The sequence below is a fragment of the Streptomyces sp. NPDC017890 genome, from assembly GCF_044328675.1.
GTDB lineage: Bacteria > Actinomycetota > Actinomycetes > Streptomycetales > Streptomycetaceae > Streptomyces.
The window spans coordinates 1-52,814 of the sequence record NZ_JBIRHU010000029.1 but is presented as its reverse complement, the minus strand read 5'-3'; the positions used below and the strand labels follow the sequence as shown (position 1 = coordinate 52,814).

Sequence of the window (52,814 nt, the reverse complement as noted above, 5' to 3'; positions counted from 1 at the left end):
GAGGAGACCTCGTACGACAAGAGCTACCTGTACCGCCTGGAGAAGGGTGAACGGCTCTCCAAGCGGGCGGTCATGGAAGACCTGGACAGGTATCACGGCACCGGTGACCCGTTGGTCCGCTTGTGGCGGGACGCGCGCCGCGAGGTCATCAAGGACAAGTACAAGGACTTCATGGAGCTGGAGTCGACGGCACGGGTGATGTGGCTGTTCCAGCTCCGAGTGCCGGGGCTGTTGCAGACCGAGGAGTATGCCCGGGCGGTGTTGTCGGGGTTGTCCGGAGCCCAGACAACGGCGGACAACAGCGAGGCGGTCGAGGAGCAGGTCGCCTTGCGGCTGGGGCGGCAGGAGTTGCTGCACCGCCGACCCGCGCCGAGTGTCCGGGTGATCCTGGACGAAGGGGCGCTGCGGCGGCCGGTCCCGGACATGACGGTGTGGAGGGACCAGCTTTCGCATCTGGTGGACACGGCGGCCCTGCCGTCGGTCGTGCTCCAGGTGCTGCCCTACACGGCAGGTGTACACGACCTCATGGACAGCCACCTCTGGCTTCTGTGGCAACGAATCGGCGACCCTGTCGCCTACGTGGAAGGCAATGGCTTCGGCGAGTTGATCGACGATCCGGACAAGGTCCACTCCTTTCGCTTGTCCTACGATCTGGTCAGGGACGCGGCTCTGACCCCGGTGGAGTCGGTGGCGTTCATCAAGAGCCTTCTGGAGGAGCGCAGACCATGAACCGACTGCCTGACCTCACTTCCGCCACGTGGCGCAAGTCCTCCTACAGCGACGGGGGAGGCACGAACTGCGTCGAGGTCGCCGATGGCTACGCCGACCTCGTCCCCGTGCGTGACAGCAAGGTGCCGGACGGTCGGGTGCTGGTGTTCGGTGCGGGCCCGTGGAGGTCCTTCCTGATGGGGATCAAGTGTGACGACCGTCGGTGAGCGCCCTCTCCGGCATCCGTGATGTGAGGCGAGTCGTCCCACTGCTGCCGCCGGACGCGGAGGCCGCCGCCGTTCTGCGGGAGTGGGCCGACCAAGCGGATTCCCTACTGGACGTTTCGGCACTCGACCTCTCCCGGGCCGATCTGTCGGGCACGGACCTCGCGATGGGGCTCCTTTGCGAGACCGTCCTCCGAGAAGCCAAGCTCGTCGGCACCGATCTCTACCGGGCCCACCTGGAAGGCGCGCTGCTCGATCGGGCCGATCTCTCCAGCGCGTGGCTGGCCAAGGCAGAGCTGGACGAGGCCTCCCTGCGCGGCACCATCCTGGACGGGGCGAACCTGGGAAGCGCCGGCCTGTACGAGGTCGATGCCCGGTCCGCTCGCTTCACGTCGGCCGGACTCAACGGCGCTTCGCTGACCGGCGCCCGGCTGGAGGGCGCCGACCTGTCCCATGCGTCAGTGCGGGAGACGTCCTTCAAGGCGGTGATCGACGAGCACACGATCGTGGCCGGGCTCTCCGGCACGCTCTTCGGCCCCGCGGTCATCGACCAGGCAGGCGTGCGGCGCGAAATCGATGGGCTCGACCTCGAGCAGTGGCTGAACAGCCGCGGTGCGGAGGTGCGTGTGCTCGCCCCACGTCCGGCGCTACGGAGTCGAAGGGGGCAAGCGGACGGCGTGCCGTAGGCACCTTCGGGTGAAGGGAGCGGCGGACGGCGGCCTCCTGGGTTGTGGTGTGGCTATGGTGGGGCCATGGCAGAGAACACGACCATTCAGGTGTCACGCCAGGCCCGCGACCACCTCGCGCAGGTCGCCAAGGAGCGGGGCATGACCCTCGGCCAGCTGGTCGAGCAGCTGGCCTCGGAGCAGCCGACGGCGGAGCAGATCGCGGAGCGGGTGGCGGCCACGCGCACGGTGCTGCGTGAACGGCTGGGCTGCACACTCAGCGACGAGGAGTTCGAGAGCGGGCCGAACGTGCTGGCCAACGTCTACGCGATGGCGGCGGACAAGACCCGGGCCCTCGGGGAGCAAGCCGCGTGATCGTTCTCGACGCGGGCGCGGCCCTGGCGCTCGCCCATGGCCACGAGGCCCTGCATCGCCTCGCCGACAACGTCGCTCACACGCCGGGTGACTGGCTGCACCTCCCGGCGCTGTGCCTCATGAAGGCCGAGGAGAGCGAGGCGAACGTCGGAGGCGCGCTGATGGCGCTTCCGGGCCTGCACGTCGATCCGCTCGGTCAGGTCGCGGCCATCACCGTCGGCGGGATGGTGCGGGACGGCTGGGGTGGCGCGGATACGTGTCACGCGCTCTACGTGGCGACGCCGCACCTGGACTCGGGGGGCATGTCGATCATCCTGACCGGGCAGGAGGATCTCTACCCACCGGGCTTCCTCACCGTCGACATCGACTCCCCCGGCATGCTCGGCTACCACTGACCCCCGTCGGCCGCCTCCACCTCCGGCGGCGGTACCGGCGCCCCCGGCAGCCGTACGGTCGCCACCGTTCCGCCACCACTGTCCTCGGCCGCCCGCGTCAGGCTCACCGTGCCACCCGCCTGCTGCACCGTCCGCGCCACGATGGACAGGCCGAGGCCCGAGCCGGGCAGGGCGCGTGCGCTCGGGGAGCGCCAGAAGCGGTCGAAGACGTGGGGGAGTTCGTCGGCGGGGATACCGGGCCCGTGGTCGCGGACGGTGAGGACGCCGTCTGCCAGGCGTACGTCGACGGTGCCGGAGTCCGGGCTGAACTTCACCGCGTTGTCCAGGATGTTGACGACCGCGCGTTCCAGGGCGGCCGGTTCCGCCCGTACGTACCAGGGCCGCACGTCCGCCGTGATCGTCAGCTCCGGACCGCGCAGGCGGGCGCGGCGCAGGGCCGACTCGACGACGTCGTGCCAGGCGAGGATGCGGGTGCGGCCGGAGTGCTGGCCGGTGTCGGGGCGGGACAGCTCCTGGAGGTCGCCGATCAGCGCCGCCAGCTCCGTCATCTGCGCCTTGACCGAGGCGAGCAGTGCCTTGCGGTCCGCCTCCGGGATCGGGCGGCCGGTCTCCTCGCTGCGGGTGAGGAGTTCGATGTTGGTGCGGAGGGAGGTGAGCGGGGTGCGCAGTTCGTGTCCGGCGTCGGCGATGAGCTGCTGTTGCAGGTCGCGGGAGCTGGCCAGGGACGAGGTCATGCTGTTGAAGGAACGGGAGAGGCGGGCGATCTCGTCCTCGCTGTCGTCCTCCACGGGGATGCGGACGGTGAGGTCCTCGGTACGGGCGACGTGTTCCACGGCCCTGGTCAGTTCGTCCACGGGGCGCAGGCCGGTGCGGGCCACCCACAGGCCGGCGGCGCCCGCGCCGACCACTCCGGCGCCCGCGACGAAGACGAGCACCAGCGCGAGGTTGTTGAGGGAGCTGTTCACCTCGCTCAGCGGCCGTGCGGCGGAGACGGCGACGCCCCGCAGCTCCGACACGGTGTAGGTGAAGACCCGGTACTGGGTGCCGTCGGACCCCGTGGCGTCGTGCAGCGCGCTGGTGGACTCGCCCTCCGCCACGGCGTGGTCGGCCCCGGTGAGCGGGACCTCCTCCGTGCCGATGACGAGACAGCTACCGCCGGTGCGGTCCACGAGCTGTACGGACGAGCCGAAGGGGTTCTGTTCGTGTGTGCCGGGGTCGTGCGCGCACTGGAACGTGCGTAGGTCGAGGTACTTGCTCACCTGCTGCACGTCCATGCGGTTGGCCTTCAGAGCCTCGTCCAGCGAGCTCACCAGGACGCTCTTCACCACGAACCAGCACGCCACCGCCGCCGCCGCCACCGCGAACGCCACCGCCGCCGCCACCAGCAACGACAGCCGTGCCCGGATGGGCAGCGCGCGGACGCGGCGTACCGGGTTCCTCACTCCGCGCCGCCCTGCCGCAGGACGTAGCCGACGCCGCGGACCGTGTGGACGAGGCGCGGCTCGCCGGCCGCCTCGGTCTTGCGGCGCAGGTACATGACGTACACGTCGAGGGAGTTGGACGACGGCTCGAAGTCGAAGCCCCAGACCGCCTTGAGGATCTGCTCCCGGGTGAGGACCTGGCGCGGGTGCGCCATGAACATCTCCAGGAGGGTGAACTCCGTACGGGTCAGCTCCACCGGGCGCCCGGCCCGCGTCACCTCCCGGGTCGCCAGGTCCATGGTCAGGTCGGCGAAGGTGAGGGTGTCGTCGTTGTCGGCGGTGGCCTCGACGGCCGCCGCGTAGGAGCTGCGGCGCAGCAGGGCGCGGATGCGGGCGAAGAGCTCGTCCAGTTCGAAGGGCTTGACCAGGTAGTCGTCCGCGCCCGCGTCCAGGCCGGTCACCCGGTCGCCGACCGTGTCGCGGGCCGTCAGCATGAGGATCGGGGTCGTGTCGCCCGCGCCGCGGATCCGGCGGGCGGCGGTCAGGCCGTCCATGCGGGGCATCTGGATGTCGAGGACGACCAGGTCGGGCCGGTAGGCGGCCGCCTTCTCCAGGGCGTCGGCGCCGTCGACGGCGACCTCGGTGCCGTACCCCTCGAAGGCGAGGCTGCGCTGGAGGGCCTCGCGGACCGCCGGCTCGTCGTCGACGATCAGGATGCGCTGGGTGTCACGGTCGCCTTCTGCGGGGCTCATGGGCTCGGGTTCCTCGGATGCGGTGTCGGGTACGGCTGCGGGCGCCTTCAGCGTCGCATGTTCGCATCGGCGTCGGGCGGCCCGCTCAGCTGCCGGCACCCGCTCGCAGCGCGGGCAGGTCGGCCTTGACGGTGTTGACCGGGATGGCGAAACCGAGGCCGACGCTGCCCGCGCCGGCGGAGGACTCGGCCGACGAGTACATCGCGGAGTTGATGCCGATGATGTTGCCGTTCATGTCGATCAGCGCGCCGCCGGAGTTGCCCGGGTTGAGGGACGCGTCGGTCTGGATCGCCTTGTACGTCGTCGTGGACGAGCCGGTGTCGCCGTTGAACTCCTGGCCACCGAACTCGAACGGCCAGCCGCCGCCCTGCCGCTGCTGCTGTTGCTGCTGCCCCTCGTCGGTCGAGACGGTCACGTCGCGGTCGAGGGCGGAGACGATGCCGCTGGTCACGGTGCCGGTCAAACCCTCCGGGGAGCCGATCGCGACGACCTGGTCGCCGACCCCGACGCCGTCGGAGTCGCCGAGCGTCGCGGCCTTCAGACCGGAGGCGTCCTCCAGCTTGATCAGCGCGAGGTCCTTGCTGCTGTCGGTGCCGACGACCTGGGCGGTGTACTGCTTGCCGTCGCTGGTCGTCACCTTGACGGACGAGGCGCCGGAGACGACGTGGCTGTTGGTGATGATCTCGCCGTCACCGGTGATGATCACGCCGGAACCGGTGGAGGAGCCGGCGTTCGACGTGGCGCTGATCTCGACGATGCTCGGACTGACCGCCTCCGCGACCCCGGCGACCGTGCCCTTCTGACCGACCGGCACCACGTTGGTGCTGGTGGCGCTGGAGACGACGGTGTCGCTGCCGGTCAGCTCCTGGATGCCGTACGCGGTGCCGCCGCCGACGGCCGCCGCGACGATCGCCACGGCCGCGAGCAGGGCGGCGGGGCCGCGCCGGACGGTGCGCTTCCTGCGCGGCTGCTCGGGCTGCTCGGAGTGCTCAGGCTGAGCGGCCTGCACGGGCGCGGCCGGCGGCTGCGCCGGCGGGGGCGGCCACTCGGGGTTGACGGGAGAGGAGGCGTGCTGCTGGGCGCCCTGGTACGGATTGCCGTACGGGTTCTCGTGCGCGTGCTCGTACTCGCCGCTGTGGCGGAGGCTCTCGGTCATGTTCATGAGCTTCCCGCCCTCGTATGAGAGCGGTCTGAGTGCTGCCTGAGAAGCCCGGCAGAACCTCGTATGCCCGATATAAAGCCGTCCGGTGAAGGAAGCCGTCCGGTGAAGGAAGCCGTCCGGTGAAGGAAGCCGTCCGGCGAAGCTACCCGCAGCCGCAGGACTGCCGTACCACCAGCCGTGACGGGAACACCTTCAGCCGCTCCCGCCGTGAGCCCGCCACCCGCAGACCGTCGTCCAGGACCAGGTCCACGGCCGCCCGCGCCATCGCCGACCGGTCCGAGGCGACCGTCGTCAGCGGTGGGTCGGCCAGGTCCGCCTCCTTGATGTCGTCGAAGCCGGCGACCGCCAGCTCGCCGGGGACGTCGATGCGCAGCTCGCGCGCCGCGCGCAGCAGGCCGATCGCCTGGTCGTCGGTGGAGCAGAAGATCGCGGGCGGACGCCTGGGCCCGGAGAGGAGCTCCAGCCCCACGCGGTACGCGTCGTAGCGGTTGTACGGCGCCTCGAAGAGCCGGCCCTCGGTGGAGAGCCCGGCCTCCTTCATCGCGCGCTTCCAGCCCTCGACGTGGTCGGAGACCGGGTCGCCGACGGACGGGGTCTCGGCGGTGCCGCCCATACAGGCGACGTACTCGTACCCGTGCTCCAGCAGATGGCGTACGGCGAGCTGGGCGCCGCCCAGGTCGTCGGTGACGACGGCGACGTCGTCGATGGCCTCGGGGCGCTCGTGCAGCAGGACTACCCGGGCGTCCCAGGCGTCGATCTCGGCGGCGGCCATGTCGTTCAGGGCATGGCTGACCAGGATCAGGCCGGAGACGCGCATGCCGAGGAAGGCGCGCAGATAGTGGACCTCGCGCTCGCCGACGTAGTCGGAGTTGCCGACGAGCACCATCTTCCCGCGCTCGGAGGCGGCCCACTCGACCGCGTGCGCCATCTCCGCGAAGAAGGGCTGGCGCGCGTCCGGCACGATCAGACCTATGAGGTCCGTGCGCCGCGACGCCATCGCCTGGGCGACCCGGTCCGGCCGGTACCCCAGTTCCTTGATCGCGGCGAGTACGCGCTCGCGCGTGGCCGGGGCGACCGGCCGGGGTCCGTTGTTGATGACATAGCTGACGACGGCGGTGGAAGTCCCCGCCAGCCGCGCCACATCATCCCTAGTCACCTTGGCCACGCGCGGAGTCTACGCGGATGGAACCGCACCGGGCAGGGCGTATCACACCTTGGTTCACGCCCTGGCCCACAGCTTGGTTCTCGCCCAGTTATCGCCCCGGTTCTCGCCCTGGTTCTCGCCCTGGTCCACAGCCTTGGTTCACACCTTGGCCGACGTCGCCTCCACCGCGGTGTCCGTCCCCGCTTCCGCCTGCGCCTGAGACCGGGCCTTCTCCTTCGCCTTGGCGTCCTCCGCGGCGCGCTCCGTCTTCTCGGGCTTCTCCGGCGTGACGAAGCGGTAGCCGACGTTGCGGACGGTTCCGATCAGCGACTCGTGCTCGGGGCCGAGCTTGGCGCGCAGCCGCCGCACGTGCACGTCGACCGTGCGGGTGCCGCCGAAGTAGTCGTAGCCCCAGACCTCCTGGAGCAGCTGGGCGCGGGTGAAGACCCGGCCCGGGTGCTGGGCGAGGTACTTCAGCAGCTCGAACTCCTTGAAGGTCAGGTCCAGGACCCGGCCCTTGAGTTTCGCCGAGTACGTCGCCTCGTCCACCGACAGGTCGCCGTTGCGGATCTCCATGGGGGAGTCGTCGCCGACGATCTGCTGGCGGCCCATGGCCAGACGCAGCCGGGCCTCGACCTCCGCCGGGCCGGCGGTGTCCAGCAGTACGTCGTCGATGCCCCAGTCGGCGGTGACGGCGGCCAGGCCGCCCTCGGTGACGACGAGGACCAGCGGACAGCTGAGCCCGGTCGACCGCAGCAACTGGCACAGGCTGCGGACCTGGGGAAGGTCGCGGCGCCCGTCGACGAGGATGACGTCGGCGCCGGGGGTGTCGACGAGGGCCGGGCCCTCCGCCGGGGCGACGCGTACGTTGTGCAGCAGCAGGCCGAGGGCGGGGAGCACCTCCGTCGACGGCTGAAGGGCATTGGTCAGGAGCAGCAGAGAACTCATCGCGCCCCACCTGCCTGGGTCGTCCTACGGTCGTGCACGTTTCGCTCGCCCATAACGTCTGGTTCCTCCTGGGTCCCTGCGAGGACGTTTACGGCACTGCTTCGTACAGGTGCGGGCCCCGTGCCCGTGGGGTCCGCCGCACGTCCGGGAGATGAACGCCACGCGACGCTCCCGGAAGCACAAAAGGACCCGGGGGCAACATTGCCCGAGTCCTCTGCCCAGCAGAATAGCCGACATGAGCAACCGACCGGCGGGTCATGTGGCGCGTTCCACCATTCGTCCGCATTCCGAGACGCCGCGCAGGACGCCGCGCCGCACGCCCGCACGCACCTTCCTGCACGCATCCGACGGGACCCGGATCGACGCCGCGTACGAGCCCGGCGCGACCGGCCGCGACGCCGCTGACCTGGTGTTCGTCGTCGCGCACGGCTTCACGGGCGACGCGGACCGCCCGCACGTACGGCGGATCGCGGCGGCGTTCGCGCGCTACGGGGCCGTGGTCACGTTCTCCTTCCGGGGCCACGGTGCGTCCGGCGGCCGGTCCACCGTCGGCGACCGCGAGGTGCTCGACCTGGCGGCGGCGGTCACCTGGGCGCGCGGTTTCGGACACGCGCGCGTGGTGACGGTCGGCTTCTCCATGGGCGGCTCGGTGGTGCTGCGGCACGCCGCGCTGTACGGCGACGACAGCGAGGCGCGTACGGACGCCGTCGTGTCGGTGAGCTCCCCCGCCCGCTGGTACTACCGGGGGACGGCACCCATGCGCCGGCTCCACTGGCTGGTGATGCGGCCCGCCGGGCGCCTGGTGGGCCGCTACGGCATGCGCACCCGTATCCATCACCGGGACTGGGACCCGGTGCCGCTGTCGCCGGTGGAGGCGGCGGCGCGGATCGCCCCGACGCCGCTGCTCGTCGTGCACGGTGACCGGGACGGCTACTTTCCCGTCGACCACCCCCGGATGCTGGCCGAGGCTGCCGGTGACCACGGCGAACTGTGGCTGGAGCCCGGCATGGGCCACGCGGAGCACGCGTCCGGCGAGGACCTGCTCCGCCGGATCGGCGACTGGGCCGTGTCCCGGGCGGGCTAGCCTGCATGTGTTCACTGCCGGTCGACACGGACGCCGATCGGCACCGGCGACGAAGGATGCAGATGGCAAAGGTCACGGTGCGCTACTGGGCCGCCGCGAAGGCCGCGGCGGGGGTGGCCGAGGAGCCGTACGAGGCGGCCACGCTCGCCGACGCGCTCGGCGCGGTGCGCGAACGGCACCCCGGCGAACTCACGCGCGTGCTGCTGCGCTGCTCGTTCCTCGTCGACGGCGACCCCGTGGGCACCCGCGGGCACGAGACGGTACGGCTGGCCGACGGTGGCACGGTCGAGGTGCTCCCGCCGTTCGCAGGAGGGTGAGCGATGACCAATCAGCCGTATCAGCCGCATCAGCAGAATCAGCCGCACGAGGGACACGAGGGGTACGACCCCCAGGTGTGGCCCGGGCAGCAGGCGTATCAGGCGCACCAGGACCACCAGGACCCGGACGCGGCCCAGTACACCCAGCAGTGGCAGGGACAGACCTGGGAGACGCAGGTGCAGCCGCCGGTCTCCGCCGAGGAGACGGCGTATCTGCCGTCGCACGGCTATCAGGAGCCGATGGGCACGTCGTACGGGACGACCGGGGGCTACGCGGCACAGCCGCAGCCGTACCCCTCGCAGGCGCAGCCTCAGCCGTACCCGTCGCAGCCGCAGCCGCAGCCGCAACCTCAGTCGTACCAGTCACAGCCGCAGGCATACGCTCCCCAGCCCCAGCCCCAGCCCCAGCCCCAGCCGTATGCGCCCCCCACGCCCGGCCCCGAGACGGCACCCACCCCCTCCGCCCCCGCATCCTCCGACGCCCCCGAGTACGGTCCGGCGACCATCGCCGGGAACACGCGGATCACCGACGCGCAGCGCGCCCGTGCCGAAGGGCGTTCGCCGATCATCGACCCGGGGATGCAGCCGGCCGGGCTCACCGCGCTGCTCGGGGTGCTGCTGGCCGGGTCGGCGGCGCTCGGCACGTACGCCCTCCTCGTGCCGCTCGTCGTCCTCCAGGCCGTCACCGCGGCGGGCTGGTTCCGCCTGAACGGCATGTGGCCCGCCCGGCAGGGCATCGCGCTCGGCTTCGCGGGCGCGCTGGCCGCCGACGCGGCGATGCTGGTGTCCGACCGCTCCCCGGCAGCGATCCTCGGCACGCTCGGGGTGTGGGTGCTGCTGTCCCTCGTCCTGCAACTGCGCTCGCACGCCGACCCCGACGAGCGGATGTACGGCCTGATGGCGACCGTCGCCGCGTCGGCCCTGGCCGTCGTCGCGGGCGGGTACCTCGCCGCCGACGCGGACGCGGTGACGGTCGGCGCGATCGCGGTGGCCGTCGCCGTCGTGGCCCGCGCCCTGCCGCTGCCGACGCCGGCGTCCGTGGTCGCCGCGCTGCTCGCGGCGGCCGGGGCGGGCCTCGTGGCCGGCTCGGTGACGGACTTCGGGGCGGCCGGGGCGCTGCTCGGCGCGGGAGCGGCGGTGTGCGCGCTGATCGGCCACCGGGTGGCGGCCTACGACTACCCGTCCCGCTTCGTCCACTTCACGGCGGGCGTGGCGCTGCCCCTCGCGGCCGCGGCACCGGCCGTGTACGTGCTCGGCCGGGCACTCGGCTGAGCCATCCCCCGGGCCCGGGCGGCCTCCGGGCTCGGACGTTCCGCGGGCTCGGACGCTCTCCGGCTCGGGCGTTCCGCGGGCTCGGGCGCTTTCCGGCTCGGGCCCGGTGCTCTGCGGGCTGCGCAGGGTCCCCCTGCGCTGCGCAGGGTCCCCCTGTCACAGGTGATCCACAAAATCCCGGCGGCCCTTCCCTGTCGCGTTACCCTCGCGCTGGACGGCCGTCGGTCGTCGGGGACCGCCGTCGTCGAACGCCCAGGGTTGGGGAACACCGCATGCGTGCACTGCGAATACTGCTGATCGTCGTCGTGATCCTGGGCGGGCTCTTCACGATCGCGGACCGTCTGGCGGTCAACTTCGCCGAGGGCGAGGTGGCGGACAAGCTGCGCAGCACCGAGAACCTGGCCTCGACGCCGGACGTCTCGATCAACGGCTTCCCCTTCCTCACCCAGGTCGTCGGCGGCGAGCTGGACGACGTCGAGGTCGGCATCGACGACTACGAGGCGTCCACCGGCAACGGCGGCGAGAAGATCCGTATCGACGGTCTGCGCGCGAACATGAAGGGCGTCGAGTTCTCCAGCGACTTCGGCTCCGCGACCGCGGCCGACGCCACCGGTACCGCGACCGTCGGCTACGACGAGCTGATGAAGGCCGCCAAGTCCGAGCCCACGGCCATCGCGCCCGGCGTCAGCGCCAAGGTCATCGGCCTCTCCGACGGCGGCAACGGCAAGATCAAGGTGTCGCTCGCGGCCACCGTGATGGGCGTCGAGGTGCCCCAGCCGGTCGAGGTGCTCAGCACGGTCACCGTCAAGGACAACGACGTGGAGGTCGTCGCCGAAGGCCTGCCGGAGATCGGCGGCAAGGAGCTCGCCGAGTCCCGGATCCGGGAGATCACCGACTTCCAGCAGACCATCGACGAGCTGCCCGGCGGCATCGAGCTGGACAAGGTCGAGGCGGCGAAGGACGGCGTCGAGATCACGGTGAAGGGTTCGAACGTCAGGCTGGCCGGGTAGGACGACGGTCGGCTGCCCAAGAGGCAGCGAGCGGCGTGACCGGCGTGACCGGCGTGACCGGCGTGACCGGTGACGGCAGTCCGACAGGCGAGACGGGGCCGTCCGCACCGCAGATGGAGTGATGGACGCCCGGGGCCGGACACCCCTCGGCGGCACTCCGGGAGCCGCAGGCATCCCGTATCGCGGACGATCGTGTCTCACAATGCGACACGTCGGTGACATGGCCTACCGTCCGTCCCTACGATCGGGCCTTATGAAGCGACAGGCGGATCTCACGAAGCGGCGGGCAGTGGACCTGTGCCGCGTTGCCGCCATGCTCTGTCGCACCTCCTGAGCGGACGGCGTCGCCGCCGTCCGCTGTTCCCCTCGCCCGCCCTGCTGCCCAGGGCGCCCGCGCGCCGCCCCGGCCTGAGCGCGCCCACCCTCTCACCGCACGCCCCGCCGCCAACTGCCCCGGAGGAGAAAACATGAGCCGCAGCGACGTCCTGGTCGACGCCGACTGGCTGCAGGACCACCTGGACGACTCGAGCATCGCGATCGTCGAGGTGGACGAGGACACGTCCGCGTACGACAAGAACCACATCAAGAACGCGATCCGGATCGACTGGACCCAGGACCTCCAGGACCCGGTCCGCCGCGACTTCGTCGACCAGGAGGGCTTCGAGAAGCTCCTGTCGGCGAAGGGCATCTCCAACGACCACACCGTGGTCCTCTACGGCGGCAACAACAACTGGTTCGCGTCCTACGCCTACTGGTACTTCAAGCTGTACGGCCACGAGAACGTCAAGCTCCTCGACGGCGGCCGCAAGAAGTGGGAGCTGGACGCCCGCGAGCTGGTCGACGGCACCGACGTTCCCGAGCGCCCCGCGACCGACTACAAGGCCAAGCCGCAGAACACCGCGATCCGCGCCTTCCGCGACGACGTGGTCTCCGCCATCGGCGCGCAGAACCTGGTCGACGTCCGGTCGCCCGACGAGTTCTCCGGCAAGCTGCTCGCCCCGGCCCACCTCCCGCAGGAGCAGTCGCAGCGCCCGGGCCACGTCCCGTCCGCCCGCAACATCCCGTGGTCGAAGAACGCCAACGACGACGGCACCTTCAAGTCCGACGACGAGCTCAAGGCGCTCTACGAGGACGAGCAGGTCGACCTGGCGAAGGACACCATCGCCTACTGCCGCATCGGTGAGCGCTCGGCCCTGACCTGGTTCGTCCTGCACGAGCTGCTGGGCGTGGAGAACGTCAAGAACTACGACGGCTCCTGGACCGAGTACGGCTCCCTCGTCGGCGTGCCGATCGAGCTCGGCGCCAACAAGTAAGTCCGCCCCCTCAACCCCTCAGGAGTACGACATGTGCGGAGCGAAGGCCGGCGGCCCCGACGCCTCGACGATCAAGCCCGGTGAGACCACGATCCAGGGCCAGGTGACCCGCGACGGCGAGCCGGTGACGGGCTACGTCCGTCTGCTGGACTCCACCGGCGAGTTCACCGCGGAGGTCCCGACGTCCGCGACGGGCCAGTTCCGCTTCTACGCGGCCGAGGGCACCTGGACCGTACGGGCGCTCGTCCCGGGCGCCAGCGCCGACCGCACGGTCGTCGCCCAGCAGGGCGGACTGGCGGAGGTCGCGATCGCCGTCTGACGGCGAGTGACGGCCGCAGGGCCGCACCCCGCGGGTTGGACGCCGCCCGGGGCGCGGCCCTCCGGCATGTCCGGACCCGTGTCCGGCGCCTGTCCCAATCCGCGTTCGGACAGGCGTCCGGACCCCACGTCCCGGCCTACCCTGGACGTATGTACGCACGGCGGCGGCACATCTACTTCGTGATGATGGGCGTCTGCATCGGGCTGTTCGTCCTGGCCTGGGGCGTCGTCCGTCTCTGGTCGGTGCCCGCGGCCGTCGGCATGTGCGTGGTCGCCATGGTCATCCCCCCGCTGGCCGCGGTCGTCGCCAACCGCCGCGGCCCCGACGACCGCTGGTGGGACGACCCGTCGGGTGACGCCAAGTCCGACGAGTGGTGGGACGAGCTGGACGGCAGGAAGGGGCCGCGGCACCAGGACCGGCCCTGAGCCGCCCCGGGCCCCGGCCGGTCAGTAGACCAGCGCCTGCGTCTCGTCCCCCAGCGCCTCCTGCACGAAGACCTGCGCACCCGCGATCCGCACGCCGTCGAGGACGTCCTCCTCGGTGATGTCACGGCGGGCCGCGCACTGGGTGCACAGGGTCAGCCGGCCCGCCGCCAGCACCGAGTCCAGCAGGTCGGGCAGCGGCGCGGCGTGCGGCAGCTCGAACTCGGCCGCGCGGCCCGGCAGCGCGAACCAGGCGGACTCGCCGGTCAGCCACAGGGACACGTCGACCCCGCTGGCCACGGCCACCGCCGCCACCGTGAACGCCTGCGAACACCGCTCGGGCGCGTCGGCGCCCGCCGTCACCTTGATCACGAGCTTCTTCGCCATGGCCGCATCGTACGGCGCGCTGGAGGGCCCACCTCGCAAAGTGGCGCCGCCCCGGGCCGCGTAAGCTGGGCCACGGCCCTGTGCACGTAGCGCACCCGGCGCACGCACCGCACTCCGCTTTACCGAGGAGCACCCCGTGGAGATCTTCTTCGAAGCCCTGCTGGTCCTGGTCTGCGTCGGCGTCCTCGCCTTCGCGGGTCTGACCGTGAAGAAGCTGTACCAGGGCCAGCGCTGATCACCGACGCCAGGAAGTACCGCTCATGATCGAGATCCCGTCCGACCTCCACAAGGGCCTGGTCCCCCTCGCCTTCCTGCTCGGCGACTGGGCGGGCGCGGGCGTGCACGACTTCCCCGGCGCCGAGAAGTGCAACTTCGGGCAGGAGGTCTCCTTCACCCACGACGGCCGCGACTTCCTGGAGTACCGGTCGCACACCTGGGTGCTGGACAACGACGGCAACAAGGTCCGCCCGCTGGAGTCCGAGCACGGCTTCTGGCGCATCGACGCGAACCGCAAGGTCGAGGTGACGATGACCCGCGACGACGGCGTCATCGAGATCTGGTACGGCGAGCTGGCCGACCAGAAGCCCCAGATCGACCTGGTCACGGACGCGGTGGCCCGCACGGCGGCCTCGCAGCCGTACACCGGAGGCAAGCGCCTGTACGGCTACGTCAAGAGCGACCTGATGTGGGTCGGTGAGAAGCAGACCCCCGAGGTCGAGCTGCGCCCCTACATGTCGGCGCACCTGAAGAAGGTCGTCACCCCGGAGGACGTCGAGCGCTGGGCCAAGGCCCTGCCCGACGACATGCCCGACGACGGGATCGCCTTCTTCAAGTAGGCCCTTCGCACTCCTTCGGACCCGTTCGGATCCCAAGCAGGTCCCTTCGAAGAGGTCCTAGACTCGTGGGTGTGGTGAGCACCGACTGGAAGAGCGACCTCAGGCAGCGCGGCTACCGGCTGACCCCGCAGCGGCAGCTGGTGCTCGAAGCCGTGGACACCCTCGAGCACGCGACCCCCGACGACATCCTCGGAGAAGTGAGGAAGACGGCGTCGGGGGTCAACATTTCCACCGTCTACCGCACGCTGGAGCTCCTGGAGGAGCTCGGGCTGGTCAGCCACGCCCACCTCGGGCACGGTGCGCCCACCTACCACCTGGCCGACCGGCACCACCACATCCACCTGGTCTGCCGGGACTGCACCAACGTGATCGAAGCCGATCTGTCGGTGGCTGCCGAGTTCACCGCCAAACTGCGGGAGCAGTTCGGCTTCGACACCGACCTGAAGCACTTCGCGATCTTCGGCCGGTGCAAGGACTGTTCCCAGAGGGGTCCGACCACCGAGTCGTAGGCTAGGGCGTATGAAGAGCCCCCTGCTGTCCCTGCCCGGCGCCGTCCCAGCCGAGGGCGTGGACGAAGGCGTCGCCGCGCACTACGGCGACCTGTTCCGCGAGCAGCGTGCCCTCGCCGACGGCACCGGCTTCGTCGACCTCTCCCACCGCGGCGTCGTCACCGTCACCGGCGACGACCGGCTGAGCTGGCTGCACCTGCTGCTCACCCAGCACGTCAGCGACCTGCCGACCGGCGAGGCCACCGAGGCGCTGATCCTCTCCGCGAACGGCCACATCGAACACGCCCTGTACCTCGTCGACGACGGCACGACCGTCTGGGCCCACGTGGAGCCCGGCAGCCAGGAGGCGCTGATCGCCTACCTGGAGTCGATGAAGTTCTTCTACCGCGTCGAGGTCGCCGACCGCACCGCCGACACCGCGGTCGTGCACGTGCCGGCCGGCTCGATCACCGAGGTGTCCGGGGGCGTCGCCGTCCGGGAGACGCCGTACGGCCGGGACCTCTTCCTGCCGCGCGAGGAGCTGGAGGCGTTCGCCGCGCAGGCCGGTCCGCCGGCCGGGATCCTGGCGCACGAGGCGCTGCGCGTCGAACAGCACCGTCCCCGCGTCGGTTTCGAGACCGACCACCGGACCATCCCGCACGAGCTGGGCTGGATCGGGACGGCGGTCCACCTCCAGAAGGGGTGCTACCGGGGGCAGGAGACCGTCGCCCGGGTGCACAACCTCGGCAAGCCACCGCGCCGCCTGGTCTTCCTGCACCTGGACGGCAGCGAGGTCCACCTGCCCGGGCCCGGCGCGGAGATCCGCCTCGCGGACGACGGCCCCGACGGCCGCAAGATCGGTTTCGTCACCACGTCCGTACGCCACCACGAGCTGGGCCCGGTCGCCCTCGCACTGGTCAAGCGGAACGTGCCGGTGGACGCCCGGCTGGTGGCGGGGGACACGGCGGCGGCCCAGGAGACGGTCGTAGAGCCCTGAGAGCCATGGGAGCCCTGAGAGCCATGGGAGCCCTGAGGGCCATGGGAATCTGAGCGCCCGGGATCCCCCGGGGCTCAGGGCTCAGACCTCGACGAGCACCGTGAACGGGCCGTCGTTCGTCAGTGACACCCGCATGTGGGCGCCGAAACGACCCGTCGCCACGGTCGCGCCCAGCGAGCGCAGCCGGGCGACGACCTCGTCGACGAGCGGCTCGGCCACCTCGCCGGGCGCGGCGGCGTTCCAGGTGGGCCGACGGCCCTTGCGGGCGTCGCCGTAAAGGGTGAACTGGCTGATCACCAGGAGCGGGGCGTCGACGTCGCTGCACGACTTCTCGTCGTGCAGCACCCGCACCGACCACAGCTTGCGGGCCAGCTGCGCCGCCTTCTCCTCGGTGTCGTCATGGGTGACGCCGACCAGGACGCACAGGCCCTCGCCGTCGATCGATCCCACGGTCTCGCCGTCCACGACGACGCTCGCGCCGTCCACCCTCTGCACCACTGCACGCATCCCGTCATGATGCCGTGCGCCTCCAGGGGGTCGGCACAGGGGCCCGTACGGGGTTTCTTTTCGCTCCCTAACCCCCCATCTGGGGCTGATCGGGGCCGATCATGGGCACTCGGTCACATAGCGGCCACTTGGGGTGGCACGATGCTCCCAGACGCCGGTCGAGGGGACGGTTGATGCACATGAGAACACCGAGTACGGGGCAGCCGCTTGGGACTGTCGCGTTGACATATCCGGGTGGCCTGGAGGCGCCCCGGCCACCCGTGCAGCGCACGGACAGCCCGGAGCTGCCCGCGGATCCTCCAGGGCGCGACCTGACCACGCTGAGCCTGCCGGAGCTGCGCACCCTGCGGCGGGACGCGCAGCGCGAGGAGGCCGACCTGAGCTACGTACGGCGGCTGCTGCAGGGGCGTATCGACATCCTGCGGGCGGAGCTGGCGCGGCGCCGGCCGGCATCCGTGGTGACCACCGCGGCGAAGGGGCCCGTCGTCGAGCGGCTGTCGGAGATCCTGACCGACGCACCGGCCCGGCAGCGTTCCTCCGCCCGTCATGTGACGCTCGGCACTCCACGCAGCGAGGAGTGCCGGCGGCTGGCCGCGGAGATGCTCGGCGAGGTGGAGCTGTCCGACCTGACGGCCCGCACCGACGCCGAACTGACCGCCGGGACAGGCCGGCTCGTACGCTATGAGCAGCAGGTGTCCCGGCGACGGCAGCGGCTGCAGGGCACGGCAGACGACTGCAGCGCGGAGATCGCACGCCGGTACCGTGAGGGGGAAGCACAAGTCGACGACCTGCTCGTGTGACGCGTGGGGCGGCCTCCGGGCCGCCCTCCGGAGCCCGGCGATCCCGGGCCGTCGCCGCGGCGGGTCACCCGTTCGGAAGGCCACCGCCGATGTCCGCGCCGCAACCGTCACAGCCGTCCCAGACCCAGCCGTCCCAGCCGTTCCAGCCCGCGCCCACGTCCGCTCTCCCGGCCGTGGTACCGCCCGTCCTCGCCGAGGTCGTCCGGTCCGGGTTCGTCGAGGGGCGGCACCGGGGCAGTCTGGTCGTGCTGGGTGCCGACGGGGCCGTGGAGCTGGCGCTGGGCGAGGTGACGGCGCCGGTCTTCCCGCGCTCCGCCAACAAGCCGATGCAGGCGGCGGGCGTCCTGCGGGCCGGCCTCGACCTCGCGGGGGAGCGGCTGGCGCTGGCCGCCGCGAGCCACTCCGGGGAGCCCTTCCACCGCGACCTGGTCCGCAAGATGCTGGACGAGTACGGCCTGGACCCGGCCGCGCTCCAGTGCCCGCCCGACCTGCCGCTGGACCCTCAGGAGCGGGACACCTACCTGGCGTCGGGCGCGGCACCCGACCGGATCACCATGAACTGCTCCGGCAAGCACACCGCGATGCTGGCGGTCTGCGCCCAGCGGGGCTGGCCCTCGGAGACCTACCTCGACCCCGTTCATCCGCTCCAGCGGATCATCCACAGGGTTGTGGAGGACGCGGCGGGCGAGCCGGTCGCCGCCGTCGGCACGGACGGATGCGGGGCGCCCCTGATGGCGATCAGCCTGGTCGGGCTGGCCCGCGCCTTCCGCTCCTTCGTCCGCGCCGAGCCCGGCACGGCGGAGCGCCGCGTCGCCGACGCGATGCGCGCCCACCCCGAGTACGTCGCGGGCCACCGGCGCGCCGACACCTGGCTGATGCGCGAGGTGCCCGGCACGCTCTCCAAGATGGGCGCGGAGGCCGTGCAGGCGGTGGCCCTGCCCGACGGCCGCGCCCTGGCCTTCAAGGTCGAGGACGGCGCGACGCGGGCCCTCGGCCCGGTCCTGGCCCGCGCGCTGACGCTGACGGGCGTGGAGGGGCCCGTGGTCGACCGCATCGGCCGTACGCCCCTGCTCGGCGGCGGGCACGAGGTGGGGGAGATCCGGGCGGCCTTCTGAGGGGCGGAGCGGGCAGGTCCCCTCACGCCGGGGCGGGCAGCCCTCACGGCGTCGGCGGGGGCAAATCCGCGCGACGCCGGCCCGGTCGTCGACCTACCGTGGGCGCATGACCCGCCGCACCGACATCGACGTACGTCCCATCACCGAGGCCGAGTTCCCCGACTGGCAGCGTGCGCTGAACACCGGGTTCCTGATGCCGCCCGCCCTCGCCGCGGAGCAGTTGGAAGCCCGCCGCCACCTCTTCGTCCCCGGCCGGTCGCTCGGCGCCTTCGACGGTGAGCGGTGCGTGGCGACCTACCGGTCCTTCGCACAGGAGATCACGGCCGTGGGCGGCGCCCAGGTGCCCGCCGACGCGATCTCCAACGTCACCGTCACCGCGACCCACCGCCGCCGCGGCCTGCTCACCCGCATGATGGAGCGGGACCTCGCGGCGGCGAGGGACCGCGGGGACGTCGTCGCGACGCTGATCGCGGCCGAGTACCCGATCTACGGCCGGTACGGCTTCGGCCCCGCCACCACCATGACGGAGTGGACGGTCGACGTGCCCCGCGCCGGTCTCGACCGGCGCTGGGCGGCACCGGAGGACGGTGGCCGGATCGACCTCGTGGACGGCGAGGACGTCCGCAAGCTCGGCCCCGAACTGCACGAGCGGCTGCGCCGGGCCCAGCCGGGCGCGGTCAGCCGGGCCGAGCTGTGGTGGCAGACCCGCACCGGGGTCCTGAGCGTGAACGACACCCCGTGGACCGAGCCCTTCTTCGCCGTGTACCGATCGGCGGGCGGCGAGGTCGAGGGCATGGTCTCCTACCGGGCCGACGACCACTGGGGCGACGCCAAGCAGCCCCTGAACACGGCGACCGTCGACTGGCTGCTGGCGGTGACCCCGGCAGCCGAGCGCGCCCTGTGGCACTACCTGTGCTCGATCGACTGGATCACGACGGTGAAGAGCGGCTGGCGGTCCCCCGACGACCTGCTCCCGCACCTCCTGCCGGACCCGCGTGCGGCCAGGATCACCACGCAGGCGGACTGGCTGTGGGTGCGGATCCTGGACGTCGTACGGGCGCTGGAGGCGCGGACGTACGAGGGGCAGGGGTCGCTCGTGCTGGAGGTCGTGGACCGGGGAGGGCTCACCGGCGGGCGATGGCGGCTGGAGGCGGGAGCGGACGGGGCGTCCTGTACGCCGACCACCGAGAGCGCCGGCCTCGTGCTCGACGTGGCCGAGCTGGCGGCGCTGTGGCTGGGCGACGCGTCGGCGGTGCGGCTGGCCGCGCTCGGCCGGGTCCGGGAAGAACGAGCGGGCGCCGCCCGTGTGGCCGACGCCCTGCTGCGTACGTCCAGGCGGCCTTGGTGCCCGGACATGTTCTGAGGTGGCTCCCTTCTGCCGGTGACGGGCGGGTGTGCGCATCCGTAGCGCGTCTTCTTCGGCTGTGACGGTGCATTCAGTTGTGGTTGTGGTTGTTGTGCGGTGGTGCTGACTGACTGGCCGGGCTCCCGGCTCCCCTCCGGAAGGGGGCCCGGACAGCAGTACGTCGGTTCAGCCGGACTGGGCGAGCAGCATCACGAGGATCACCGCGCCCACACCGCCGATCATGGTGTTCTTCGCCTTGATGCCGATGGACAGCGCGACGAAGGCGATGATTCCCATCGGCCCGTACTTCCATTGCACGAGCTGCTCGAACCCGATGGCCAGAGCGGCGACGACGATGGCGATGAGCGGCATGGTGGTCCCCCTGTCACCGTGGTGGCCAACCCCCAAGAGGTCCGACCACGTTGCTCGAGTTGGCTGCCAACTTCACTGTACTTATCTCCGCTTGGGAGCGTCTCATAACCACCTTCCTCTGAACTGCCCGAAGATGGCGAGAAGTTGTAGTGTTTGGTTGTGGAGCAGGAACACGCCCCCGTCAACGGGCGGAAGAGACCGCAGCGGCCACAGCGGACACACCGCGAGGTGGCCGACGAGCTGCGCGCCCGGATCAGGACCGGCCGGCTGCAGCCGGGCCAGCGCATGCCCACGCAGGCCCAGTTGGCCGACGAGTTCGGTGTGGAACGCGGCGCCGTCCGTCAGGCCCTGCGCACCCTGCAGTCGGAACGTCTGCTCGCCAATGTGTCCAAGGGGAGTCCCGCGACCGTCGCACCCGACCCCCACAGCGCCCTGACCGGGCCCGGAGCGCCGCCGATGCCCACCATGGCCGCCCTGGCGCCCCGGATCGCGGAGGCCTTCAACGCCCCGCACGTCGAGATCGACGCCCTGTGCCTGACGTCGGTCTCCCTCACCCTCGCCTTCGGTGAATCGCTGCGTCAGATCCACGCGGGGCTACGGAAACCGGCCAAGATCGACGTCCGTGTCCTGCTGCCGAGCCGGAACATCGGCCTGGCCTTCCCGGTGGCGGTGGCCGGCGGCGGGGTCGGCGACCCCGTGCACGAACGGTGGCTGGCCATGCGCAACGCCCAGGGCCAGGTGCTCCGGCACAACCTGCTCGGCCTGCGGGCCACGCACGGCATCGACGTGCGCGTCTCCTTCCGTGCGCTGCCCTTCACACCGCCCGTGAAGCTGTACGTGCTCAACGGCACGGAGGCCCTCTTCGCGTACTACACCCTCAGCCGGCGCGAGCAGGAGATCGATCACGAGCCGACTCAGATGTACGACGCGGAGGGCATCCGCTCGACGCTGTTCGCCTTCGGGCAGGGCGGTGGCGTGCGCGACGAGGTGTTCGTGAAGCAGTCGCGGCTGTGGTTCGACGCGCTGTGGGAGACGATCAGCTCGGAGCTGCTGCTCACCGCCTGATCACCTCCCGGTCACAGCGCGGGGCCCGCGACCAGGAGCGCCAGCACCACCGCTCCGGCGGAGCTGACGGACGGGCTCTTGGCCTTGATGCCCACGGTGAGCAGGAGCAGGCCGACGAGGCCGGTGGCGCCGTACCTCCACTGGACCATCTGCTCGAGGGTGACGACGAGGACGGCGGAGACGAAGGCGAGGACGGGCATGGTCTTTCCCCCATCGGAAGTCTGGGAAGGTGAACTTCCGCCAACTAGACCAAGTTGGTAACCAACTCTGAGTATGTTGTCCCCACTTGGCAGCTACTTATAAACAAGTTTCAAACAACTCCACGTAGGTAGGTCGAAGTTGTAGCGTTTGGTCGTGACTCAGGAGAACGTGTCCGTGAACGGCGGCAGAAGGCTCTCGTCCCAGGAGATCGCCGACATCCTGCGGGAGCGGATCCGCGGGGGAGACCTCAAGGCGGGCGACCGCCTGCCCACCCAGGCCGAACTGGCCGAGGAGTTCAAGGTGGAGCGCGGCGCCGTCCGCCAGGCCCTGCGGGCGCTCCAGGAGGACGGGCTGCTCACCAACGTCAGCAAGGGCAGCCCGCCCCGCATCGCCGAGCCCGCCACACCCTGGGGCGAGCCGCAGCCGACGATGGTGGCGCTCGGGCCGCGGCTGGCGGAGGCGTTCTCGGTAGCGAAGGTGCGGGTCGACGTCGTGTGCCACACCTCGGAGACGCTGATGCTGGCGCTCAGCGAGCCGCTCCGCCTCATCCACGAGGGCCGCATCCGCCCGGAGTCCATCGACTTCCGCGTCCTGATGCCGTCCCGGCACATCGAACTGGCCTTCCCCGTCCTGGTCGAGGACGAGGAGGACGACCCCGTCCACCAGCGCTGGCTACAGATGCGCAACGCCCAGGCCCGGGTGCTCCAGCACAACCTGCACGCCGTACGGTCCACCCACCGCATCGACGTGAACGTCACCTTCCGCGCGCTGCCCTTCACCCCGCCGATGAAGCTCTACCTGCTGGGCGGCGAGGAGGCCCTCCTCGGCTACTACATGCTCACCCGGCGCGAGGAGGAGTACGAGAGCCGGACACTGCAGATGTACGACGCCCTCGGTTCCCAGTCCCTGCTCTTCTCCTTCCTGAAGCGGGCGGGTCACCGGGACGCGGTGTTCGTGGAGGAATCGCAGAAGTGGTTCGACGCCCTCTGGGAAACCATCACCACGGACATGACACTCTCCTAGTGACTTCTGATGCGACGCGGACCGGGCCGGTGGCGGCGGACACGGAGAACGCGGACACGGGGACGGCGGACACGGAAGGGCTGGCGCGGCTGCTCGACGACGCCCGTTTCGTGCTCTGGGACTTCGACGGGCCGATCTGCCGCCTGTTCGCCGGGCACAGGGCGGAACGGGTGGCGGCCGACCTCGTCGGCTGGCTGGAGCGGCGCGGACTGCGCGGGCTGCTGACGGAAGCGGAGCGGGAGTCCCCGGATCCCCACGCGGTGCTGCGCGCCGTCGACCGCGAGCGCCCCCGCAGCGACCTGGTCGAAGGGCTGGAGGACCGTCTCACCCAGGAGGAACTGCGGGCCGCCGCCTCCGCCATGCCGACCGCGTACGCCGACCCGCTGATCCGGACCTGGACGGCCGTGGGGGTGCGCCTGGCCGTCGCCACGAACAACTCCCCCCGCGTCGTGCGCGCCTACCTCACCGGCCGCGGCCTGCTGCCCTGCTTCTCCCCGCACGTCTACGGCCGCACCCGCGAACTCCGGTTGCTGAAACCCCACCCGCACACGCTCGTCCGCGCCCTCAGCGCCATGGGGGCGGCTCCGTCCGCCTCGCTGTTCATCGGCGACACCCCCTCCGACTGCCAGGCCGCCCGGCGCGCCCACGTCCCCTTCCTCGGCTACGCGCGCGACGAACGCAAGGCGAAGCTCCTGCGGGACGCCGGCGCCGACACCGTCGTCGACTCCTTCGAGCCGCTGCTGCGCCTGCTGCGAAGCGGTGGGAGCGGCAGGTAGGACACAACCGTACGGACGTACGCCGATTCGCCCGGGGAGGCGACGCGGACGTCCGGGGGCCGGGTTCTCGACGCGTGCTCGAGCGTGGTGGAGTAACGTGCATCCCCCTTACCCATTGGCACGACCCGGATGGGCAGAACGCACAGCATGACGCCCCGACCGGCCTCGCCCGTCAGGCAGCGAGCCGAAGCGATGAGCGGTGGTCCGTCCCTGGTCAAGGGGCCTCTCCAGGGATACCACCACGAGACCTACGTGCTGTGGCCGCCGGGTGGGCCGGGGCCCGTCAAACTGCGTGAGCCGCGCTCCACGAGCCTGTGGTTCGACCGCAGGTGCTTCCGTTCGGAGGAGGAACTGCTCCGGGGCCTGAAGGGGCGTATCGACCGGGTGCCCGACGTCATCGACATCGAGGGCATGGGCCTGCAGACGTTCATCGAGGGCCGGACCCTCGGCGCGCACCGCTGGTGGTGGGGCCGGCGGGTGCCCGACGCGGTGTTCGAGCAGATCGTCGCCGTGTTCCGGCAGACGGTGCCGATCACGGCCGGGACGCTGGACGTGGAACGGCGCTGCTCGCCGCGGGACGCCCCGGAGGACGGAGACACCGGCGGCTTCCTCAAACGCCTCGTCGTGTTCATCGAGGAGCAGGTCTACGCGGCCAACCGGGCCGAGTTCGGTGGGCTCTACGAGGCGCTGGGTGTGCGGGAGGAGTCGCTCGTCCGGCTGGAGAAGAGCGTGGCCGGGCTCACTGGCCGGCCCTTCTGCCTGCTCCACGCGGACCTGCACCGCGAGAACTTCATCCTCGACCCGCGAGGAGGGCTCTGGACCATCGACTGGGAGCTGGCGATGGTCGGGGACCCGCTCTACGACCTGGCCACCCATCTCTACCTGATGCGGTACCCGGTCGATCAGGAGTACCGCATGATCCGGGAATGGTGCGAGGCGGTGGAGGCCATCCGTCCGGGCAGTTCCCGCGGCTGGAAGCGCGACCTGCGGTTGCTCACCGATTTCAAGAGGGCGCAGTCCGTCTACACGGACACCGTCCGCGCGGCGATGTCCCTGCACGACGAGACGGGGTTCCGCTGGGCGGCTCTTCCACGGGTGGCCGGGAAACTGCAGGACGTCCTGACCGCCGCCGCCGGCCCGCTCGGCCTGGAGTACGTGCCGGGCCGCCGGGAGATCATGACTGCGCTGGTCCACCGGCACCGTGCGTACGCCGGCCCCGCCGCCGGGAGATCCGGACGCGCGAGGCGCTAGCGTCCAGGGGCGTCCGGCGGGCCGGTCCCGTGCCGGTGGCCCTCCGCACGGCCGGTGTGCGGCCGGTGCGCAGGCTCGGACCAGGAGCGAGCCCGGCCTGCGTGAGCGCGAGGAGCAGCGGACCGTCCGGTCGCTGCCGGACACGCCCGTCGGGCCTTCCCGTTCGCCGCGCGGCGAACGGTGAGCCGGCGACGCGTCCGGCCGTGCCACCTCCCGCCGGTCAGCTCCGGCCGATCACCTCGGCGACGCGGGTGAAGCCGTCCGTGCCGTGCCCGAGCGCGATGACCCGCCGGGCCTGGCCCTCGATCACGCGCATCACGCTCGCGTCGATGCCGTGCGCCTCGGAGGCGTGCACGACGTGCGCCATGGTCGAGGCGGCCGACGTGATCGGGTTCACCTCGCCCGAGTACGTGCCCGCGTCGGTGTCGGCCGCGAGCTCGGTGAAGTGCGACGGCAGGATCGCGGCGATGCCCTGGGCGAACGGGGCGAGTTCCGCGCCGGTGATGCCCTCTGCCCGGGCCACCGCGAGGGCGTGCGTGTAGCCCGCCGTCGCCGTCCAGAAGATGTCGAGCAGCGCGACGTCGTACGCCGCGGCCCGCCCGGTGTCCTCACCCAGGTGGGTGTGGGTGCCGCCGAGCGCCGCCAGCACGGGACGGTGCTCCCGGTACAGCTCCTCGGGGCCGCTGTGCAGGAACACCGCGTCGGGCGTGCCGATGGTCGGGGCCGGGGTCATGATCGCGCCGTCCAGGTAGCGGATGCCGTGCCGGCCGGCCCACTCGGCGGTGTCCCGGGCGCGGTCGGGGGTGTCGGCGCTCAGGTTGACGAGGGTGTGGCCCTTGAGGGCGGTGGTGACGTCCTCCTGGCGCAGTACGGCGTCCGAGGCGTCGTAGTTGACGACGCAGACGACCGTCAGAGGGGAGGCGGCGACCGCCTCCGCGGCCGACGACGCCGCGACCGCGCCCCGGGCGACGAGGTCGCCGTCCCGGCCCGGGGTGCGGTTCCAGACGGTGGTGCGCAGGCCGGCGTCCAGGAACGCGGCGGCCAGCGCCCGGCCCATCGGACCGAGCCCGAGAACGGTGACGGCGGCGGGGGACTGGTCGGTGTGCACGGACATGCTTCAACTCCCGTAACGTACTGAGTAATTGTCGAGCAATCGCTGATGAAGGCCGGTGAAGGCCGGTGAAGGCCGGTGAAGGCCGGTGAAGGCCGGTGAAGGCCGGTGAAGGGGGTGCGGCATGACGCGCAGGCGCCATGACCCGAACGTCTGCGGAGTGACCGCCGCGATCGCGGTGATCGAGGGCAAGTGGAAGACAACGCTGCTGTGGCAGCTGGAGTCCGGCCCGCACCGGCCCGCCGAACTGCGCCGGCGGGTGCCCGGCCTCACCGAGAAGGTGCTGACCCAGGCGCTGCGCGAGATGGAGGCGGACGGACTGGTGGACCGGCGGGTGTACGACGTGCTTCCGCTGAGGACCGAGTACTCCCTGACCGCGTTCGGCCGCGATCTCGCCGGGGCCCTTGCTCCTCTCTCCGACTGGGGGCACCGGCGCCTGGACAGGCTCGCCGCCGGGCCGGAGACCGGTGCCCGCGCGGCCTCCTGACGTTCAGCTGCCCCTTCAGCTTCGGCCGAGGGCGGCGCGCTGCCAAGTACGCACAAAAAAGTGGGTAGGGGCGGGCCCCGCGCCCCGCGGAGGCGCACTATTGCAAGCGCATGCTTGCAATAGTTAGCGGCGTGGTGCATCGTGGAGGCATGGCCTCGCTCAACGTCGGCAATCTCGGTGAGTACCTGCGCGAGCAGCGGCGCAACGCGCAGCTGTCACTGCGGCAGCTCGCCGACGCCGCGGGCGTGTCCAACCCGTACCTGAGCCAGATCGAGCGCGGGCTGCGCAAGCCGAGCGCGGAGGTGCTCCAGCAGGTCGCCAAGGCGCTGCGGATCTCCGCCGAGACGCTGTACGTGCGCGCCGGGATCCTCGACGCCGAGCGGGACCGGGACGATGTGGAGACGCGTGCGGTCGTCCTCGCCGATCCCTCGCTGAACGAGCGGCAGAAGCAGGTGCTGCTCCAGATCTACGAGTCCTTCCGCAAGGAGAACGGGTTCGGGACCGACACGGACGACGCGGCGGCGGGCGGGTCCGTCCACGGCACGGACGTGGCGGCCGCCCAGGACAGACCGGCGGACGACGTTCTCGACGGCGGTGCCTCCATACCCGGGCACCGCCCCCGTACGACCGGCGGCAGTGACGCCGGACCGCAGCAGACGGCCGGATGAGCCGGCGCGAGCAACCGGCCGGCCGGGACGCGGGACCACCACAAACCCTCAGCCCAACGTATTTCCGGAGGACCATCACCATGGCCATCACCGACGACCTGCGCAAGACCCTCAGCGACCCCACCCCGCTCTACTTCGCCGCGGGCACCGCCGACCTGGCCTTCCAGCAGGCCAAGAAGGTGCCGGTGCTGGTGGAGCAGCTGCGCGCCGAGGCACCGTCCCGTATCGAGGCCGTGCGCAACACCGACCCGAAGGCCGTCCAGGAGAAGGCGACGGCCCGCGTCAAGGAGACGCAGGGGACCCTCCAGGCCAAGGCCAACGAGCTCTTCGGCTCCCTCGACGCCGACTTCAAGAAGCTCGGCGAGACCGCGCAGGACCTCGCGCTGCGCTCGGTCGGCGTCGCCGCCGAGTACGCCGTCAAGGCCCGGGAGACCTACGAGAAGGTCGCCGAGCGCGGCGAGCAGGCGGTGCGCACCTGGCGCGGCGAGGCCGCCGAGAGCATCGAGGACCTCGCCGAGGAGGTGGAGGAGATCGCCGTGGCCGTCGAGCCGGCCAAGCCCGCCAAGTCAGAGCCGGCCGGGGTCACGGAGGACAAGTCCGCCGCGGCGAAGAAGGCTCCGGCCCCGCGCAAGGCTCCGGCCAGGAAGAGCACGAACGGCACCGCGAAGAAGACGACGCCGCCCGCCAAGTAACCGGCCCGCCCGGCGATGGACACGGTGAGCACGGCCCGGGCCGGGCACCCTTGGGGTGCCCGGCCCGTTCTCCGGGTACGGTGACCGCGTAGAGACGATCCGAGTCTGGTGGTGGACGTTGTGCTGATGCAGGGGTTCGCAGGCTTCATGTGGCTGCTGAGCATCGCCCTGATCCTTTTCAGCGGCTTCGCGTTGGCCGACGCAGCCGTGCGCCGTGAGGACGCCTACCGCGCGGCCGACAAGAAGACCAAGCCGTTCTGGCTGATCATCCTCGGGCTCGCCTTCGTGGTGAACCTGATCTTCAACGTCCTGTCGTTCCTGCCGATCATCGGGCTCATCGCGACGATCGTGTACATGGTCGATGTGCGGCCCGCGCTGCGCGGCCTGCCGGGCGGCGGACGCAGCACCCGCCGCGGCTCCAGCAGCGACGGCCCCTACGGCCCGTACAACGGCGGACGCTGAGGCGCGACCCCGGGGCGGGGCGCTGACATCATGCGACCCCGCCGTGTGGGCGCGGCCGTACGGAGCGGGCCGGTGGCCGTCGAGAGCGGACCGGTGGTCGCCCGAAGCGGACCCGTGGTCGGCGTACGACGGTGATCCGTACGGCGGTCATGTCATCGTCGCCGTACGGGCCGCCCGGGGTGGGCGGCCGCTCAGGCCGTCCGGTCGAGCAGCACCACGGCCACGTCGTCCGCCAGTTCACCGCCGTTGAGCTCGCGGACCTCGTTGACGGTCGCCCGCAGCAACTGCTCGCCCCGCAGACCCTCGGAGAGCTGGCGGCGGACCATCTCCACCATGCCGTCCTGGCCGAGCCGCTCCCGGCCCTCGCCGACGTGACCCTCGATCAGGCCGTCGGTGTAGAGCATCAGGCTCCACTCGGCGCCCAGCTCCACCTGCATGCGCGGCCAGCGGGCGCCCGGCAGCAGCCCGAGCGCCGGGCCGTTGTTGTCGTAGGGCAGCAGCCGTGCGGGTGTGCCCGGGCCCGAGACCAGGGGCGACGGGTGCCCGGCCAGGCACAGGCCGGCGCGGCGGCCGTCCGGGGATATGTCCACGGCGCACAGGGTCGCGAAGATCTCGTCGTGGGCGCGCTCGTGCTCCAGCACCTGCTGGAGCGTGCCGAGCAGCTCGTCGCCGCAGAGCCCCGCCAGGGTCAGCGCGCGCCAGGCGATCCGCAGCTCCACACCGAGCGCCGCCTCGTCCGGGCCGTGCCCGCAGACGTCGCCGATCATGGCGTGCACGGTGCCGTCCGGGGTGCGGACGACGTCGTAGAAGTCGCCGCCGAGCAGGGCACGCGAGCGGCCGGGGCGGTAGCGGGCGGCGAAGCGCAGCGAGGAGCCCTCCAGCAGCGGGGTGGGCAGCAGGCCGCGCTCCAGACGCGCGTTCTCCTGTGCCCGCAGCCGGCCCTCGGCCAGGCGCCGCTCCGCCGAGTCGGACCGCTTGCGCTCGACGGCGTAGCGGATCGCCCGGCTCAGCAGCCGGCCGTCGAGCTCGTCGCGGAACAGGTAGTCCTGGGCGCCGACCGCCACGGCCTCCGCGCCGCGCTCGGCGTCGCTCGAGGAGGTCAGGGCGAGCACGGCGTGCCGGGGCGCGAGCTCCAGCACGTGCCTGAGCACCGCCAGCTCGTCGTCTCCGCTCCCGTCACCGGTGCTGGCGCTGGTGCCGTTGGCCTCGGTGCTCGTGCGGGCCGGGGCGGGGGCCGACAGGGCGAGGTCCAGCAGGATGCAGTGGACGTCGTCGGTCAGCAGCCGCTCGGCCTCGGTGAGGTTGCGGGCGGTGCGGACGCGGATCGGCTTGCCGGTCTGGTCGAGCAGGTCGGGCACGATCGGCGAGCCGCCGGGATCGTCCTCGATCAGCAGCAGCGTCAGATTGGTGGGGGCGGTGCTCCCGAGCTGGTCCGTGGTCTCGTTCGTGGTCTTCTCGCGCTTCTCCGTGGGGTGCTCTCGCCGGCCGGTGGGGTTTTCGGCCGGGTGCGTCGTCCCGGGCGGGGCCTGTTCCTTGGAAGGGCCGCTGTCCGGGGACGCGGCGGGCGCCTGACCACACTCCACGGCCGGGATCGCCCTCTGCCGCGGTACGGGTACGGGCATCTTCTTGATTTCCTTCCCTCCCCCCGAGGGCATGGCGGGGCGAGGGACCTCGACCCACCGACGGGGACCATAGCGGGTGACGGCGCCGCTGCGGAATGGTCCAGAACACGTCGGGCGGCCACCGGCCGCTGTCATATGCCGCGTTATGTAACGCAGTTGGACACGTCGGCCGGGGGCCGGGGATGACGAACGTCACGCGGGGCGGGGCGCCGGGCGTGGACTGGGTCACGTGGCCCGCTTCACGTCCCCGGCACCGGGCGCGTGGCCCGCGTCACTCGGCGGGCGCCGTCCCGGTGTCCGGGCGTACGACCCCGAGGATCGGCATCGTGCCCGCCCCCGCGATGGTGATCGAGCGTCCCGGGCGCGGGGCGTGCACGACGGAGCCGTCGCCGATGTACATGCCCACGTGGCTGGCGTCGTCGAAGTAGATGATCAGATCACCGGGCCGCATGTCCTTGATGTCGACGCGCTTCAGCTGCTGCCACTGCTGCTGCGAGGTGCGCGGTATCGCCTGCCCGGCCGACACCCAGGCCTGTGAGGTCAGACCGGAGCAGTCGTAGGCCTTCGGGCCCTCGGCGCCCCACTGGTACGGCTTTCCGACCTGGGCGGTGGCGTACTCGACCGCCTTCCGGCCCCGCTCCGTCGCCTCGGCGTCGAGATCCTCGAGGATGCCGGAGCCGAGCCAGGCGGTCTGGGCCTTGGCCTGGGCCTCGCGCTCCAGCCGGGCGAGGCGCTCCTTCTCCTCCTGCTCCAGCTCGGACTCCAGCTTCTCGGCCGCCGCGATCTGCTTCTCGATCTTCTTCTGGGCGGTGGCCTTGGCCTTGCGGTTCGCCTCCAGCTTCCTGAACTGAGCGGAGGCGTCCGCCGTGTAGGCCTTCAGGTCCTCCTGGGCGCGGGTCAGCTCGCCGAGCAGGCCCTTGGTCGCGCGTTGGCCCTGGATCACCCGGTCGGTGCCGTCGAGGAAATCCGCGGGGTCGTCGCTCAGCATCAGTCTGGCCTCGTCGGGCAGGCCGCCGGTGCGGTACTGGGAGCGGGCGGCCGCACCCGCGCGGTCCTTCAGCCCGTCGAGCCTCTCCTGGCCCTTGACGATCTTCTTGGCCAGGTCCACGATCTCGGCCGACTGCTTCTGCGCCTTCTCCTCGGCGGCGTTGTACTCCTCCGTGGCGGAGGCAGCCGTGCGGTAGAGCTCGTCGAGCTTCTTGCGTACGGCTTCCAGGTCTCTGCCGGGGGCGGCGGCCGGTGCGGAGGCGGTGGGGGAGGCGCTGGAGGCGCCGGGCGAGGGTGCGGGCCCGGGATCCGCGAACGCCGTGCCCGGTGCCGCGAGCACGGTGACCGCGCAGACCACGGTCACGGCAGCGGTCATCAAGCCATGCTTCCCCGTACGCATACATCGCCCCCAAACTGATTAACCGTCAGTAACTTAGGTCGCCCGGGGGGATCGTGCCATGCCGGCGCGGAAAGCGACAGAGGCCCCGCTTTCCTCCCCTTCTCTCCCGCCCCCCTCCCCTTCCGTCGCGCCGTACGACGATTCCTGCGCTGTTCCCCGCTGTGTGACGAACGCCGCACGGAGATCGTTCCCGCCCGTCTCGCCGTCTCGCCGTCTCGCCGTCTCGCCGTCTCGCCGTCTCGCCGTCTCGCCGTCTCGCCGTCTCGCCGTCTCGCCGCTTCACGTGCGCGGCGCCAACGCCTCCCACCGCAGCGTCACTTCGCCCTGGCGCCAGCGCACCGGCCCGTCCGTCACCGGCCAGTCGGCCGTCAGGTCCCGCACCGCCCGCATCCAGCGCTGACGGGCGCCGTAGGAGGCGTAGGGTGCCGCGGCGGCCCAGGCGCGGTCGAAGTCGCGCAGGAAGGCGTGCACCGGCTCGCCGGGGACATTGCGGTGGATGAGCGCCTTCGGCAGCCGTTCCGCCAGGTCGGAGGGGCGGTCCAGGGAACCCAGCCGGGTCGCGAAGGTGACCGTGCGAGGACCCTCGGGCCCGAGCGCCACCCACACGTGCCGACGCCCGATCTCGTCGCAGGTCCCCTCGACCAGGAGCCCGCCGGCGGAGTGCTCCGACGCCGGCGCGAGCCGCGCGCACAGCCGCTGCCAGACCGCGGCGACCTCTTCCTCGTCGTACTGGCGCAGCACGTTCGCCGCCCGGACGAGGACGGGGCGGCGGGAGCCGGGTGAGAGGGGGATCTCGAAGCCGCCGTGGCGGAAGACGAGCCCCGCGCGCGCGTACGGCTCGGCCGCCGCCACCCGCGCCGGGTCGATTTCGACGCCCACCACGCACGTGTGCGGCGCGACCGTACGCAGCCGCTGCAGCAGCTCGACAGCGGTCCAGGGGGCCGCGCCGTAGCCGAGGTCGACGGCGACGGGGTCGGCGGCGCGGCGCAGCTCGGCGCCGTGCGTGGCCGCGATCCAGCGATCCATGCGACGCAGCCGGTTCGGATTCGTCGTCCCGCGCGTGACCGTGCCCACGACGGGAGTCCTCCCGCTCGTGGGAGTCCTCCCGCTCATGGGGTCCCGCCGCTCGTAGGGGCCGTCCCGCTCGTGGGGGTCCCGCGGCCCATGGGACGCCCCCCGCGCGAGCGGAGCCGGGCGTGGGGGAGGACGGTGGCGCGGGAGGGCATGCGTACGAGGGTATGCGGCCGGGTCCGTCCTCTTCGGCGCGTCTCCACGGTTTCCTCCCTGTCTGGACGCCTCCCCCTCTCGAACGGTTGAACGATGAGCGGTAATGATTCGGCAAAGGTCGGGAAACCGGAAATGGAGCACCGCCATCCGGTGTTCGCACCTCTTGGAGGGCGGCGCTTGTCCTCCGAACGGCATGCCCGCAGCGAGGAGGAACAGCTCGTGAGCCAGTACGTCAGCAGGCTCGGGCGTCGCTCCCCGGCGGCCTCCCCTCGGCTCCGGCTGCTGCGCAGGCCCCGCCGCGTCGCCATGCTCTCCGTGCACACCTCACCGCTGCACCAGCCGGGCACCGGCGACGCCGGCGGCATGAACGTCTACATCGTCGAACTCGCGCAGCGCCTCGCCGCGATCAACATCGAGGTCGAGATCTTCACGCGCGCGACCACCGCCACGCTCCCGCCCACCGTGGAGCTGGCGCCCGGCGTCCTCGTCCGCCACGTCGACGCGGGCCCCTACGAGGGACTGGCCAAGGAGGAGCTGCCGGCCCAGCTGTGCGCCTTCACCCACGGCGTGATGCAGGCCTGGGCCGGGCACCGCCCCGGCTACTACGACCTGGTCCACTCCCACTACTGGCTCTCCGGCCACGTCGGCTGGCTCGCCGCCCAGCGCTGGGGCGCCCCCCTGGTGCACGCCATGCACACCATGGCCAAGGTCAAGAACGCCAACCTGGCCGACGGCGACACGCCCGAGCCGGCCGCCCGCGTCATCGGTGAGACGCAGATCGTCGCCGCCTCCGACCGCCTGATCGCCAACACCGCCGAGGAGGCCGACGAGCTGGTCCGGTACTACGCCGCCGACCCGGCCAAGGTCGCCGTCGTCCACCCCGGCGTGAACCTCGAACGGTTCCGCCCCTTCCCCAAAGGCTCCGAACCCGGCCCAGGGGAGACCGGGAACGCCCGGGCCGCCGCCCGCGCCCGCCTCGGCCTGCCGCAGGACGCGCTGATCCCGCTCTTCGCCGGCCGCATCCAGCCCCTGAAGGCCCCCGACGTGCTCCTGCGCGCGGTCGCCGCCCTGCTCGACGAGCGCCCCGACCTGCGCTCCCGCATCGTCGTCCCCGTCGTCGGCGGCCCCAGCGGCAGCGGCCTCGCCAAGCCGGAGGGCCTGCAGAAACTCGCCGCGCGGCTCGGCATCGCCGACGTCGTACGGTTCCGCCCGCCCGTCGGGCAGGAGCAGCTCGCCGACTGGTTCCGGGCCGCCTCCGTGCTGGTGATGCCGTCCTACAGCGAGTCCTTCGGCCTGGTCGCCATAGAGGCCCAGGCGGCCGGTACGCCGGTCCTCGCCGCCGCGGTCGGCGGCCTCCCGGTCGCCGTGCGCGACGGGCACACCGGCCGCCTCGTCGAGGGCCACGATCCCGCTGCGTACGCGCGCGTGCTGCGCGATTTCGCCGACAACCCGGAGCTGACGCACCGGATGGGCGACGCCGCCGCCCGGCACGCCCAGGCCTTCGGCTGGGACAGCGCCGCCGCCGCGACGGCCGACGCCTACACGGCCGCGGTCCAGTCCCACCGCCGTCGCGTACGCTCCCACCATGGCTGAGGCAGTACAGAAGGCAGCACAGGTGCTCGAGGGGGCCCTCAAGGACGCCGAGCTGGAGTGGGAGAGCCCCGAGCCCGGCAACTACGTCGTCAAGCTCCCCGGCACCCGCAAGCTCTCGACGACCGTCTCCCTCCTCCTCGGCCGGCACTCCCTCTCCCTCAACGCCTTCGTCATCCGCCACCCCGACGAGAACGAACCCGCGGTCCACCGCTGGCTGCTGGAGCGCAACCTGAGGCTGTACGGCGTCGGCTACGCCGTCGACCGCCTCGGCGACATCTACCTCACCGCCAAACTGCCCCTCGCCGCCGTCACCCCCGACGAGATCGACCGCCTCCTCGGCCAGGTCCTGGAGGCCGCCGACGGCGCCTTCAACACCCTGCTGGAGCTGGGTTTCGCGTCCGCCATCCGCAAGGAGCACGAGTGGCGGACCGCGCGCGGGGAGTCGACGCGGAACCTGGAGGCGTTCCGGCACCTGATCGAGCGCGCGGAGGACTGACGTCCGACATGACTGACGTCCGACGTGACTGACGTCCGACATGACTGACGTCCGACAGGTGGCTGACGCGACGCGGTCAGTGCCGGTCAGTGCCGGTCAGCGCTGTCCGCTGGTGCGGTAGCGGCCGGGCGTGACGCCCACCAGTCTCTTGAAGTGCCGGGTCAGATGGGCCTGGTCGTAGAAGCCGGTCGCGGCGGCCACGCCGGCCGGGGTGCGCCCCGCGAGCAGCAGCCGCCGGGCCCGGTCGACGCGGCGGGACATCAGGTACTGGTGCGGCGCGATCCCGTAGGCGCCGCTGAACGCCCGTACCAGGTGGGCCGGATGGGCGGGCACGAGCCCGGCCGCCTCCTCCAGGCCGATCCCCGGGACGACCCGCTCGTCGAGCAGCTCCCGCAGCCGGTGGGCGAGGACGGGATCCCGGCGTGCCGGACCCGTGCCGCCCCGGGGCAGCAGATGGGCGTGGAGCCGCTCCCCGATCAGCGTCAGCCGGCTCTCCGCCTCCAGCTCGTCACCGGGCCGGGCGAGCGCCGAGTGCAGCTGCCCGACACGCCGCCGCAGCACCGGGTCGCGCAGGTCGGGGGCGTCGACCGCCGGCCCGATCAGGTCGTCGCCCAGCCGTGTGGCGTCCAGGTACAGGACGCGTTTGCGGAAGCCGTCCGGGGTGGCGGGGGAGCCGTTGTGCGGCACGTGCGGCGGCAGCAGCGACACCGTGTCGTGCGGGGTGCCGTGCTCGTGCCGGTCCAGGTCGTACCGTACGGCCCCGTCGTCGACGATGAGCAGCGTCCACGCCTCGTGCACGTGCATCGGGTAGGCGTACTCGGTGTAGTGGGCGTGGAAGACCTCGACGACGCCCGGGACGCGTGGGCGCCACGCGGACACGTTCCGCGTTTCCCGGTCGGCGGCCATGCAAAAAACGTACAAGACCAGACCGTACGCCGACCGGCAGTCTCACCGTATGAGCACGATGAACACGGTGAGCACCCACGACACGGACCCCGCGGCCGCCCCCGTCCGCTTCGACACCAAGATCGCCGTACTGCTGCGCGAGGACCTGGAGACCTGGCAGCGGCTGAACGTCACCGCCTTCCTGGTCAGCGGCCTGGGCTCGCAGTTCCCCGAGGTGATCGGGGAGCCCTACGAGGACGCCGACTCCGTCGGCTACCTGCCGATGTTCCGCCAGCCGGTGCTGGTCTTCGAGGGCACCAAGGAGACGCTGACGAACGCCCACGCGCGCGTGCTGTCGCGCGCCCTGCCCCGCGCGCTGTTCACGTCCGACCTCTTCACCACGGGCAACGACCGCGACAACCGGGCGGCGGTACGAGCCGTGCCCACGGCCGGGCTGGACCTGGTGGGCCTGGCGGTGCACGGCCCGAAGAACGCGGTGGACAAGGTGCTGAAGGGGGCCCGGATGCACCCGTGAGCGAAGAGGCGGCCGCCGGGCGTCCGTCAGCCCGCGCCGACGTCGTTCTTCGCGGACGCGCGCGTCCCGGCGACCTCGGAGGTCCCGGCGACCTCGGAGGTCCCGGCGACCTCGGACGTCTCGGGGAACACGGCGGTCTCGGAGGGCACCGCCTCCCCGTGTGTCCGGGAGGTCTCGGCGGGCACCGCCTCCTCACCCGGCAGCCCCCGCATGAGCGCCCAGTACCCCACCGCCGCCACCGTGCCGACGACCGCGCAGATGCCCCACAGCCACTCGGCGCCCCAGTGGTCGATGACGAAACCGGACATCAGCGGGGCGACGAGGGCGGCGACCGCCCAGGACATGGTGTACATGCCCTGGTAGCGCCCGCGCCCGTGCACCGGGGAGAGGCGGACGACGAGCCCGGTCTGGGTCGGCGCGTTGACGATCTCGGCCAGCGTCCACACGCACACGGTGAGCGCGAAGACCCCGACCGACCCGGCGAAGACGGTGAGCCCGAAGCCGTACCCGGCCAGCAGGGACGAGGCGACGAGCAGCAGCCGCGCATCCCGGTGCTCGATGAACCGGGTGACGGGAATCTGCAGTACGACGATCAGGACACCGTTGACGGCGATCGCCAGACCGAAGTCCGCGGGCGTGAACCCGGCCTCGCCCATGGCGACCGGCAGCCCCACGTAGGCCTGCTGGAAGATCAGGGCGACGAGGAAGGACAGCCCGACGACGCACATGTAGCGCCCGTCGCGCAGAACGGTCCCGAGGGAGACGACGGGCTCGCCCGCCGAGGCCCCGTTCGCGGCGCCGTCCTTCCCGGACATCCGCTCCGGCCGTGACTCGGGCAGCTTCACGAAGATGAGGACGGCGCAGGCCATGGTCATCCCCGCCTCGACCAGGAACCCGGCGAGGTAACTGACCTCGGCGATGAACCCGGCCGCCATGGAGGAGATCGCGAAGCCGAGGTTGATGGCCCAGTAGTTGAGGGAGAAGGCCCGGATACGGTCCTCGGGCCGCACGATGTCCGCCATCATCGCCTGCACGGCCGGCCGGGACGCGTTGCTCGCCATACCGACCAGGAAGGCGACGGCCGCGATGGCGACCGGATCCCGCACGAAGCCGAGCAGCGCGACCGACAGCGCGGTGGAGGCCTGCGCGACGAGCAGCGTGGGCCGCCGCCCGAACCGGTCGGTCATCACCCCGGCAACCAGCGAGGACACGACCCCGCCGAGCCCGTGCAACGCGGCGACCAGACCGGCGTACGAGGCGGAGTAGCCGCGGTCGATGGTCAGGTACAGCGCCATGAAGGTGGCGACGAAGGCACCGAGCCGGTTGACCAGGGTGCTGGTCCACAGCCACCAGAACTCGCGGGGGAGCCCGGAGACGGTCTCGCGCGCGGCACGTCTCAGTCCGGCGACTGGCATGGGACCCCCGTAGAGCAGATGGCAGAACAGATGTAAGTGCCTGGTGCGGCAAGCAGAACTTACAAACGGGCGGTCCGCGGGAGCCACCCGATTAACAATTCCCGTCAACTGTCCGCCCTGCGGGCGCGGCGCGCGGGCGGTCAGACGGTTCGATTACGCTCGGAGCCATGGCCGACGCACCGTACAAGCTGATCCTCCTCCGCCACGGCGAGAGCGAGTGGAACGAGAAGAACCTGTTCACCGGCTGGGTGGACGTCAACCTCACCCCGAAGGGCGAGAAGGAGGCGACGCGCGGCGGCGAGCTGCTCAAGGACGCCGGCCTGCTGCCCGACGTGGTCCACACGTCCGTCCAGAAGCGCGCGATCCGCACGGCCCAGCTCGCGCTGGAGGCCGCCGACCGCCACTGGATCCCCGTCCACCGCCACTGGCGCCTCAACGAGCGCCACTACGGCGCCCTCCAGGGCAAGGACAAGGCCCAGACCCTCGCCGAGTTCGGCGAGGAGCAGTTCATGCTGTGGCGCCGCTCCTACGACACCCCGCCGCCCGCGCTGGACCGCGACGCCGAGTACTCCCAGTTCTCCGACGCCCGCTACGCGACGCTCCCGCCGGAGCTGCGCCCGCAGACGGAGTGCCTGAAGGACGTCGTCGTCCGCATGCTCCCGTACTGGTTCGACGCGATCGTCCCCGACCTCCTCACCGGCCGCACGGTCCTGGTCGCGGCGCACGGCAACTCGCTCCGCGCCCTGGTCAAGCACCTCGACGGCGTCTCCGACGCCGACATCGCCGGCCTGAACATCCCGACCGGCATCCCGCTCTCCTACGAACTCGACGCCGAGTTCAAGCCCCTGAACCCGGGCGGCACCTACCTGGACCCGGACGCGGCTGCGGCGGCGATCGAGGCGGTCAAGAACCAGGGCAAGAAGAAGTAGGCACCTGCGAGTAGGCCCCCTGCCTGCGGGTTCTCCGCTGGGAGGGGGCTTTCCGCTGCCTCTGGGCCGTCTCTGGGCCGTGGGTGGACATAGACGCCAGGGCCGTAGTCGGCCCTGGCGCCTTTGGGCCGTGGTCTCAGATGCGGCTGAACCGCACCCTGAACGACAGCAGGAAGCCGGCCGGGATGGCGATGATCGGTGCGCCTCCCTCCGCCAGGGCCAGAAGCGTTCCACCGATGCCGAGGCTGATGCTGTCAGGCTCACGCGCGATCAGCTCGATGCGTAGGCCGTTACGTGGCACTATGGCCTTATCCGGTTGACACATGGTTCCTCCGTAGCAGGTTGGACAATATGTGCCGACGGAGCGAGGGGCCGCTCATTGCCGTGGGTGGCCCCTCTTGATTCCGCTGCGACGCAATGGACAATAGACGCCCAGCGTCGTACCCACAAACGCTGCAGCTTAGGGCCCTGTTGCGGTTCTTCCAGTGCGCAGGCGCGGAAGTCTGGAAGGATATCGGCAGCAGTCGCCTGTAACCATCGTTCGCCTCGCTTCATGCGCTAACGCGGTGTCTCCCGGCCGGGCGGCCGGGCGGGCGACCGTGCAGGTGAGTGGCCGGTCGGGCGGCCGCCCGACCGGACGGATGACGGGCGTCGAATCATGTTCCGTGAATTTGGGGGTGCACATTTCACGGATGGTGATTTCGAATCTCACGGGCGTCGAATCATGTTCCGTGAATTTGGGGGTGCACATTTCACGGATGGTGATTTCAAATCTCCCAGGCGTCAAATCATGTCCCGTGGATTTGAGGAGTGTGTGTTCACGGTTGAAGATTTCAGATCAGCCGAAGATCGCCGTAATTGCCTTGCGGGTCCGCTCCTGGCTGGACGGCATGAGATGCGCGTACACGCGTAGGGTCAGACCCGGGTCCGAATGGCCGAGGTACTCGGCGAGGGCCTTGATGTTCTCGCCCGCGTCCAGGAGCACCGAGGCGTAGAAGTGGCGCAGCGCGTGCATGCCGTTCTCGCGTGACTCCGCGTACGGCCGACCCCGCTCGGGCACCGGGATGACGCCGGCCGCAGCGAGCGCCGGTTTCCACGCCTCCTCGTTGAGCGACGTCCGCCAGACGTGCCCGCCACGCGGTCCGGTGAAGACCAGCCGCTTGGTCACCGGGGGCCCGTCGGCCACCTTCCACGGCAATGTGATCTCGACCGGCGGGAAACGCTTCATATGGGCCCGGAGCGCATCAGCGACCGGGCGGGGGAGCGGAACGTCCCGCAGCTTGCCGCCCTTCGGCGGGGCGAACACCGCCTTGCTGCGGCTCAGCTTCAGTTGCTGGACCACGTGGAGCGTGTCCGAGGCAATGTCGATCGCGTCGACGGCCACGCCCAGGATCTCGCCCTGGCGGAGCCCGCAGCCGCCGCCCAGGTCGACCATGGCTTGGTAGCGCTCGGGCATGGCGGCCTGGACGGCGAAGACCCGCTCGGGCGGCCAGGGCACAACGCGCTTGTTGTCGACGGTCGGCGGCCGGACGGACCGGGCGGCACACGGGTTGCGGGGAAGGTGGCCGTCGTCCACCGCCGCGGTGAGCGCCGCGCGCACGTTGGAGTAGATCGTCCGGGCGTACGACCCCCGGACGCCGTTCTCCTGCAACTGCCGCACCCAGTCCCGGATATGCGCTGGCTGGAAGGAGCCGAGCGGACGTGAGCCGACGTAGGGGAAGGCGTGCAGCCGTAACTGCGACTCCATCGAAGCTTGGGTGTTCGGGTCGGCGCCCTGCGTGGCGACCCAGCTTTCGGCGTACTGCTGGAACGTGATCCGGGCGGCGCGCGGGTCGATGTATTGCCCGCGGGCCATGTCCGCCTCGATGTGCGCCAGCCACTGATCAGCGAGCCGCTTCTGACGGTCGGGGAAGCTCTTGGACTTCTCCGTACCGTCCGGGCCGACGTAGCGAGCGCGGTAGCGGAGGCCGGATCCATAGCGCTCAGTCTTGACCTTGCGCACCTTCCCGTCCGGGCCAGTCTCGGTCCGGTACCAGCGGTCCTGGATGTGCCCGGCCATCAGGCGGCAGCCCCTTGCCGCAGGGACTCGACCCAGGCCTGGACGTCCGCAGGGTCGTAGCGCAGGTGCCGGCCGACGCGGAAGCCACGAGGGCCGGTGCGCTTGCGGCGCCACTGGTAGACCGTCTCGACGCTGGGCAGGTCGAACATCGCCACCAGGTCGTCAGGAGTCAGGTACCGAGACGGCAGACGAGGCGGCTCGGAGGCCGCTTCGGCGACGGCGAGGCGACGACTACCCATGAGTGGGCTCTCCTTCCGTGCCGGGGGCAGGTTCGAGTGACGTGGCAAGCCAGGCTTCGGCGTGGGAGAGGCCGGTCCCGGCGAAGACCCAGTGGGCGAGCACGAGAGTGGTTTCTCCGTCCTGCGGGACGGGCGGAGCCGCTTGGGCACGCCGCCAGTCGGCGCGAGCGTCGCGGAGGGCGCCGAGGGTGGTCGAGTAGCGGCGGGACTTGGTGGAGAAGTGGCCCCGGAAGCCGAGCATGTGAGCCCAGGCCCGTAAGCGCAGGTCTGCCAGCTCGGGGCGAGCGCCCAGGGTCCATGCAGTGCGGATCATCCGGCGGGCATGCTCGGTGATCCGGGCCTGCGCCAACTCGGCCAGGAAACGGATGGGCCGGTCCAGGGCCCCCGTCGCCGTCTCGGCCCCCTTGGTGGCGTACTTGGCGATGTATGCGGCGACGGCCCGATCGGTCAGCGCCTGGCCGCCATCGAAGTCGGCAGACCGGATCGTGCGAACGTCGAGCTGCCGTCCGAAGGTGAAAGTGTGGGGCCGCCCGTTGACCTCTGGACCCTCAAGGCGAGCAGCGCCGGCAGAGACCTGGATGGCGTCGGTCAGCAGCTCGGCCGTGGCCCAGGTCGGAGGCGGCGATTCGCCACCCTCGGGGCCGTCGATGCGGACGACGGCATGGAAGTGGACCGCACCGCGCTTCTGGTACTCGGCCACTTTTGCGAAGGAGACCCGGGCGTGGTCCCGGAAGGCCCGTTGGGTGAGCCCGGCGCGCTTGGCGACCTCTCGGCGGAGGTAGATCGAGAAGCGTCGCCAGAGGGCACCAGCGTGCGCGTTCCACAGCACGGCCGCTTCGTAGTCGTAGGTGTCGGCGTCGAGGGGCGTGCCCAGGACCGGGGCGCCTTCGTCATGCCGGACGCCGCAGCGGCAGCGCCGACCGCCCGACGGGCGGTTGTGGACCGGGCCGAAGCTGGGCGCGGTGAAGGTGGCGAAGACGCGCGGATGCGTTGCGACCTGTTGAGGTGTGCCCTTGCCGCCGCGGAGTCCGGCGGTGATCAGGTGGTAGGTGTCGCGACGGTACGTCTCGGCGCAGGCCGCGCACCGGGTCGCACGACGGTTGTTGCATCGGACGAGGAGTTGGCCGGCGGGCAGGGCCGAGGAGTCCAGGTGGTGCAGGACGCGGCCGATCTCGCCGGTTGTCCGGTCCACCGCGTGTTCGATGCGGTGGCCGTCGAGGCGCACGGGGTGCGTGCAGCCGCCCAGGCCGGATAGCTGACGGGCCAGCTCGGGCATGGTTCCGAGGGAAGCCAGCATGGAGAGTTCCGCCAGCGGCGGAGTCTGCCGGGTGATGATGGGAGTTCCTTTCGGCTGTTGCGACGGTCGGGAGAGACGGCCCCGGGGCGGCGGGATGCTTGGCGGCTTGCTGCCGCCCCGGCGGCCGGTCAGCGCTTGTTCGCGCTGCTGACGAGTGAGCGCAGGACCACCGCGGCGATGGCCACGGACACGGCCGAGACGGCGACCGCCGCCAGGAGCGCGGTAAGGACGATCCCGACGACGACCACGGCGGCTACCGCTCCGGCGCCGATGCCGACGTACGGGACGACGGGGCGACCGGTCGAGGGAAGCGGAGCCTGCGAGTGCTGGGGTGGGGGCGTGACGGTCGTCGTCGGCGCAGTCGGGGTGTCGGGCAGCTTGGGGCGGAACATGACGGATCTCCTTGTCATTCGTCGGTGCCGTTGACGACGTCGACCCCGGAGCGGGTGCCGGACTCGATGGCGGGGGCGAGGATGGTGTGCGAGAGCCAGAAACCGAACAGCGCGATCACGACGGCGACCCAGAGCCGGACGCCGAGGTACTTGATCGCGGCCCAGGCGATGACGCCCAGGACGAAGACGAGGGGCAGCGAGACGGTCACGGGAGCTCCCTCAGCGGACGGCGCAGCGGTGGGTACGGGCGGCCAGCTCGGCGGCGGCGCGGCTGTCGTAGTCCGTGGCGAAGCCGCAGCGCGGAGCGGTGCAGGCGGCGGTGTGCTTCTCACGGCCCCCGGCCGTCGTAGTAGGTGGCGACCTGTACGGGGCCGATGCGGACTACGCGGCGGAAGCGGCGGTTGGCGGTCATCAACAGGTCTCCTTGGGTTCTTCGCCGGTGAAGTCGGTGACGTGTTCGGCCAGCCATCGCAAGATCTCGTCACCCTCGTAGCTGTCGGCGGCGAGGATGACGGGCTCGGCGATGAGCACGGCTTCGGTGAGGCGGTTCTGTCGGGTCAGCTCGGCGGCGCGCTTCAGCGCGCGGAGCGTGGACGGGCGCACGGGGGCAGGTCCTCCGGGTCAGGTCAGGTGGGCGGAGATGGCTTCGGCCAGCGGCAGCGGGACGCCGAGCCGGGCGCGAAGGGTCGAGGTGTCGATGGGCGTTCCGGTTCGGGCGTGGTGCTCGTCGGCGACTTTGCGGGCGAGCGCGACAAGTGCCGGAGGAACAGGGGTGGAGCTGGGGGCAGCCGTTTCGGTCTCGGCTGCGGGCAGCTCGGGGGCGGAGGTGGGGGCTTCAGATGTTGAAGAGCGGGTGGCCGACCCGTCGCTGGTCGTGCGGGCGGCCGTGGCTTCTCCGTGAGCGAGCAGAGTCCCGCCGAGGAAGGCGACCGCAGGCCACCCGGCGACGAGGATGCGCAGCCAGTCAGGTACGGCTTTGAGGTCGAGCAGGCCGGCCGTGGCGACGTTGGCGCCGAGGGAGGCGGTCAGGGCGATGACGAACCAACACCATCCGGCCGCTTTGGCTTGGCCGGTGCGCAGCCTCCGCCAGGCCGCGACCAGCAGGAGATCGACCGAGACGGGGTAGGCCCACGCCTTCCAGCCGTCCTGCCCGGCGGCAAGCGCCAGGTCGTGGAGATGGGCGAAGGACAGCGCTGCGGCGATCAGTGCTTGGACGAGTACCGCGTCGATACGGACGGGCAAGGTGCCCATGGCGTAACTCCTTCCGGTGCCAGACATGGAGGGGGTAGGGACTTGGCACGGAACGGCCGTGCCGGTCGTGAGGCGGTGGGCCTACTCGGTGGCGGGGTGAGCCGGAGCTACCGGGGCCACGGGGCCAGGTGCCGCCGCCGGCATCGGTGAGAGGCAGGGCCTGAAGGGGGCGAGCGTCGGTACGCCGGGGGTGAGGCCCGCCATGGCACGGCACGTAGCCGCAGCGTCGGCGAGGGAGAGGTAGGGGGTACGGATGCGGGACCAGCCGCCGGAGGTGTCGCCGACGACGGCCAGGCCGGGCAGTTCGGCAGGGACGGCGCAGGCCGCCGACACGGCTTCAGGGGCGATGTCTCCGAGCGCCATCTTCGCGGACGCCTCGTCGTTGACGCGGTGGCAGACGCGACCGGTCAGCTGAGCGCGAAGCATGGTCGCGCCCTTGCCCAACTCGGCACCGAAGCGCTGTCCGCAGACTTCGAGGTAGATCCCCGCAGCCCGTCCGAGCTGGGCGAGGCGGATGAGGTGGGTCACCATCTCGTCGCGGCGTTCCTCCTCCTTCCTTGTGGCGACGAGGAAGAGTTCCGCCACCTCGTCGATGAAGAGCACGATCGGAGCTGGGCGTTCGTTGTCCGGCAGCCCCCAGACGTCCGAGGTGATCAGCTCCTCCGGGGTGCCGGGAGCGATGCCTTGCCGGGCCTTGATCAGGTCGTAGCGGTCCTCCATCTCTTTCACGAGTGCGGGAAGCAGTTCGGCCGCTTGGTCGGGGTCCGTTGCCAGGGCGGAGAGCCGAGGCGCGAAGGGCGCCAGCTCGACTCCGCGCTTGCAGTCGATGCCGGCTAGGACCACCGGTTGAGCGGCGAGCCCGGCCAGCAGGTTCCGCAGGTACATGGACTTGCCCGAGAGCGTGGCGCCGAGCACCAGTTCATGCGGCACGGTTCGGTAGTCCCGTAGGAACGCGGTCGCGTCCTCTCGTAACGCCACCGGGACTCGAAGCGGGCCGCCGTCGAGCCGACGAGGCATGCGCACCTTCTTCAGCACATCGAAGCCGACGAGCCGCAACTCCACGACCCCGGGCCTGATGCCACGGACGTAGACGGCGTGCACACCCCAGGCATGCCGAAGTCGTTCGGCGGAGGCGGCCAAGTCCGCCGGCTCCTGTCCCGGGGCCAACCGCAACCGCATACGCAGCCCGGTCGTCGTGGGCCGGATGACGCCTCGCCGAGGGGGCACGGGCCGCACCTCACGGCGAGTGGCAGCCCGAACGGCCAGTGCCCTCCACCTGGGCGGTTCGACGGTCAGGCCGCAAGCGTCCATGGTCGAGGAGTACGAGGCCAGCAGCCGGGCCACCGAGAGTGGAAGCCCGACCGTGGACCAGTACGCCGCCGGGTGAGAGTGCCGGGCGTACGCCGCGCCGCCTATCGCAGCGAGCGAACCGCCCAGTTCGGCCACCGTGAACAGGTCCGTCACGGCGATCAGCCCGCCTGCGTCATCGGGAAGGCGCCCTGAGCGATGGCCGTCGCACGGTAGGCGATGCCGTGGCGCTCCTTGCCGTTGAAGACGCTCTCCCACGGCCGTGCCACCAGGCCCGGAAGTGACACCGGGGCACCGACCGTCAGGCCCTCGGACACTCCCGTCTCCGGGACGGTGACCTGGAAGAGCGACGATTCGCCCTCGTCGATGTAGACGACACCGACGGTCATCAGTGCCTCACCAGTCAGCGCATCCTTCGCGATCTCACCGGTCTGCCGGTCGCGCACCTTGGGTGCGGGAGCCTCGGTGAGCAGGATCGTGGCGGTCGAGGCGTCAACGCGGATTACACGCACAGGGGTTGCTCCTTCAAGGAATCGATCAACCTGCCAACCTGACAGATTGACTTAGCAAGTTCGAAGTTAGAGATGCCAGGTTGACTTGTCAAGTGGCTTGGGTGGCGGGCGGCCTTCCGACGAGGCAAGGCCCCGTCCCCATGAAGACAGCGAGCACGAGAGGGCGCGACTCACGCAGAAAGACTGCGCTCAAGAGCCACGCGCAGGCTTGTGGTCCGCAAGGTCACGCATCAGGGAGTGATGTAGTCGCCCCATCCGAAGGTGGCGACATAGGCCCGCCGAACCGCAACCCTGCCGCTTCCGCCCCTGATGAGGATGACGGCCAGCGCGACGATGAACCAGGCGGCGAAGCACCCCACGGTGATCAAAGTCCAGCGGGGGCCGGAGAAGCTGGCGACGACGATCAGCGCAATGATGGTCACCGCCAGCCCGATGTGACCGCCGACCACATCCGGGTAGGACCTGCGCCCTTCTGTCATGAGCCCCCTCCAACCTGAGATCACTCAGTCCTGCGTCAGAGCAGATTATGAGGTTCCGCCGACCGCGTCGGCGCCGTCCTCTGCCTGCTCAGCTCAGCCGGTAGTTGTCTTCGAGCTCCTGCCGGTCAGCGGGCAGCAACACGTCGGAGACCTGCAACGCCTGCCCGGACGCATCACATGCGACGACCAGGACGCTGAGGACCGGAACACCATCCGGGACGTCGAGAAGCTCACCCTCGGCCGGCCCGGGCAGCCGCGCCGAGATCCGTTCCTGAACGTGGTCGAAGCGCACCTTCTTCCGAGCCTCCAGGTGCTCCCGGGTACTGCCACTCAGCGCTTCGGTGCTCTCCAGATCGGTGCCCTCGACCATGCCGGCAGGGAAGTAGGACGAGACCAGCTCGAATGGTTCGCCCTCGTCCTCCACCAAGAAGCGGCGCATGAGGACCTTGGCTCGCTTGGGCAACCCCAGCACTGAGGCGACCCGCTTCGGGACGGGCACGTACCCCACCTCGACCAGTCGCCCGGGGGCACGCGACTCATCACGGCTGAGTGCCTGCTGTCCCCTGCGGTCCTGGTCCTCTGTAGCGGTCGGACGCCCCCGCACGATCGTGCCGTACCCCTGGCGAGACTCCAGCCAGCCATCCCGCTTCAGCAGCTCCAAGGCGCGCACGACGGTCGGGCGGGACATGCCGAAGGTCTGCACGAGCTGGTTCTCGCTCGGCACCCGAACCCCTGGCGCATAGGTGCCGTCCTCGATGCGGCGCTGGAGCGTCTGCGCAAGGCGCAGGTACTTCGGTGGCTCCACTTCATACGCCATGAACGCCGCCTGTCGAGATTGGCCAAGTCAACTGGTCAACCAGCCTAGCGACACTTTCACACCGGCAGAAGAAGGGGTGAGCTATCCCATCACGCCGGCCAGGCATCAGCGACCACGAACGAGACGACCGTGCCGCCGAGGTGGCTGGGGCCGGAGTGCCAGGAATCCGCGATGGAATCGACGAGGAGCAATCCTCGGCCGTGAGCATCGTTCGCGTCCGGATGCCGCAGCCGTACGCTCGCCGGGAAGCCGGGGTTGTGAACCTCGACACGGAGCGAGGCCCCCTGGCGGAACCACTCGACCCGCACCACCCACGGATCCTCCGACGCGCCGTAGCGGATGGCGTTCGTGACCAGTTCGGAGATCATCAGTGCGCAGTCGTCGATCGAGCAGGCCGGGTTGTACGGAGCGATGAACTTACGGAACCAGCGCCGCGCACGGGAGACGGACTCAGGCTCCGGGTGCAAGGTCATCGCCCCAAGCCGCGGCGAGTCCTCACAGGGGTGTCGGTCGATCGTGTAAGCCATGCGTGCTCACTCCTTGCCGCTGCCGTCGCAGTCGAGGCAGCGCCGCTTCGACGTGGCACGGTTGCGGTCGTCGGCCGCGGAGAGCGTCAGCGCCGCTCGGGAACCGACGCGCTTCCATCCACGCCCCCGACACCCCCGGCAAGCTAATCGCGCGTCCTGCTTCGGCCGCCGACTCGTCACGTCGTGCCCCCTTCATCTCCAAGTGGCCTTAGCCACTTTGTGGATAGTGGCATTGGCCACTTGCAGAGCGCAAGCGATACGACGGAACTGGCGTGCCGTCAGGTGAGCGGGTAGCCCTGCTCGAACGCCCAACGGTGCGGCGGATACGTGGCTTCGGCGAACTCCAGAGGCCGGTCCTGGAGGTCGAAGACGACGTGGTGAACGATGAGGACGGCAGACTCGGGCTCCAGCCCCAGGTCGGCGGCCTCCTCCTCCGTGGCCGAACGAGCGCACATGCGGTCCTCGGCGTAACTGCCTTGACGCCCCGTCATGCGCTCGACGTACATGAGCGTCCCTTCCTGGATGCGTCCAGGGTCGGTGAGCTTAGGCGCACGCTGGCCGACGTCCGGAGCGAACCAGGAGGTGGACAGGGTGATCGGGCCGTCCTGGTTGTTCGTGACGCGCCGGCGGTGCACGGCCCGCCGATCCCTTACCAAGCCCAGGGCCTCAGCAACGTGGTCCGGGGCATCCAGCCAGCCGGCCGACGTGATCACGGCATACTCGCCGGGCGTATAGATCTTCCCGGTCTGCCGAGCCCGCCCGTACAACTCCCTCGCACGGCGATTCACTTCGAGACTGCGCACGTACGTGCCGGAGCCCTGCCGCTTCTCGACCAGGCCCTGATGGCTCAGCGCCTCAAGCGACCGCGCAGCCGTAGGCCGGGACACCTTCCAGTCCGCAGCGAGCTGCCGCTCAGAGGGCACCTCGTCCCCAGGCCGCAGGTCACCCCGAAGGATCTGGTCGCGGATGAAGTGCGCGATCTGAAGGTACTTGGGTTGAGCCTCCTCGATCTGAGGCATGTCCCCTCCTTGTCCAAGTGGCTATAGCCTTTGGCCACTATAGGCTGAGTGGCCAATCTGGGAACCCGTAGGCTGATCGCATGACGCGGTTGATCGTCGCAGCAGGAGGAGGGGGCGACGCAGTCGCCGCCGCCATGCTTCACGCCGCCCTCTACGGCGACGAGGACCAGGCGGTGATCCTGACCTACGCCTGGGACCGCCTCCTGATTGACCCACTCCCGGGCCCGCGGCGCCCCGCCGACTTCACCGGCCTGGAACGCCTCACGCCAGACGTCTGGTCAGTGCCAGCACAGGCCCGCCCGATCGAACCCGCAGGCTCCACCCTCCCCAGACTGGCAGCGGAGCTCCCAGCCACCTTCGTACTGCTCGACCCACACCAGGGGGCCGTCGGCCTCACCCGGCAACTCGAATCACTCGTCGACCACATACAGCCCGCATCAATCGATCTCTTGGACGTGGGCGGCGACATCCTCGCGCAGGGCGACGAGCCGACACTGAAGAGCCCGCTGGCCGACGCTCTGGCGCTGGCGGCTTGCTGCCAGTTGAACGAACCTGTGCGGCTCCTCGTAGCAGGACCGGGCCTGGACGGCGAACTCCCGCCGCAGGCTATGACCGGCGCGCTGGGCCCCGTTGTCCACACCCTCACCGCGGAGGACACGGCCGCCATCAGCGCCGTCCTTGAGTGGCACCCGTCCGAAGCGACGGGGCTCCTCGCAGCCACAGCCCGAGGCGTACGCGGCACATGCGAAATCCGAGACGCGGGACTCCCTGTCCTGCTCACGGACGAGAGCCCGGCAGTACACGAGGTCGACTTGGACAACGCTCTGAGCCGCAACCGGTTGGCCCGAGCGATCATGTCCACTGCCGACCTGGACGAGGCCGAGGCGTACAGCCGCGAAGTGTGCGGCTACTCAGAGATCGACTTTGAGCGCAACAAAGCTCTCTGGCTCAACGAGCAGCAGCCGACGAATCTGGACCCGGCCGCGATCCTGTCGCAATTAGCCCAGTTCGAGGCCGAAGCACGCACCCGCGGAGCCACCCACACATCGTTTCGCCGCATCACCGAAGCCCTGAGTCTCAGTGGTGCACAGCGCGACGAGTTGCGGCAGCTCCTCATTGCCAGCCGCCCGAAGCAGTACGAGGCGCCGCTGTGGCGCATCGACGCAGACGAATCCTGAGTTACAACCTTCTTCACGGGTTCGAGGCGGCTCGCTCCGCTCCCCGCGCGCGGCCCGGCCCCCGGCCGGGCCTGCGCTCCTGTCTCCGCCCCGCTCCAGCCCGGCCGGCGCCCGTGCCGCGCGCACAGTCATCAGCCGCCTGACGTCAGAGAAGGGGTACGTCGTGGCTGGGGCGGTCGGCTCCGCGGCTTTAGGCAGCCACTTTGGCGCGAGCCTCGAAGATCATGGCCCCAACGTCGTGCTTTACCGGGCAGGTCCACAGACTGCCCGACGCGCCGGAAGCTTACGGGGCCATGATCACTCGCGCCAAAGCAGCTCCAGCCCAAAGCCGCTCCGCCGACCTACGTGGATCAGCTCCCTCATGCCTCGTTACCTCTGCGCCGTCCGATCGGCGACGCCAGGCTCTCGAATTTCGGGAACAAGCACCGAAGCAACCGGCATATGGGGGATCATGTCGTGGTGAGTACTTGGGGTGGCCTTCGTGTAAATGGCACACAGATTAACAGGCTTCGAGAGGGGTGCCCACCGGAACTTCTAGCCACCTTTACGGACGATTCCCTAAACATCCATTCAGTGACGGCAAATGAGGCTTACGGAGAAGAATATGGGGAGGAAATCATTGAAGTAGCGAGACTTTCCGCACCAGGCAGGGCTGTAGCCCAAAGGCTGGAATGATGGGCTTCACCGCACCCCTAGCACGCGATTACCTTGCAGAGTGCATAGAAAACGACAGAGAACGAAATGAGAACCTAGACCCAGAGCTCAAAACGTACGCACTGGACGCTACATACTTGCTCAATTACTCGGTAGACGACTGGATCGAGGACTTCAAGGCGGGTGGACCCTCACCTGAGGAAGTCGGCATGAATGGCATGCGCTGGGTAGTTCGCCACATCGATTACATGGACGAACGATTGGCTTTGCGAACCGCCCTCCTAGCTGTTCCGGACGCACAGGTAACCGTGGACCTCGACTTTATCGAGGAATCCAAGCATGAACCAGAATTGGCGACACTATGCTCGACCTCTTTGAATCGCCTGAGAGAAGAAGGTGCCGCCCATGCTCCCTTGGTTGTTTTGACGGAAGGGAAGACGGACGTCGAAATACTGCGGCCATCCCTAGAACTTCTTGCCCCTCATCTAGTTGACTTCATCAAGTTCATGGACTACGGGGGGCGACCTCCGGGCGGCGCTTCAACTTTGGTGAACACGGTCCGAGCATTCGCAGCAGCGGGTATAGCAAATAGGGTGGTTGCAATATTCGACAATGACACCGCGGCGAGCGATGCCATTCGGAAGCTCGACCAGGGAAAATTGCCGAATAATATTCAAGTTCGCCAATATCCACCCCTTGAGATAGCGGCGCGTTATCCGACGCTCGGCCCCCCGACTGAGGACTCACTCAAGGGGCAAATAGCACTAGCTGACGTTAACGGATTGGCCGGTTCAATAGAGCTCTACTTGGGGCGAGATGTATTGGAGCGGCCGGATGGGATTTTGAGTCCTGTCCAGTGGAGGTCCTACATTGAAGGGTCGCGCTCATACCAGGGCGAGGTAATGGGTAAGGTGAAACTCCAAGAAAAATTCAAGGCCAAGATGGATGCTGCACTTCGTGATAAGTCCGTTTTGGAGAGCCAAGATTGGTCAGGGGTTCAAGCCATAATTGACGTGATCATTACGGCTTTCGATTAGGTGCCATCTCAGGGGTAGACATCGAGGTAGGCGGCCACGCACTGTAGAGGCGCCCTGGGCCGCTGGACGACACCGGCACGGCGCCGGCGGCGAGATTCGAACGCGCGTCACAGCCTGGGCAGAGCAGGGCTCATGTGCAGGGGTCTGGCCGCCTCCCCTGAGCCAGGCCCGTCCGTTGAGGCCTCAGCACGGTGCGTGGTCAGGTCCGTCCCTGCCGTAGATGGCGGGAAGCGGCGAGGCAGGAGGACAGCCATGTCGCCTCCTCGCGGTTGATGATCAGGTCCGCAACGGTGATCATCCCGTCCATCGGGCCGTCGAGCCGAATCGAGTGGTCACCGACGAGGAACATCTTCCAATCCGCGTCGCTGTGCCAGAGCCGAGCGGTTTTCTCGCCTCGGCGCTGGGCGAACACGAGTTCCTCTCCATACTCGTTCATGAAGTATCCGACGTAGTCCTTGTCGGTGATCTCACCGCCGCACAAGCGGGCCAGGAGCGGTTCGATCGCGGGTGGTGTGTTGGTCATGCAGCGGACTCCTCGTCCGGGTCGGGGTCTGCGTCCTGCCGTGCCGATGACAGAGCCAGCATGCGGGAGGCTGAATCCAGCAGGGTCTCGTATGTGATCACTTCTATGCGCGCCTGGTGTGTGTTGTAGGTTCGCAGCGTCTCCGCGATCTCCTGGGAGGTGACGTCCCCGGTCACGTACCGCGAGTGTCCGATCACGACCGTCGCCGACGCCCGGCGGGTGTCGACTCCGTGCTCGGTCAGGATGCTCGGGCGGTTCTCGTCCATGGCCCGGAGGTAGTTCTGTGCCTGGGAGACCGCGCGGTGCGCCGGGGCACCCAACATGAGGTGGCCGGAGCGTCGTATGACCAGGTCCTTGATGTTGGCGCGCTTGAGCTCCACCACGTGCAGTGAGCCGTCGCCGCGCAGGAGCGGGATGTCGAGGATGGCGTCCGGGGTGTACTGCCGGCGTGCCAGCTCGGCCACGTAGGCCCCACCGAAGATCCATTCCTGGTTCTTCAGACAGCCATGGAGGGCGCTCTCGGAGCTGTCCGGGTCCTCCACCGCGGTACGCAGGGCCGCCAGGCCGACCTGCCTGGCCCGCAGTTCGAGCAACTGGGCCAGCATGCCGGCGTCGACATCGGCTAGGACGTCGCTCATCATCCGGGCAGCCTCGGCGGAGGCGGGCCGGGGCAGGTTGCGGAGGACCATCTCCATGTGTCCGTATTCCTGGAGTCGCCTCGCCTCCTTGGTGGAGAGCCGGATCCCGCCCTCGCCGTCCCCGAGGCCCAGGTAGTCGATGGACTGGGCTATGCCGCGAAAGAGGTCACGGGCGTCGGCGGCGCTTGCACCGGGCTTGTCGCGGCACAGGACGTCAAGGGCGGCGACCGCCCTGTCTGCACCCAGTGCGGCCATCCTGCGCATGTGTTTCTCGCTGCGCTGTCGGGCTTCGTCGTCGTAGTAGTTCTCAAGGATGTCAAGGAACAGTTCGCCTCCGGCATAGGCGGCGAAGCGCTGAAAGCGCTGGGCGAATGCGAAGTCGCCCTGGAGGATGGCCTCTTGGGCGACGTCCTCCAAGGCGTTCACCAGCGGCCTGCCCTTGCCGTACGTCCCACCGAGGCCGCCCATGATGTGCAACACCGCGTCGACGCGCTCCCGAACGCGCGCGTCCTCAGTCAGTTCCCGTGCCGCCTGGACCATTTGCCAGAGCGTGAAGCCGGATCGAAATGTCGTCACACGGGCACACTAACCTCGAAGTTTCGTGACGGTCCGCCGACGGAGTCGGTGGACCGTTTTCGTGCCGTGGGCTGAGGGTGGGCAGGCCGAGGGCCCGAGTGTCGT

The 52,814-nt window shown here is 70.4% G+C and carries 63 protein-coding genes and 1 pseudogene (1 of these 64 running past the window's edge); 32 read left to right on the top strand and 32 right to left on the bottom strand.

The genetic code is table 11. From position 1 onward, the window contains the following. The 5 genes from ACH4F2_RS30810 to ACH4F2_RS30790 all read left to right on the top strand — a co-directional run. Positions 1 to 729: the 3' portion of a helix-turn-helix domain-containing protein gene (locus ACH4F2_RS30810; RefSeq protein WP_398136034.1), read on the top strand. 105 nt of this gene lie to the left of the window's left edge; 729 of the gene's 834 nt are visible here — the last part of the coding sequence; the start codon falls outside the window, past its left edge; the stop codon is at positions 727 to 729. After that, positions 726 to 935, top strand: coding sequence for a DUF397 domain-containing protein (locus ACH4F2_RS30805; protein ID WP_398136033.1), 210 nt, complete (start codon positions 726 to 728; stop codon positions 933 to 935). Before ACH4F2_RS30810 ends, ACH4F2_RS30805 begins: the two co-directional genes overlap by 4 nt. Beyond that, a complete protein-coding gene (locus ACH4F2_RS30800) occupies positions 932 to 1,618 on the top strand; it encodes a pentapeptide repeat-containing protein (protein WP_398136032.1) in 687 nt (228 codons plus the stop codon). The genes ACH4F2_RS30805 and ACH4F2_RS30800 overlap by 4 nt, the downstream gene beginning before the upstream one ends. A 66-nt stretch (positions 1,619 to 1,684) precedes the next feature. Next, entirely contained in the window at positions 1,685 to 1,972 is a 288-nt protein-coding gene (locus tag ACH4F2_RS30795; protein WP_398136031.1) for a hypothetical protein, read from the top strand. Then, entirely contained in the window at positions 1,969 to 2,367 is a 399-nt protein-coding gene (locus ACH4F2_RS30790) for a hypothetical protein (RefSeq protein WP_398136030.1), read from the top strand. Before ACH4F2_RS30795 ends, ACH4F2_RS30790 begins: the two co-directional genes overlap by 4 nt. Here the strand turns inward: ACH4F2_RS30790 and ACH4F2_RS30785 are convergent. From ACH4F2_RS30785 to ACH4F2_RS30765, 5 genes are all read right to left on the bottom strand, one after another. After that, positions 2,358 to 3,809 carry a sensor histidine kinase gene (locus ACH4F2_RS30785; RefSeq protein WP_398136029.1) on the bottom strand — a complete coding sequence of 484 codons (1,452 nt, stop codon included), beginning with the start codon at positions 3,807 to 3,809 and terminating at the stop codon, positions 2,358 to 2,360. The genes ACH4F2_RS30790 and ACH4F2_RS30785 overlap by 10 nt on opposite strands. Continuing rightward, positions 3,806 to 4,540 carry a response regulator transcription factor gene (locus ACH4F2_RS30780; RefSeq protein ID WP_398136028.1) on the bottom strand — a complete coding sequence of 245 codons (735 nt, stop codon included), beginning with the start codon at positions 4,538 to 4,540 and terminating at the stop codon, positions 3,806 to 3,808. The genes ACH4F2_RS30785 and ACH4F2_RS30780 overlap by 4 nt, the downstream gene beginning before the upstream one ends. A gap of 85 nt (positions 4,541 to 4,625) precedes the next feature. Continuing rightward, the gene (locus ACH4F2_RS30775) at positions 4,626 to 5,702 is read right to left on the bottom strand and encodes a S1C family serine protease (protein WP_398136027.1); all 1,077 of its coding nucleotides are present in this window, start codon (positions 5,700 to 5,702) and stop codon (positions 4,626 to 4,628) included. Between the two features lie 142 nt (positions 5,703 to 5,844). Beyond that, the gene (locus ACH4F2_RS30770) at positions 5,845 to 6,867 is read right to left on the bottom strand and encodes a LacI family DNA-binding transcriptional regulator (RefSeq protein ID WP_398136026.1); all 1,023 of its coding nucleotides are present in this window, start codon (positions 6,865 to 6,867) and stop codon (positions 5,845 to 5,847) included. 138 nt (positions 6,868 to 7,005) lie between these two features. Further along, positions 7,006 to 7,794 carry a winged-helix domain-containing protein gene (locus ACH4F2_RS30765; protein WP_398136025.1) on the bottom strand — a complete coding sequence of 263 codons (789 nt, stop codon included), beginning with the start codon at positions 7,792 to 7,794 and terminating at the stop codon, positions 7,006 to 7,008. Positions 7,795 to 8,029: 235 nt separating this feature from the next. On the opposite strand from ACH4F2_RS30765, the gene ACH4F2_RS30760 reads away from it, so the two are divergent. The 7 genes from ACH4F2_RS30760 (at position 8,030) to ACH4F2_RS30730 (ending at position 13,534) form a co-directional block, all read left to right on the top strand. After that, positions 8,030 to 8,878 (top strand): alpha/beta hydrolase, encoded by an 849-nt coding sequence (locus ACH4F2_RS30760; protein ID WP_398136024.1) that lies wholly within the window; start codon positions 8,030 to 8,032, stop codon positions 8,876 to 8,878. A gap of 62 nt (positions 8,879 to 8,940) precedes the next feature. After that, complete coding sequence (locus ACH4F2_RS30755) at positions 8,941 to 9,195, top strand: MoaD/ThiS family protein (RefSeq protein WP_053133327.1); 255 nt, start codon at positions 8,941 to 8,943, stop codon at positions 9,193 to 9,195. A gap of 3 nt (positions 9,196 to 9,198) precedes the next feature. After that, positions 9,199 to 10,467: a hypothetical protein gene (locus ACH4F2_RS30750; protein WP_398136023.1), complete on the top strand. Its 1,269-nt coding sequence runs from the start codon at positions 9,199 to 9,201 to the stop codon at positions 10,465 to 10,467. 272 nt (positions 10,468 to 10,739) lie between these two features. Then, the gene (locus tag ACH4F2_RS30745; protein WP_398136022.1) at positions 10,740 to 11,477 is read left to right on the top strand and encodes a DUF2993 domain-containing protein; all 738 of its coding nucleotides are present in this window, start codon (positions 10,740 to 10,742) and stop codon (positions 11,475 to 11,477) included. 467 nt (positions 11,478 to 11,944) lie between these two features. Continuing rightward, entirely contained in the window at positions 11,945 to 12,790 is an 846-nt protein-coding gene (locus tag ACH4F2_RS30740) for a sulfurtransferase (protein WP_398136021.1), read from the top strand. Positions 12,791 to 12,821: 31 nt separating this feature from the next. Continuing rightward, on the top strand, positions 12,822 to 13,109 hold the full coding sequence (locus tag ACH4F2_RS30735) for a DUF1416 domain-containing protein (protein WP_100569102.1): 288 nt from the start codon (positions 12,822 to 12,824) through the stop codon (positions 13,107 to 13,109). A gap of 149 nt (positions 13,110 to 13,258) precedes the next feature. Continuing rightward, complete coding sequence (locus tag ACH4F2_RS30730; protein ID WP_398136020.1) at positions 13,259 to 13,534, top strand: DUF3099 domain-containing protein; 276 nt, start codon at positions 13,259 to 13,261, stop codon at positions 13,532 to 13,534. A gap of 21 nt (positions 13,535 to 13,555) precedes the next feature. Here the strand turns inward: ACH4F2_RS30730 and ACH4F2_RS30725 are convergent, their stop codons facing one another. Further along, positions 13,556 to 13,918, bottom strand: coding sequence for a DsrE family protein (locus ACH4F2_RS30725; RefSeq protein WP_398136019.1), 363 nt, complete (start codon positions 13,916 to 13,918; stop codon positions 13,556 to 13,558). Positions 13,919 to 14,178: 260 nt separating this feature from the next. Here ACH4F2_RS30725 and ACH4F2_RS30720 point away from each other — a divergent pair, with 260 nt between their 5' ends. The 3 genes from ACH4F2_RS30720 (at position 14,179) to ACH4F2_RS30710 (ending at position 16,239) form a co-directional block, all read left to right on the top strand. Continuing rightward, positions 14,179 to 14,754, top strand: coding sequence for an FABP family protein (locus tag ACH4F2_RS30720; RefSeq protein WP_398136018.1), 576 nt, complete (start codon positions 14,179 to 14,181; stop codon positions 14,752 to 14,754). A gap of 71 nt (positions 14,755 to 14,825) precedes the next feature. Further along, positions 14,826 to 15,263, top strand: coding sequence for a Fur family transcriptional regulator (locus ACH4F2_RS30715; RefSeq protein ID WP_398136017.1), 438 nt, complete (start codon positions 14,826 to 14,828; stop codon positions 15,261 to 15,263). Positions 15,264 to 15,273: 10 nt separating this feature from the next. Further along, positions 15,274 to 16,239, top strand: a complete 966-nt coding sequence (locus tag ACH4F2_RS30710) for a YgfZ/GcvT domain-containing protein (protein ID WP_398136016.1) — start codon at positions 15,274 to 15,276, stop codon at positions 16,237 to 16,239. An 81-nt stretch (positions 16,240 to 16,320) separates the two neighbouring features. Here ACH4F2_RS30710 and dtd read toward each other — a convergent pair whose 3' ends face one another. Then, positions 16,321 to 16,746, bottom strand: coding sequence for a D-aminoacyl-tRNA deacylase (gene dtd / locus ACH4F2_RS30705; protein ID WP_398136015.1), 426 nt, complete (start codon positions 16,744 to 16,746; stop codon positions 16,321 to 16,323). A gap of 179 nt (positions 16,747 to 16,925) precedes the next feature. Between dtd and ACH4F2_RS30700 the strand changes: the two genes are divergently transcribed. The 3 genes from ACH4F2_RS30700 to ACH4F2_RS30690 all read left to right on the top strand — a co-directional run bounded on the left by ACH4F2_RS30700 (position 16,926) and on the right by ACH4F2_RS30690 (position 20,024). Further along, on the top strand, positions 16,926 to 17,546 hold the full coding sequence (locus ACH4F2_RS30700) for an aerial mycelium formation protein (protein ID WP_398136014.1): 621 nt from the start codon (positions 16,926 to 16,928) through the stop codon (positions 17,544 to 17,546). Positions 17,547 to 17,635: 89 nt separating this feature from the next. After that, positions 17,636 to 18,661: an asparaginase gene (locus ACH4F2_RS30695; RefSeq protein ID WP_398136013.1), complete on the top strand. Its 1,026-nt coding sequence runs from the start codon at positions 17,636 to 17,638 to the stop codon at positions 18,659 to 18,661. Between the two features lie 106 nt (positions 18,662 to 18,767). Then, positions 18,768 to 20,024: a GNAT family N-acetyltransferase gene (locus ACH4F2_RS30690; protein ID WP_398136012.1), complete on the top strand. Its 1,257-nt coding sequence runs from the start codon at positions 18,768 to 18,770 to the stop codon at positions 20,022 to 20,024. A gap of 168 nt (positions 20,025 to 20,192) precedes the next feature. Here ACH4F2_RS30690 and ACH4F2_RS30685 read toward each other — a convergent pair whose 3' ends face one another. Next, positions 20,193 to 20,378: a hypothetical protein gene (locus ACH4F2_RS30685; RefSeq protein WP_003974784.1), complete on the bottom strand. Its 186-nt coding sequence runs from the start codon at positions 20,376 to 20,378 to the stop codon at positions 20,193 to 20,195. 153 nt (positions 20,379 to 20,531) lie between these two features. Between ACH4F2_RS30685 and ACH4F2_RS30680 the strand changes: the two genes are divergently transcribed. After that, the gene (locus tag ACH4F2_RS30680) at positions 20,532 to 21,443 is read left to right on the top strand and encodes a FadR/GntR family transcriptional regulator (RefSeq protein ID WP_398136011.1); all 912 of its coding nucleotides are present in this window, start codon (positions 20,532 to 20,534) and stop codon (positions 21,441 to 21,443) included. 11 nt (positions 21,444 to 21,454) lie between these two features. Here the strand turns inward: ACH4F2_RS30680 and ACH4F2_RS30675 are convergent, their stop codons facing one another. Next, positions 21,455 to 21,643, bottom strand: coding sequence for a hypothetical protein (locus ACH4F2_RS30675; protein ID WP_398136010.1), 189 nt, complete (start codon positions 21,641 to 21,643; stop codon positions 21,455 to 21,457). 148 nt (positions 21,644 to 21,791) lie between these two features. Between ACH4F2_RS30675 and ACH4F2_RS30670 the strand changes: the two genes are divergently transcribed. The 3 genes from ACH4F2_RS30670 (at position 21,792) to ACH4F2_RS30660 (ending at position 24,694) form a co-directional block, all read left to right on the top strand. Beyond that, the gene (locus ACH4F2_RS30670) at positions 21,792 to 22,667 is read left to right on the top strand and encodes a FadR/GntR family transcriptional regulator (protein ID WP_398136009.1); all 876 of its coding nucleotides are present in this window, start codon (positions 21,792 to 21,794) and stop codon (positions 22,665 to 22,667) included. Further along, positions 22,667 to 23,443, top strand: a complete 777-nt coding sequence (locus ACH4F2_RS30665) for an HAD family hydrolase (RefSeq protein ID WP_398136008.1) — start codon at positions 22,667 to 22,669, stop codon at positions 23,441 to 23,443. The genes ACH4F2_RS30670 and ACH4F2_RS30665 overlap by 1 nt, the downstream gene beginning before the upstream one ends. Before the next feature lie 147 nt (positions 23,444 to 23,590). Beyond that, entirely contained in the window at positions 23,591 to 24,694 is a 1,104-nt protein-coding gene (locus ACH4F2_RS30660; protein ID WP_398136007.1) for a phosphotransferase, read from the top strand. 220 nt (positions 24,695 to 24,914) lie between these two features. Here ACH4F2_RS30660 and ACH4F2_RS30655 read toward each other — a convergent pair whose 3' ends face one another. Further along, positions 24,915 to 25,808, bottom strand: a complete 894-nt coding sequence (locus ACH4F2_RS30655) for an NAD(P)-dependent oxidoreductase (RefSeq protein ID WP_398136006.1) — start codon at positions 25,806 to 25,808, stop codon at positions 24,915 to 24,917. 121 nt (positions 25,809 to 25,929) lie between these two features. On the opposite strand from ACH4F2_RS30655, the gene ACH4F2_RS30650 reads away from it, so the two are divergent. The 4 genes from ACH4F2_RS30650 (at position 25,930) to ACH4F2_RS30635 (ending at position 28,114) form a co-directional block, all read left to right on the top strand. Next, the gene (locus tag ACH4F2_RS30650; protein WP_398136005.1) at positions 25,930 to 26,292 is read left to right on the top strand and encodes a winged helix-turn-helix transcriptional regulator; all 363 of its coding nucleotides are present in this window, start codon (positions 25,930 to 25,932) and stop codon (positions 26,290 to 26,292) included. A gap of 149 nt (positions 26,293 to 26,441) precedes the next feature. Continuing rightward, positions 26,442 to 26,960 carry a helix-turn-helix domain-containing protein gene (locus ACH4F2_RS30645; RefSeq protein WP_398136004.1) on the top strand — a complete coding sequence of 173 codons (519 nt, stop codon included), beginning with the start codon at positions 26,442 to 26,444 and terminating at the stop codon, positions 26,958 to 26,960. 80 nt (positions 26,961 to 27,040) lie between these two features. After that, positions 27,041 to 27,652 carry a hypothetical protein gene (locus tag ACH4F2_RS30640; RefSeq protein WP_398136003.1) on the top strand — a complete coding sequence of 204 codons (612 nt, stop codon included), beginning with the start codon at positions 27,041 to 27,043 and terminating at the stop codon, positions 27,650 to 27,652. A 126-nt stretch (positions 27,653 to 27,778) separates the two neighbouring features. Continuing rightward, a complete protein-coding gene (locus tag ACH4F2_RS30635) occupies positions 27,779 to 28,114 on the top strand; it encodes a DUF2516 family protein (RefSeq protein ID WP_398136002.1) in 336 nt (111 codons plus the stop codon). A 191-nt stretch (positions 28,115 to 28,305) separates the two neighbouring features. Here ACH4F2_RS30635 and ACH4F2_RS30630 read toward each other — a convergent pair whose 3' ends face one another. From ACH4F2_RS30630 to ACH4F2_RS30620, 3 genes are all read right to left on the bottom strand, one after another. After that, positions 28,306 to 29,736, bottom strand: a complete 1,431-nt coding sequence (locus ACH4F2_RS30630) for a PP2C family protein-serine/threonine phosphatase (RefSeq protein WP_398136001.1) — start codon at positions 29,734 to 29,736, stop codon at positions 28,306 to 28,308. A gap of 271 nt (positions 29,737 to 30,007) precedes the next feature. Then, positions 30,008 to 31,123: an NlpC/P60 family protein gene (locus tag ACH4F2_RS30625; protein ID WP_398136000.1), complete on the bottom strand. Its 1,116-nt coding sequence runs from the start codon at positions 31,121 to 31,123 to the stop codon at positions 30,008 to 30,010. Between the two features lie 279 nt (positions 31,124 to 31,402). Beyond that, the gene (locus ACH4F2_RS30620; protein WP_398135999.1) at positions 31,403 to 32,236 is read right to left on the bottom strand and encodes a class I SAM-dependent methyltransferase; all 834 of its coding nucleotides are present in this window, start codon (positions 32,234 to 32,236) and stop codon (positions 31,403 to 31,405) included. A gap of 333 nt (positions 32,237 to 32,569) precedes the next feature. Here ACH4F2_RS30620 and mshA point away from each other — a divergent pair, with 333 nt between their 5' ends. Continuing rightward, positions 32,570 to 33,943: a D-inositol-3-phosphate glycosyltransferase gene (gene mshA / locus ACH4F2_RS30615; protein ID WP_398135998.1), complete on the top strand. Its 1,374-nt coding sequence runs from the start codon at positions 32,570 to 32,572 to the stop codon at positions 33,941 to 33,943. After that, on the top strand, positions 33,936 to 34,439 hold the full coding sequence (locus ACH4F2_RS30610; RefSeq protein WP_398135997.1) for a YbjN domain-containing protein: 504 nt from the start codon (positions 33,936 to 33,938) through the stop codon (positions 34,437 to 34,439). The genes mshA and ACH4F2_RS30610 overlap by 8 nt, the downstream gene beginning before the upstream one ends. A 96-nt stretch (positions 34,440 to 34,535) precedes the next feature. Here ACH4F2_RS30610 and ACH4F2_RS30605 read toward each other — a convergent pair whose 3' ends face one another. Continuing rightward, positions 34,536 to 35,345, bottom strand: a complete 810-nt coding sequence (locus ACH4F2_RS30605) for an AraC family transcriptional regulator (protein ID WP_398135996.1) — start codon at positions 35,343 to 35,345, stop codon at positions 34,536 to 34,538. Between the two features lie 58 nt (positions 35,346 to 35,403). Between ACH4F2_RS30605 and ACH4F2_RS30600 the strand changes: the two genes are divergently transcribed. Further along, on the top strand, positions 35,404 to 35,859 hold the full coding sequence (locus ACH4F2_RS30600; RefSeq protein WP_398136065.1) for a DUF2000 family protein: 456 nt from the start codon (positions 35,404 to 35,406) through the stop codon (positions 35,857 to 35,859). A 26-nt stretch (positions 35,860 to 35,885) separates the two neighbouring features. On the opposite strand, the gene ACH4F2_RS30595 is transcribed toward ACH4F2_RS30600, so the two are convergent. Further along, complete coding sequence (locus tag ACH4F2_RS30595) at positions 35,886 to 37,274, bottom strand: MDR family MFS transporter (RefSeq protein WP_398135995.1); 1,389 nt, start codon at positions 37,272 to 37,274, stop codon at positions 35,886 to 35,888. Positions 37,275 to 37,441: 167 nt separating this feature from the next. Between ACH4F2_RS30595 and ACH4F2_RS30590 the strand changes: the two genes are divergently transcribed. After that, positions 37,442 to 38,203: a phosphoglyceromutase gene (locus ACH4F2_RS30590; RefSeq protein WP_053133235.1), complete on the top strand. Its 762-nt coding sequence runs from the start codon at positions 37,442 to 37,444 to the stop codon at positions 38,201 to 38,203. 136 nt (positions 38,204 to 38,339) lie between these two features. On the opposite strand, the gene ACH4F2_RS30585 is transcribed toward ACH4F2_RS30590, so the two are convergent. From ACH4F2_RS30585 to ACH4F2_RS30515, 15 genes and pseudogenes are all read right to left on the bottom strand, one after another. Next, positions 38,340 to 38,504, bottom strand: a complete 165-nt coding sequence (locus ACH4F2_RS30585; RefSeq protein WP_163016402.1) for a hypothetical protein — start codon at positions 38,502 to 38,504, stop codon at positions 38,340 to 38,342. 537 nt (positions 38,505 to 39,041) lie between these two features. Continuing rightward, entirely contained in the window at positions 39,042 to 40,262 is a 1,221-nt protein-coding gene (locus ACH4F2_RS30580) for a tyrosine-type recombinase/integrase (RefSeq protein ID WP_398135994.1), read from the bottom strand. Further along, positions 40,262 to 40,501 (bottom strand): helix-turn-helix transcriptional regulator, encoded by a 240-nt coding sequence (locus tag ACH4F2_RS30575; protein ID WP_398135993.1) that lies wholly within the window; start codon positions 40,499 to 40,501, stop codon positions 40,262 to 40,264. Before ACH4F2_RS30575 ends, ACH4F2_RS30580 begins: the two co-directional genes overlap by 1 nt. Beyond that, positions 40,494 to 41,798 (bottom strand): replication initiator, encoded by a 1,305-nt coding sequence (locus ACH4F2_RS30570; protein WP_398135992.1) that lies wholly within the window; start codon positions 41,796 to 41,798, stop codon positions 40,494 to 40,496. The genes ACH4F2_RS30575 and ACH4F2_RS30570 overlap by 8 nt, the downstream gene beginning before the upstream one ends. Positions 41,799 to 41,926: 128 nt before the next feature. Next, a complete protein-coding gene (locus ACH4F2_RS30565; protein ID WP_398135991.1) occupies positions 41,927 to 42,190 on the bottom strand; it encodes a SpdD protein in 264 nt (87 codons plus the stop codon). Positions 42,191 to 42,204: 14 nt separating this feature from the next. Beyond that, on the bottom strand, positions 42,205 to 42,399 hold the full coding sequence (locus ACH4F2_RS30560; protein ID WP_398135990.1) for a hypothetical protein: 195 nt from the start codon (positions 42,397 to 42,399) through the stop codon (positions 42,205 to 42,207). 10 nt (positions 42,400 to 42,409) lie between these two features. Continuing rightward, positions 42,410 to 42,602 (bottom strand): annotated as a pseudogene (locus ACH4F2_RS30555) (mobile element transfer protein). After that, on the bottom strand, positions 42,602 to 42,793 hold the full coding sequence (locus tag ACH4F2_RS30550; RefSeq protein ID WP_319124417.1) for a hypothetical protein: 192 nt from the start codon (positions 42,791 to 42,793) through the stop codon (positions 42,602 to 42,604). The pseudogene ACH4F2_RS30555 and the gene ACH4F2_RS30550 overlap by 1 nt, the downstream one beginning before the upstream one ends. An 18-nt stretch (positions 42,794 to 42,811) precedes the next feature. Continuing rightward, positions 42,812 to 43,441: a DUF2637 domain-containing protein gene (locus ACH4F2_RS30545; RefSeq protein WP_398135989.1), complete on the bottom strand. Its 630-nt coding sequence runs from the start codon at positions 43,439 to 43,441 to the stop codon at positions 42,812 to 42,814. 81 nt (positions 43,442 to 43,522) lie between these two features. Next, positions 43,523 to 44,905: an FtsK/SpoIIIE domain-containing protein gene (locus ACH4F2_RS30540; RefSeq protein ID WP_398135988.1), complete on the bottom strand. Its 1,383-nt coding sequence runs from the start codon at positions 44,903 to 44,905 to the stop codon at positions 43,523 to 43,525. A gap of 5 nt (positions 44,906 to 44,910) precedes the next feature. Next, a complete protein-coding gene (locus ACH4F2_RS30535) occupies positions 44,911 to 45,261 on the bottom strand; it encodes a hypothetical protein (protein ID WP_398135987.1) in 351 nt (116 codons plus the stop codon). Positions 45,262 to 45,491: 230 nt separating this feature from the next. Next, complete coding sequence (locus ACH4F2_RS30530; RefSeq protein WP_398135986.1) at positions 45,492 to 45,740, bottom strand: hypothetical protein; 249 nt, start codon at positions 45,738 to 45,740, stop codon at positions 45,492 to 45,494. A gap of 88 nt (positions 45,741 to 45,828) precedes the next feature. Beyond that, the gene (locus ACH4F2_RS30525; RefSeq protein WP_398135985.1) at positions 45,829 to 46,557 is read right to left on the bottom strand and encodes a GntR family transcriptional regulator; all 729 of its coding nucleotides are present in this window, start codon (positions 46,555 to 46,557) and stop codon (positions 45,829 to 45,831) included. An 89-nt stretch (positions 46,558 to 46,646) separates the two neighbouring features. Continuing rightward, the gene (locus ACH4F2_RS30520; RefSeq protein ID WP_382809445.1) at positions 46,647 to 47,084 is read right to left on the bottom strand and encodes an ATP-binding protein; all 438 of its coding nucleotides are present in this window, start codon (positions 47,082 to 47,084) and stop codon (positions 46,647 to 46,649) included. A gap of 278 nt (positions 47,085 to 47,362) precedes the next feature. Continuing rightward, positions 47,363 to 48,103: a GntR family transcriptional regulator gene (locus ACH4F2_RS30515; protein ID WP_164274369.1), complete on the bottom strand. Its 741-nt coding sequence runs from the start codon at positions 48,101 to 48,103 to the stop codon at positions 47,363 to 47,365. 80 nt (positions 48,104 to 48,183) lie between these two features. Between ACH4F2_RS30515 and ACH4F2_RS30510 the strand changes: the two genes are divergently transcribed. After that, positions 48,184 to 49,281, top strand: coding sequence for a DUF1152 domain-containing protein (locus ACH4F2_RS30510; protein WP_398135984.1), 1,098 nt, complete (start codon positions 48,184 to 48,186; stop codon positions 49,279 to 49,281). 671 nt (positions 49,282 to 49,952) lie between these two features. Continuing rightward, positions 49,953 to 50,972, top strand: a complete 1,020-nt coding sequence (locus tag ACH4F2_RS30505; protein ID WP_398135983.1) for a hypothetical protein — start codon at positions 49,953 to 49,955, stop codon at positions 50,970 to 50,972. 199 nt (positions 50,973 to 51,171) lie between these two features. Here the strand turns inward: ACH4F2_RS30505 and ACH4F2_RS30500 are convergent, their stop codons facing one another. Together ACH4F2_RS30500 and ACH4F2_RS30495 are read right to left on the bottom strand one after the other, a co-directional pair. Then, entirely contained in the window at positions 51,172 to 51,495 is a 324-nt protein-coding gene (locus ACH4F2_RS30500; protein ID WP_130336702.1) for a hypothetical protein, read from the bottom strand. Beyond that, complete coding sequence (locus tag ACH4F2_RS30495) at positions 51,492 to 52,709, bottom strand: Shedu anti-phage system protein SduA domain-containing protein (protein ID WP_398135982.1); 1,218 nt, start codon at positions 52,707 to 52,709, stop codon at positions 51,492 to 51,494. Before ACH4F2_RS30495 ends, ACH4F2_RS30500 begins: the two co-directional genes overlap by 4 nt. Between the last annotated feature and the right edge of the window lie 105 nt (positions 52,710 to 52,814).

Excerpts from the sequence above, each read along its gene's own strand:
- ACH4F2_RS30745 (WP_398136022.1), top strand. The coding sequence starts at position 10,740 with ATGCGTGCACTGCGAATACTGCTGATCGTCGTCGTGATCCTGGGCGGG.
- ACH4F2_RS30570 (WP_398135992.1), bottom strand. The coding sequence starts at position 41,798 with ATGCTGGCTTCCCTCGGAACCATGCCCGAGCTGGCCCGTCAGCTATCC.
- ACH4F2_RS30645 (WP_398136004.1), top strand. The coding sequence starts at position 26,442 with ATGGCCTCGCTCAACGTCGGCAATCTCGGTGAGTACCTGCGCGAGCAG.
- ACH4F2_RS30730 (WP_398136020.1), top strand. The coding sequence starts at position 13,259 with ATGTACGCACGGCGGCGGCACATCTACTTCGTGATGATGGGCGTCTGC.
- ACH4F2_RS30530 (WP_398135986.1), bottom strand. The coding sequence starts at position 45,740 with ATGACAGAAGGGCGCAGGTCCTACCCGGATGTGGTCGGCGGTCACATC.
- ACH4F2_RS30740 (WP_398136021.1), top strand. The coding sequence starts at position 11,945 with ATGAGCCGCAGCGACGTCCTGGTCGACGCCGACTGGCTGCAGGACCAC.
- ACH4F2_RS30525 (WP_398135985.1), bottom strand. The coding sequence starts at position 46,557 with ATGGCGTATGAAGTGGAGCCACCGAAGTACCTGCGCCTTGCGCAGACG.
- ACH4F2_RS30690 (WP_398136012.1), top strand. The coding sequence starts at position 18,768 with ATGACCCGCCGCACCGACATCGACGTACGTCCCATCACCGAGGCCGAG.
- ACH4F2_RS30655 (WP_398136006.1), bottom strand. The coding sequence starts at position 25,808 with ATGTCCGTGCACACCGACCAGTCCCCCGCCGCCGTCACCGTTCTCGGG.
- ACH4F2_RS30520 (WP_382809445.1), bottom strand. The coding sequence starts at position 47,084 with ATGGCTTACACGATCGACCGACACCCCTGTGAGGACTCGCCGCGGCTT.
- ACH4F2_RS30505 (WP_398135983.1), top strand. The coding sequence starts at position 49,953 with ATGATGGGCTTCACCGCACCCCTAGCACGCGATTACCTTGCAGAGTGC.
- ACH4F2_RS30545 (WP_398135989.1), bottom strand. The coding sequence starts at position 43,441 with ATGGGCACCTTGCCCGTCCGTATCGACGCGGTACTCGTCCAAGCACTG.
- ACH4F2_RS30625 (WP_398136000.1), bottom strand. The coding sequence starts at position 31,123 with ATGCGTACGGGGAAGCATGGCTTGATGACCGCTGCCGTGACCGTGGTC.
- ACH4F2_RS30580 (WP_398135994.1), bottom strand. The coding sequence starts at position 40,262 with ATGGCCGGGCACATCCAGGACCGCTGGTACCGGACCGAGACTGGCCCG.
- ACH4F2_RS30660 (WP_398136007.1), top strand. The coding sequence starts at position 23,591 with ATGACGCCCCGACCGGCCTCGCCCGTCAGGCAGCGAGCCGAAGCGATG.
- ACH4F2_RS30595 (WP_398135995.1), bottom strand. The coding sequence starts at position 37,274 with ATGCCAGTCGCCGGACTGAGACGTGCCGCGCGCGAGACCGTCTCCGGG.
- ACH4F2_RS30725 (WP_398136019.1), bottom strand. The coding sequence starts at position 13,918 with ATGGCGAAGAAGCTCGTGATCAAGGTGACGGCGGGCGCCGACGCGCCC.
- ACH4F2_RS30805 (WP_398136033.1), top strand. The coding sequence starts at position 726 with ATGAACCGACTGCCTGACCTCACTTCCGCCACGTGGCGCAAGTCCTCC.
- ACH4F2_RS30795 (WP_398136031.1), top strand. The coding sequence starts at position 1,685 with ATGGCAGAGAACACGACCATTCAGGTGTCACGCCAGGCCCGCGACCAC.
- ACH4F2_RS30640 (WP_398136003.1), top strand. The coding sequence starts at position 27,041 with ATGGCCATCACCGACGACCTGCGCAAGACCCTCAGCGACCCCACCCCG.
- ACH4F2_RS30775 (WP_398136027.1), bottom strand. The coding sequence starts at position 5,702 with ATGAACATGACCGAGAGCCTCCGCCACAGCGGCGAGTACGAGCACGCG.
- ACH4F2_RS30590 (WP_053133235.1), top strand. The coding sequence starts at position 37,442 with ATGGCCGACGCACCGTACAAGCTGATCCTCCTCCGCCACGGCGAGAGC.
- ACH4F2_RS30635 (WP_398136002.1), top strand. The coding sequence starts at position 27,779 with ATGCAGGGGTTCGCAGGCTTCATGTGGCTGCTGAGCATCGCCCTGATC.
- ACH4F2_RS30695 (WP_398136013.1), top strand. The coding sequence starts at position 17,636 with ATGTCCGCGCCGCAACCGTCACAGCCGTCCCAGACCCAGCCGTCCCAG.
- ACH4F2_RS30630 (WP_398136001.1), bottom strand. The coding sequence starts at position 29,736 with ATGCCCGTACCCGTACCGCGGCAGAGGGCGATCCCGGCCGTGGAGTGT.
- ACH4F2_RS30675 (WP_398136010.1), bottom strand. The coding sequence starts at position 21,643 with ATGCCCGTCCTCGCCTTCGTCTCCGCCGTCCTCGTCGTCACCCTCGAG.
- ACH4F2_RS30760 (WP_398136024.1), top strand. The coding sequence starts at position 8,030 with ATGAGCAACCGACCGGCGGGTCATGTGGCGCGTTCCACCATTCGTCCG.
- ACH4F2_RS30700 (WP_398136014.1), top strand. The coding sequence starts at position 16,926 with ATGAGAACACCGAGTACGGGGCAGCCGCTTGGGACTGTCGCGTTGACA.
- ACH4F2_RS30610 (WP_398135997.1), top strand. The coding sequence starts at position 33,936 with ATGGCTGAGGCAGTACAGAAGGCAGCACAGGTGCTCGAGGGGGCCCTC.
- ACH4F2_RS30750 (WP_398136023.1), top strand. The coding sequence starts at position 9,199 with ATGACCAATCAGCCGTATCAGCCGCATCAGCAGAATCAGCCGCACGAG.
- ACH4F2_RS30720 (WP_398136018.1), top strand. The coding sequence starts at position 14,179 with ATGATCGAGATCCCGTCCGACCTCCACAAGGGCCTGGTCCCCCTCGCC.
- ACH4F2_RS30620 (WP_398135999.1), bottom strand. The coding sequence starts at position 32,236 with ATGAGCGGGAGGACTCCCACGAGCGGGAGGACTCCCGTCGTGGGCACG.
- ACH4F2_RS30515 (WP_164274369.1), bottom strand. The coding sequence starts at position 48,103 with ATGCCTCAGATCGAGGAGGCTCAACCCAAGTACCTTCAGATCGCGCAC.
- ACH4F2_RS30605 (WP_398135996.1), bottom strand. The coding sequence starts at position 35,345 with ATGGCCGCCGACCGGGAAACGCGGAACGTGTCCGCGTGGCGCCCACGC.
- ACH4F2_RS30735 (WP_100569102.1), top strand. The coding sequence starts at position 12,822 with ATGTGCGGAGCGAAGGCCGGCGGCCCCGACGCCTCGACGATCAAGCCC.
- ACH4F2_RS30500 (WP_130336702.1), bottom strand. The coding sequence starts at position 51,495 with ATGACCAACACACCACCCGCGATCGAACCGCTCCTGGCCCGCTTGTGC.
- ACH4F2_RS30780 (WP_398136028.1), bottom strand. The coding sequence starts at position 4,540 with ATGAGCCCCGCAGAAGGCGACCGTGACACCCAGCGCATCCTGATCGTC.
- ACH4F2_RS30510 (WP_398135984.1), top strand. The coding sequence starts at position 48,184 with ATGACGCGGTTGATCGTCGCAGCAGGAGGAGGGGGCGACGCAGTCGCC.
- ACH4F2_RS30600 (WP_398136065.1), top strand. The coding sequence starts at position 35,404 with ATGAACACGGTGAGCACCCACGACACGGACCCCGCGGCCGCCCCCGTC.
- ACH4F2_RS30755 (WP_053133327.1), top strand. The coding sequence starts at position 8,941 with ATGGCAAAGGTCACGGTGCGCTACTGGGCCGCCGCGAAGGCCGCGGCG.
- ACH4F2_RS30650 (WP_398136005.1), top strand. The coding sequence starts at position 25,930 with ATGACGCGCAGGCGCCATGACCCGAACGTCTGCGGAGTGACCGCCGCG.
- ACH4F2_RS30685 (WP_003974784.1), bottom strand. The coding sequence starts at position 20,378 with ATGCCGCTCATCGCCATCGTCGTCGCCGCTCTGGCCATCGGGTTCGAG.
- ACH4F2_RS30765 (WP_398136025.1), bottom strand. The coding sequence starts at position 7,794 with ATGAGTTCTCTGCTGCTCCTGACCAATGCCCTTCAGCCGTCGACGGAG.
- dtd (WP_398136015.1), bottom strand. The coding sequence starts at position 16,746 with ATGCGTGCAGTGGTGCAGAGGGTGGACGGCGCGAGCGTCGTCGTGGAC.
- ACH4F2_RS30575 (WP_398135993.1), bottom strand. The coding sequence starts at position 40,501 with ATGGGTAGTCGTCGCCTCGCCGTCGCCGAAGCGGCCTCCGAGCCGCCT.
- ACH4F2_RS30565 (WP_398135991.1), bottom strand. The coding sequence starts at position 42,190 with ATGTTCCGCCCCAAGCTGCCCGACACCCCGACTGCGCCGACGACGACC.
- ACH4F2_RS30710 (WP_398136016.1), top strand. The coding sequence starts at position 15,274 with ATGAAGAGCCCCCTGCTGTCCCTGCCCGGCGCCGTCCCAGCCGAGGGC.